This window comes from Parabacteroides goldsteinii, from assembly GCF_020091425.1.
Lineage (GTDB): Bacteria > Bacteroidota > Bacteroidia > Bacteroidales > Tannerellaceae > Parabacteroides > Parabacteroides goldsteinii.
The window spans coordinates 5132756-5190426 of record NZ_CP081906.1 but is presented as its reverse complement, the minus strand read 5'-3'; the positions used below and the strand labels follow the sequence as shown (position 1 = coordinate 5190426).

At 45.7% G+C, this 57671-nt stretch carries 41 protein-coding genes (2 of these 41 running past the window's edge); 17 read left to right on the top strand and 24 right to left on the bottom strand.

Annotation, left to right across the window (positions count from 1 at the left end; all coding sequences use genetic code 11):
• On the top strand, positions 1 to 1562 hold the 3' portion of the coding sequence (locus K6V26_RS21785) for a family 20 glycosylhydrolase (RefSeq protein WP_122326731.1). 403 nt of this gene lie to the left of the window's left edge; only the last 1562 of its 1965 coding nucleotides appear in the window; the start codon falls outside the window, past its left edge; the stop codon is at positions 1560 to 1562.
• 60 nt (positions 1563 to 1622) lie between these two features.
• Here K6V26_RS21785 and K6V26_RS21780 read toward each other — a convergent pair whose 3' ends face one another.
• The 7 genes from K6V26_RS21780 to K6V26_RS21750 form a co-directional block, all read right to left on the bottom strand.
• The gene (locus K6V26_RS21780; protein ID WP_224263836.1) at positions 1623 to 4625 is read right to left on the bottom strand and encodes an FAD-dependent oxidoreductase; all 3003 of its coding nucleotides are present in this window, start codon (positions 4623 to 4625) and stop codon (positions 1623 to 1625) included.
• 51 nt (positions 4626 to 4676) lie between these two features.
• Complete coding sequence (locus K6V26_RS21775) at positions 4677 to 6680, bottom strand: FAD-dependent oxidoreductase (RefSeq protein WP_224263835.1); 2004 nt, start codon at positions 6678 to 6680, stop codon at positions 4677 to 4679.
• 100 nt (positions 6681 to 6780) lie between these two features.
• Positions 6781 to 8619 (bottom strand): RagB/SusD family nutrient uptake outer membrane protein, encoded by a 1839-nt coding sequence (locus K6V26_RS21770; protein WP_224263834.1) that lies wholly within the window; start codon positions 8617 to 8619, stop codon positions 6781 to 6783.
• 14 nt (positions 8620 to 8633) lie between these two features.
• Positions 8634 to 11993, bottom strand: coding sequence for a TonB-dependent receptor (locus tag K6V26_RS21765; RefSeq protein WP_224263833.1), 3360 nt, complete (start codon positions 11991 to 11993; stop codon positions 8634 to 8636).
• Positions 11994 to 12171: 178 nt separating this feature from the next.
• Complete coding sequence (locus K6V26_RS21760; RefSeq protein WP_224263832.1) at positions 12172 to 13287, bottom strand: FecR family protein; 1116 nt, start codon at positions 13285 to 13287, stop codon at positions 12172 to 12174.
• Positions 13242 to 14372, bottom strand: a complete 1131-nt coding sequence (locus K6V26_RS21755) for an OprO/OprP family phosphate-selective porin (RefSeq protein WP_009860634.1) — start codon at positions 14370 to 14372, stop codon at positions 13242 to 13244. The genes K6V26_RS21760 and K6V26_RS21755 overlap by 46 nt, the downstream gene beginning before the upstream one ends.
• Before the next feature lie 472 nt (positions 14373 to 14844).
• Positions 14845 to 15360, bottom strand: a complete 516-nt coding sequence (locus K6V26_RS21750; protein WP_180334977.1) for an RNA polymerase sigma-70 factor — start codon at positions 15358 to 15360, stop codon at positions 14845 to 14847.
• 234 nt (positions 15361 to 15594) lie between these two features.
• Between K6V26_RS21750 and K6V26_RS21745 the strand changes: the two genes are divergently transcribed.
• Positions 15595 to 17850 carry an inorganic phosphate transporter gene (locus tag K6V26_RS21745; RefSeq protein ID WP_009860636.1) on the top strand — a complete coding sequence of 752 codons (2256 nt, stop codon included), beginning with the start codon at positions 15595 to 15597 and terminating at the stop codon, positions 17848 to 17850.
• Positions 17851 to 17993: 143 nt separating this feature from the next.
• Here K6V26_RS21745 and K6V26_RS21740 read toward each other — a convergent pair whose 3' ends face one another.
• Entirely contained in the window at positions 17994 to 18872 is an 879-nt protein-coding gene (locus K6V26_RS21740; protein WP_224265868.1) for a hypothetical protein, read from the bottom strand.
• Between the two features lie 195 nt (positions 18873 to 19067).
• On the opposite strand from K6V26_RS21740, the gene K6V26_RS21735 reads away from it, so the two are divergent.
• The 4 genes from K6V26_RS21735 to K6V26_RS21720 all read left to right on the top strand — a co-directional run bounded on the left by K6V26_RS21735 (position 19068) and on the right by K6V26_RS21720 (position 22866).
• Positions 19068 to 20408: a DUF5690 family protein gene (locus K6V26_RS21735; protein ID WP_224265867.1), complete on the top strand. Its 1341-nt coding sequence runs from the start codon at positions 19068 to 19070 to the stop codon at positions 20406 to 20408.
• A gap of 30 nt (positions 20409 to 20438) precedes the next feature.
• Positions 20439 to 21221, top strand: coding sequence for a phosphonoacetaldehyde hydrolase (phnX, locus tag K6V26_RS21730; RefSeq protein WP_009860639.1), 783 nt, complete (start codon positions 20439 to 20441; stop codon positions 21219 to 21221).
• 28 nt (positions 21222 to 21249) lie between these two features.
• Positions 21250 to 22341 (top strand): 2-aminoethylphosphonate--pyruvate transaminase, encoded by a 1092-nt coding sequence (phnW, locus tag K6V26_RS21725; protein ID WP_010801321.1) that lies wholly within the window; start codon positions 21250 to 21252, stop codon positions 22339 to 22341.
• A gap of 249 nt (positions 22342 to 22590) precedes the next feature.
• Complete coding sequence (locus tag K6V26_RS21720; RefSeq protein WP_009860641.1) at positions 22591 to 22866, top strand: HU family DNA-binding protein; 276 nt, start codon at positions 22591 to 22593, stop codon at positions 22864 to 22866.
• A 3-nt stretch (positions 22867 to 22869) separates the two neighbouring features.
• Here K6V26_RS21720 and K6V26_RS21715 read toward each other — a convergent pair whose 3' ends face one another.
• From K6V26_RS21715 to dapB, 4 genes are read right to left on the bottom strand one after another with little or no spacing between them, the layout of a single operon-like run.
• Positions 22870 to 23496 carry a WbqC family protein gene (locus K6V26_RS21715; RefSeq protein WP_224263831.1) on the bottom strand — a complete coding sequence of 209 codons (627 nt, stop codon included), beginning with the start codon at positions 23494 to 23496 and terminating at the stop codon, positions 22870 to 22872.
• Between the two features lie 2 nt (positions 23497 to 23498).
• Positions 23499 to 24356: a signal peptidase I gene (lepB, locus tag K6V26_RS21710; protein ID WP_224263830.1), complete on the bottom strand. Its 858-nt coding sequence runs from the start codon at positions 24354 to 24356 to the stop codon at positions 23499 to 23501.
• Between the two features lie 5 nt (positions 24357 to 24361).
• Positions 24362 to 25759: a signal peptidase I gene (gene lepB, locus K6V26_RS21705; protein WP_224263829.1), complete on the bottom strand. Its 1398-nt coding sequence runs from the start codon at positions 25757 to 25759 to the stop codon at positions 24362 to 24364.
• 18 nt (positions 25760 to 25777) lie between these two features.
• The gene (dapB, locus tag K6V26_RS21700; protein WP_224263828.1) at positions 25778 to 26494 is read right to left on the bottom strand and encodes a 4-hydroxy-tetrahydrodipicolinate reductase; all 717 of its coding nucleotides are present in this window, start codon (positions 26492 to 26494) and stop codon (positions 25778 to 25780) included.
• Positions 26495 to 26604: 110 nt separating this feature from the next.
• Between dapB and K6V26_RS21695 the strand changes: the two genes are divergently transcribed.
• From K6V26_RS21695 to K6V26_RS21685, 3 genes are all read left to right on the top strand, one after another.
• Complete coding sequence (locus K6V26_RS21695) at positions 26605 to 27882, top strand: DUF2851 family protein (RefSeq protein ID WP_195436901.1); 1278 nt, start codon at positions 26605 to 26607, stop codon at positions 27880 to 27882.
• An 87-nt stretch (positions 27883 to 27969) separates the two neighbouring features.
• Positions 27970 to 29889, top strand: coding sequence for an Ig-like domain-containing protein (locus K6V26_RS21690; RefSeq protein ID WP_195585120.1), 1920 nt, complete (start codon positions 27970 to 27972; stop codon positions 29887 to 29889).
• Entirely contained in the window at positions 29822 to 30712 is an 891-nt protein-coding gene (locus tag K6V26_RS21685) for a DUF3108 domain-containing protein (protein ID WP_224263827.1), read from the top strand. Before K6V26_RS21690 ends, K6V26_RS21685 begins: the two co-directional genes overlap by 68 nt.
• Here K6V26_RS21685 and K6V26_RS21680 read toward each other — a convergent pair.
• Both K6V26_RS21680 and K6V26_RS21675 read right to left on the bottom strand, forming a co-directional pair.
• Complete coding sequence (locus K6V26_RS21680) at positions 30681 to 31751, bottom strand: sensor histidine kinase (RefSeq protein ID WP_224265866.1); 1071 nt, start codon at positions 31749 to 31751, stop codon at positions 30681 to 30683. The genes K6V26_RS21685 and K6V26_RS21680 overlap by 32 nt on opposite strands.
• A gap of 5 nt (positions 31752 to 31756) precedes the next feature.
• Entirely contained in the window at positions 31757 to 33106 is a 1350-nt protein-coding gene (locus K6V26_RS21675; RefSeq protein ID WP_195436900.1) for a sigma-54-dependent transcriptional regulator, read from the bottom strand.
• Between the two features lie 352 nt (positions 33107 to 33458).
• Here K6V26_RS21675 and K6V26_RS21670 point away from each other — a divergent pair, with 352 nt between their 5' ends.
• The 5 genes from K6V26_RS21670 to K6V26_RS21650 all read left to right on the top strand — a co-directional run bounded on the left by K6V26_RS21670 (position 33459) and on the right by K6V26_RS21650 (position 41760).
• Positions 33459 to 34814 (top strand): TolC family protein, encoded by a 1356-nt coding sequence (locus K6V26_RS21670; RefSeq protein ID WP_224263826.1) that lies wholly within the window; start codon positions 33459 to 33461, stop codon positions 34812 to 34814.
• Positions 34815 to 34841: 27 nt separating this feature from the next.
• Entirely contained in the window at positions 34842 to 36089 is a 1248-nt protein-coding gene (locus K6V26_RS21665) for an efflux RND transporter periplasmic adaptor subunit (RefSeq protein WP_195585175.1), read from the top strand.
• Positions 36090 to 36103: 14 nt separating this feature from the next.
• Entirely contained in the window at positions 36104 to 38509 is a 2406-nt protein-coding gene (locus K6V26_RS21660; protein WP_224263825.1) for an ABC transporter permease, read from the top strand.
• Positions 38510 to 38526: 17 nt separating this feature from the next.
• On the top strand, positions 38527 to 39201 hold the full coding sequence (locus K6V26_RS21655) for an ABC transporter ATP-binding protein (RefSeq protein ID WP_009860654.1): 675 nt from the start codon (positions 38527 to 38529) through the stop codon (positions 39199 to 39201).
• 135 nt (positions 39202 to 39336) lie between these two features.
• Positions 39337 to 41760 (top strand): ABC transporter permease, encoded by a 2424-nt coding sequence (locus K6V26_RS21650; protein ID WP_224263824.1) that lies wholly within the window; start codon positions 39337 to 39339, stop codon positions 41758 to 41760.
• Between the two features lie 73 nt (positions 41761 to 41833).
• Here the strand turns inward: K6V26_RS21650 and K6V26_RS21645 are convergent, their stop codons facing one another.
• From K6V26_RS21645 to K6V26_RS21615, 7 genes are all read right to left on the bottom strand, one after another.
• The gene (locus K6V26_RS21645) at positions 41834 to 43264 is read right to left on the bottom strand and encodes a DUF4933 domain-containing protein (RefSeq protein WP_224263823.1); all 1431 of its coding nucleotides are present in this window, start codon (positions 43262 to 43264) and stop codon (positions 41834 to 41836) included.
• Between the two features lie 159 nt (positions 43265 to 43423).
• The gene (locus tag K6V26_RS21640) at positions 43424 to 43831 is read right to left on the bottom strand and encodes a PaaI family thioesterase (protein WP_224265865.1); all 408 of its coding nucleotides are present in this window, start codon (positions 43829 to 43831) and stop codon (positions 43424 to 43426) included.
• Between the two features lie 2 nt (positions 43832 to 43833).
• Positions 43834 to 44508, bottom strand: coding sequence for a PmeII family type II restriction endonuclease (locus K6V26_RS21635; RefSeq protein ID WP_262905186.1), 675 nt, complete (start codon positions 44506 to 44508; stop codon positions 43834 to 43836).
• Positions 44417 to 45418 carry a DNA-methyltransferase gene (locus tag K6V26_RS21630; protein ID WP_224263822.1) on the bottom strand — a complete coding sequence of 334 codons (1002 nt, stop codon included), beginning with the start codon at positions 45416 to 45418 and terminating at the stop codon, positions 44417 to 44419. The genes K6V26_RS21635 and K6V26_RS21630 overlap by 92 nt, the downstream gene beginning before the upstream one ends.
• A gap of 21 nt (positions 45419 to 45439) precedes the next feature.
• Complete coding sequence (cysS, locus tag K6V26_RS21625) at positions 45440 to 46915, bottom strand: cysteine--tRNA ligase (RefSeq protein ID WP_046145749.1); 1476 nt, start codon at positions 46913 to 46915, stop codon at positions 45440 to 45442.
• 86 nt (positions 46916 to 47001) lie between these two features.
• The gene (locus tag K6V26_RS21620) at positions 47002 to 47412 is read right to left on the bottom strand and encodes a Fur family transcriptional regulator (protein ID WP_010801335.1); all 411 of its coding nucleotides are present in this window, start codon (positions 47410 to 47412) and stop codon (positions 47002 to 47004) included.
• Position 47413: 1 nt separating this feature from the next.
• Entirely contained in the window at positions 47414 to 49384 is a 1971-nt protein-coding gene (locus K6V26_RS21615) for a heavy metal translocating P-type ATPase (RefSeq protein WP_394373099.1), read from the bottom strand.
• 155 nt (positions 49385 to 49539) lie between these two features.
• Between K6V26_RS21615 and K6V26_RS21610 the strand changes: the two genes are divergently transcribed.
• Complete coding sequence (locus tag K6V26_RS21610) at positions 49540 to 51321, top strand: right-handed parallel beta-helix repeat-containing protein (protein WP_394373157.1); 1782 nt, start codon at positions 49540 to 49542, stop codon at positions 51319 to 51321.
• A gap of 38 nt (positions 51322 to 51359) precedes the next feature.
• Here K6V26_RS21610 and K6V26_RS21605 read toward each other — a convergent pair whose 3' ends face one another.
• A complete protein-coding gene (locus K6V26_RS21605) occupies positions 51360 to 53546 on the bottom strand; it encodes a PAS domain-containing sensor histidine kinase (RefSeq protein ID WP_224263820.1) in 2187 nt (728 codons plus the stop codon).
• Positions 53547 to 53672: 126 nt separating this feature from the next.
• Positions 53673 to 54509, bottom strand: coding sequence for a copper resistance protein NlpE N-terminal domain-containing protein (locus tag K6V26_RS21600; RefSeq protein ID WP_224263819.1), 837 nt, complete (start codon positions 54507 to 54509; stop codon positions 53673 to 53675).
• 113 nt (positions 54510 to 54622) lie between these two features.
• Here K6V26_RS21600 and K6V26_RS21595 point away from each other — a divergent pair, with 113 nt between their 5' ends.
• Complete coding sequence (locus K6V26_RS21595) at positions 54623 to 55384, top strand: phosphatase PAP2 family protein (protein WP_122326745.1); 762 nt, start codon at positions 54623 to 54625, stop codon at positions 55382 to 55384.
• Between the two features lie 3 nt (positions 55385 to 55387).
• Here K6V26_RS21595 and K6V26_RS21590 read toward each other — a convergent pair whose 3' ends face one another.
• On the bottom strand, positions 55388 to 56908 hold the full coding sequence (locus K6V26_RS21590) for a GH3 auxin-responsive promoter family protein (protein WP_224265862.1): 1521 nt from the start codon (positions 56906 to 56908) through the stop codon (positions 55388 to 55390).
• An 81-nt stretch (positions 56909 to 56989) separates the two neighbouring features.
• Between K6V26_RS21590 and K6V26_RS21585 the strand changes: the two genes are divergently transcribed.
• On the top strand, positions 56990 to 57671 hold the 5' portion of the coding sequence (locus K6V26_RS21585; RefSeq protein WP_224263818.1) for an ATP-dependent 6-phosphofructokinase. 332 nt of this gene lie beyond the right edge of the window; the window shows 682 of its 1014 coding nt (coding positions 1-682); its start codon is at positions 56990 to 56992; its stop codon lies off the right edge, out of view.

Sequence of the window (57671 nt, the reverse complement as noted above, 5' to 3'; positions counted from 1 at the left end):
TGACGGAGCAAAACAGTGACCTGGCTTTGTCAAAAGGTTCAATGCGCGATTATCCGGATTATGCGATCCGCGGTTTTATGATGGACTGCGGCCGTAAATTTATCCCGATGAACTTCTTGCGCGATTACGTTAAGATGATGGCCTATTATAAAATGAATACGTTACAGGTTCACCTGAATGATAACGCTTTCAAACAGTATTTTGAACATGACTGGAACAAAACATATGCAGCATTCCGTCTGGAAAGCGAGTTCTTTCCGGGGTTGACGTCACGTGACGGCTATTATACAAAGAAAGAATTTATTGATTTCCAGTTGATGGCCGATAGTCTGGGCGTAGAAATCATTCCGGAAATAGATGTCCCCGCTCATTCTCTGGCATTGACACATTATCGCCCGGAAATCGGTAGTGAGGAATATGGCATGGATCATCTGGATTTGTTCAAGCCGGAGACTTATCAGTTTGTCGACAGTCTGTTCCGGGAATATCTGGAAGGCAGGAATCCTGTATTTGTTGGTAAACGGGTACATATCGGAACAGACGAATATTCAAATAAAAAGAAAGATGTAGTGGAGAAATTCCGCGAATTCACCGATCATTATATTCGTTTCGTGGAAGGCTTCGGTAAGCAGGCCTGTGTTTGGGGTGCTTTGACACATGCCAAAGGCGATACTCCTGTGAAATCGGAAAATGTGCTGATGAGTGCTTGGTACAATGGTTATGCTGATCCGAAAGAAATGATCAAACAGGGATACGATCTGGTTAGTGTGCCCGATGGCTATCTGTATATCGTTCCGGCAGCCGGTTATTATTACGATTATTTGAATACGGAAATGTTATATAAGAAATGGACTCCGGCGCACATCGGAAAAGAGGTTTTCCCCGAAAAGCATAAACAGATTAAAGGAGGAATGTTTGCCGTATGGAATGACCATGCCGGTAACGGGATCAGTACGAAGGATATTCACTACCGCGTATTCCCGGCTTTGCAGACATTGGCTGTGAAGATGTGGACTGGAAAAGACTGTAAAGTACCTTATGAAACATTCAATGCGGCTCGCCTTTCCTTGAGTGAAGGTCCGGGAGTCAATGTAGCCGGGCGTATCGGTAAAACACCGCGTGCCGTATATAATCAGGAAACATTGAAGCCGGGAACCGAGACCGGGCTGAAGGAAATAGGTTATCAGTATACTGTTTCTTTTAATATCACATCAGTTCCCGAAGAGCGGGGAACAGAGTTGTTCCGTTCGCCGGATGCCGTCTTCTATCTGTCCGATCCTGTTTCTGGCAAACTGGGATTTGCTCGTGACGGTTATCTGAATACGTTTAACTATCAGTTCTACCCCGATGAAATGGCTTCAATTGCTATCAGTGGCGATGAAAAATCGACTCGTTTATATGTAAACGGACAGTTGAAGGAAGATTTGAATATCCAGAAACGTTTCTTCAACGGAGGAAAAGATTCCATGAGCTATGTTCGTACATTGGTTTTCCCGCTGGAAAAGGCCGGAAATTTCAAGAGTACGATTACTAATTTGGAAGTGCTGAATTATTGTAAGTGACAAATAATGGGGCAAAAGTATGAGTTATTAACTTTTGCCCCATTTTAGTATAGTGTATTATTACTTATTTAATATTTCATTAGCGTAACGTGCATAATGCCCCTGTAAACCGTTTGCGTACCTGCGAAGCACTGCTTCCCCCATACCGTTATGGTCACCACATAGATACAGAGCCCTGGCAAGATGTAGCTCTTTCAGAGCCAGATTTCTGGTGGAAGTATCATTTTGTCCGGGAACGGTTCTGGCTCTTGCTTCTGTATACGACAGGATTGCGTGATTACGAACACCTGGTTTAGACAACATCATAGCAAGAATAGGTATTGCCTCTTTGCTGCCGATTGCTTCTGTTGCCATAGCAATAGCCCGGAAATGAGAAAAATAATCTTCCGGCTCCAGTTGTTTTGCTTTTTCCAAAATAGTTGGAAGAGCAGAAGAATCTTTCGAGTTGCCTAAGGCTGTAACCAGTGCATCCAATGGACTCAGGCACATTCCGAACTGTCCCATACCAGTATAATGCCATCCTTCATCCCATGTAGTATGTTGATGGACGGTATCAGTCAGAATTGAGCTTCCTTTGTTATTTCCAAGAATACCAAGAATACTGGCAAGGATCATTTTTTCTTTAGGTATGGTTGCCTGACTGAGTTGTTTGCTTACCACTTCAAGACAACGATCAGGATCAGTCAGTAAAATTTCAAGTCCTTTGTAATTCTCGGTTACACTGATAGCTGCTTTTTTCATTGCCGAATTACTGAAACCTTTAAATTCTTTATCCGTTAATACCCGTTCCGGGAGATTTCCTATTTTAACCAGATGTTTTTGGACTTTTTTGATGTCGACTTTACGGAGCGGTTTTTTTTCTTTTGCACACAAAGCAGCTAAATAACCTACTGCATATCCCTGATTCTGCAAGCAAGGTTGCATGCGAATAACGGGCATGGCATCACGGTGGGCACTGGCTCCGAGACCGGTTGTCAATATGCCCTCCAATCCTTTGGGCAATAAGCTGCGTAGAGGAACATCAGCATCATATATTTTATGTCGTTTTTCCGGTGGATTCAGAATAAAATAAGGATCTATGATCATTCCATGAGTATCGAAAGAACTTTTATGGAAAGATATGGTGTCTGAATAACGGCGTTGATTTATCACATCGTAGACGGAAATGATATGCTCTCCGATAATCCTGCGACGTTCGCGTGTCTGGGGCATTTTTACGATATCAAAAAATCCTTTCATTTTATTTTTTGCCTGTATGAATGTACGTGATACATCAAGAATATCGGTATCATCGACAAAAAGCCAGTCATTGTTATTATAAAAATCACCCGGATCGCGTTTTCCAGCTCCGGCTCCTTGTACAGCGAGCGTATTTTTTCCGGTATAATCGAAAGGTGATCCGGCAGCAATAGCTATATCTGCACTCCCTGTACTGTCGATCAATACTTCTGAAAGGAAAACCCCACGTCCGAAAGGAGTTGCGACAACAAGTCCTTTTACTTTATTGTTTTCTACTAGTGCTCCACATCCCAATACGCCAAACCACAGTTCACCATTTGCTTTGAGTAATTCTCTGCGATACCATTCCATTTTCCAGTCGGATACCGATTGTTCTTTCCAGTTTTTTAGTTGTCTTGGGTGGTCTGCGGGGGCCATATTATGGACACCATTATCAATAGTTGCTGTAAAACCTTCCCGGAAACCATCCCAATAACAGCCGATCAGTCCTATTGTTCCTAATCCACCCAGTCCGTGTAGATATTCCAGTACAAGAGTTTTTGCTCCTTGTCTGGCAGCCGATATCCCTGCGGAAGCTCCGGCTGTACCTCCACCTAAAACGATCACATCATAATTCCCCAATACCGGCAGAGCCCCGGCGGGAGAGTCGGCAAAGCCTTTCTGCATGGAGGGGCGGAGAGGTTTCAGGATTTCCCCGATTTGTCCGTAATTTGTTGCATTTACTTTCGGTTGACGGACGGCAATTTTCTCAGGCATCGGTGAATTTTTAATTTGTTCGGCAATTTGTTCTCCAAGTAATTCTCCTAAAAACATGGCATTGACCGGGCGCATCACATATGCAGCCGTTTCCCTGGGGATATCAGCGCAAGGTCCAAGAACCCAGAGGTTTTCTATATTCTGGGATTTGAATGCTTTTTCCGGGAGTTTACGGATAGACAATGAGCTTTCCCGGTAACTTTCTTTTCCTATGATTGTATGCTTTGGGATATACCAAAGTAAATCCGAGCTATCTACCTGCTCCGGATCCCATGTAACCGAACGGGCTATTTGTTCGATTTTCATCAGGGAGCCATAAGAGTTATTGTCGAGGGACATTCGGAACGTGTAACGTGTAATTGGATAACTTTTGTTGTTCACTTTAAAAGGCTGGGGGAGAACTTCCGCATTGCTGATCTCGGAGGCTTCCTTTTTTGCGTTGCCGACAACTGTGTATTGAAACTCTAATGTTTCTGGTTTAAAAGGTGTTTGTTCAGCTCCGAGTAAATTGGCGACAGTTGCATGGTGGGTTGTGTCGATGATCGCTTTGCAAAGTATGGCTTGCCTTCCCGAACGGTTGGCTATAACGACTCCGCCAGGTAATCCTGCCGGATCTGTCAATACATTGGTCACATAACTACTGTAAAGAAACCGGACATTGTTATCTATCAGTTCATTTTCCAGTACAGTCTTTACGCTGAGCGGAGTCGGATATTCTTTTCCGGGGAAAATTTTCCGGGAAAGATCTGTTTGAAGTTTCTCATCTTTGTTGTGTTCAAAAAGAAAACTGCCGCATATATCATCTCCCAAATAAGGCATATATCCGATTAAGAATACATCGCAACCTGTTTTTGCCGCAGCAACGGCTGTAGCAATTGCGCGTGAACTACCTCCAACTACTATAATGGACGTTTTTGCTATTATGGGTATTTTACGTTGACCTTCATAACAAAACTCTGTGTCAGGTACAACTTGATAGATAGTTGCTTTTGCCTCTTCGAGGTTGTTTAGTGAAGCTAGTGCTCCTCCGGCAACTGTTATTTTCAAAAAATCTCGTCGTGTAATCATAATGTATCTTTTTAATATTGGTCTGTGTAAGCAGTATATAAAAGTAAATATTTATTTCTTTGGTACTAATAGAATTGCATCACTAAATAATGCGCCTTTTGATTGGCTTCCGTCAATAGTGATTGCAACAGCTTCCCCTTTTTCGAATGTAAAGGTTCCCAAGCTAACCCACGAACCTTTTTTCTCTTTAGGTGTAATACTTATTTTTTCAGTTCCTCCTTTATATGATACTTCAAATGCCATTAGATCCGGCATGCTGGAGTCGGGAAGGTGTGTACAGTAGAAAAATATTTCGTAGGTGTCATTTTTTTTAATAATAGGCATAAATGAAAAAGAGCTGTTGTTATTTTCATTTGAACTCAGCAAGTAACTGTTTTTGTAATGAGCTCCAAAACCTTTATTCCAGCGTCCTCTCCGGCTGATCTTATCAATATCACTGTCATCAACCAGAATCTCCGGTGTAGAACCATCCAGATAAGGATCTTCTTTCAGGATGCGACGAAGTTCGGAAATATTAATATTCTGTACACTTGTGTTGCTGTCAATAGCAAGTGCGGATGCAATTGCTGCAGATTGTCCCAATACCATGAAAACAGGTTCCATGCGTATTGAACCGAAAGCGATATGAGTGGAAGATACGCAAACCGGAACCAACAAATTTGTGCACTCACTTTGCTTGGGAGTAATGCTTTTATAGGAAATAGGGTAGGGTGGGAAACCATGATATTGGACATCTCCTTCATTTTTTACCATACCGTTTGTAACAATTCGCTGACAGTTGTGTGAATCCATTCCATAGGCTGCCATCCCAATGGCATCGCTGACAGTTTCTTCACCCTGGCAATTCTTTTGTGTCATAATATATTCGCCATTCAGGCGGCGAGCTTCGCGCACATATAATTGTGTCGGAAAGTTGTCATTATCTACAAATTCGTCTTTTGCCCATCCAAATCTGGAAACCTGGTCGCGTAGTTCGGAGGGAACTCTATCGTCGTGTGTAAGAAAATAGAGCAGTCCTTTTGTATAGTCCACATGTTCCTGCCAGATTCTTTCCCGGGTTGCATAGTCACCGTCCGGATATTCGTAATTCATTCCGATCATGTCGGTCGATAACGGTCCACGGTTATTTACATCATATTTATTATCCGGCATAATGCCCCAATTGAATAACAGATAATTGTCTATGTGTAAATCCATTTTGCGGATAGCACGTGCCAATAATTCGTATTTATCCGGATCATAATTTTCAGGTTTCTCAAATGGGCGTTGATTTTCTTTATTATCGGTGAGGCATAAACGGAAATTGTATGCCTGGACAAGTTTATCTCCACTTCCTCTTTCTTTTAATGTATTTGGTTGGATTCCCCAACATAAGCCACTGGTTGGATCTCCTTCCTTCAAATAAGGGTCGATTCCATCCGGGAATTGGTGGTAAACAGACATTTGAACCCCATTAAGCGTTTCATCCTGATTCTCATTCCCTTCACGCCCGACAAAATAGGAAACTCCGGCCTTTGCCATCAAATCTCCTTCATACGAGCAATCGATGAATTGTTTGGCCTTAACTTGTATCAGAGTTTTTTTGTCAGGCTGTTTGGAATCTTCCAGGGTGATGTTTTTTATTCTTTTATTTTGAACTTGTGCGTCTGTTATACGGCGATAATACAGTACATCTAACTCTGCATCCTCTATGAAGCGATTCATAGTTGCAGTCGCAAGACTTGGCGGAAAAGTCCATTGTTCGAATTTATTGTAATGCTCTCCTATACGGCGATAGAAAAGACGGGCTAACCCGGTAACGGCATATTTATTCCCGATATCAGTCATTCCGAGACCCCCGGTTGTCATGCCTCCCAGATATTTGCCGGGTTCTATCAGGAGAACGGATTTCCCCATCTTTTTGGCAGAGTAAGCAGCAACTACGCCAGCTGAGGTACCGCCATACACACAGACATCCACTTCTTTTACAAATTCACTTCCTACATGATCTCCCGACTGGCAGGAGAAGAGACTTATGCAGAAGGCCAATATTATAACAATATACTTTAGATTCATTGTATTACATTTAAAAATGAAAGAAAAATACCCCGGCTGTAATCTGAAAATCCTTTAGGAAAACATGTGTTACAACCGGGGTGCATATTGGTCTGAAGAATTAATAACCGTCGTTTTGTGTCAAATTACTGTTGACTAAAATGTCGTTGGCCGGGATGGGCCACAAATAATTTTTCCGCGCATCGAAAGACATTTTATAGAATGTAGTGATATATCCGGCTGTTTCCATCGGAGAGAGGTTGGGCAGACCGTTTTCGTCAATCGTCGGTATACCACCGATAGGATAGTTGCCTTCATCCCAGTTCTTCAGTAAAATTTTGAAGTCTGAAGACAATTCCAGATTGGATTCACTACCGGTCAGACCGTTCCAGCTCGCAGAACCGGACCAGGCGCGTGGCAGGTAATACATCGGCTTGTTATGTGATTTATCGGCAATACGCCAGCGTATTAAGTCACGGTAACGAAGTCCTTCAAACGCAAATTCTGAACGTCGTTCCATACGGATGATTTTCCGTAATGCGGCTTGGGATGTAACTTCTACATGTGGATAAGCTCCGGTAGCTCCGCGATAGGCTCGTTCACGCACCAGATTGATGCTTTTGTCCAAATCCTCCTGTGTACATTGTCCCATCTCGTTCTTCGCTTCTATGTAAGTCATCAGTATCTCGGCGTAGCGCAGGTAGGGATAACAGTTGTCTGAAACACCACCGTAACTGTTGTAATCTTTCCAGTTATCTTTCACGAATTTGCGGAGCATCAGCCCGTTGTAGGCGGAGTGCTGGTTAGAGGCTTTGGCATCATTGTTGAGCACCATTTGGCCGGTTGAGACTTCATACACTTTGTTTGCATAAGGACTGGGGTTATATTCATAACCAAGTGTAATGTAGTCCGGATACTTTTCGGGAAAAGTCCCGTCTACTTTCGACAGCTCATATTCGGCATAATCAGCAGAGTATTTTGTCTTGAATGGCTGGATTGTCATCGCAAGACGTGGATCACGGTTGGCAAAGGGATCCTTCGGATTATAGAGTGGCGACTTGTCGATGGGAAGGCCATCGATACAAGTATAAGAACAAAGCAACTCCAGCGAAGGACCTTGATTGGCGAAACCGCCTAACTTACGAATAACGTAGTCTTTGACACTTCCAAAAAGACCATACCCTTTCTTTAGTGTCAAATCACCTTTGAAGTAAAACATTAACTCTGATGAACTGTTGGCTTTGAATAGTTCGGCGTAATTGTCATGCAGTTTATAAATGCCTAAATTCATACATTTTTCTGCTGCCGAGGCTGCGGTCTGCCAATCGCCGTGGAAGAGCGCGAAACGAGCTTTGAAACCGAGAGCTGCCCCTTTGGTCGGTCTTTGTTGAGTTGCGTAGGAATCGGGCAGATATTCTATGGCCTTGTCTAAACATTCATAGGCATAAGCTAGTACTTCGCTTTTAGGGGAACGAACAGCTACATAGGCTTCGTCCAGGGTCATACCTTTGTTCAGGACACAATCTCCCCAATAGGTTGCCAATTCGCAATAGGCGAATCCGAGCATGAAGTATGCCTCTCCTTTATATTGGTTGACTTTGTTATCACTTAGGCCGCTTGCCGTTCCGTTGTCCAGGGATTGGATTACTTTCGTGGCACGTGCAATGGACTTGTAGAGTGAGGTCCAGCGGGTTGAAGCAGTACCCCACTGAGCAGTCACTGTCCCTAGAGTGATATCGTTGGATCCATTGCGGTTCAAAAGGTCATCGTCCCAGTCAAGGTTATCGATGGGGAAGAAGTCCGGACGCCACAGATCGTTGAGCGACATCTCAATTTCGGTTTCATCATGATACCAATTCTCACTTGCACCTTCTGATAGTGGATTCAGGTCGAGGTCGGCACAAGCAGCCATGCTTAGTGTCATTATTCCGGTAAATAGATATTTACTTATTTTATTCATACTGGATTCTCTAATTAAAATGAAACATTCAGACCAAAAATATAGGAAGACATAATGAGGTCGCTGCTGCGATCCCATTCCGGATCGTATCCGTCGGGATACTTTGAAAAAGCAGGCAAATCGTTTGCACTGAAATAGACTCTCAGTTTATTGACGAAGAACTTTTTCGTGATTTCTGACGGAATGGTGTAGCCTAAAGTGATATTTTTTATACGCATATAGGCTCCGTTAAAGAGATAGAAGTCGCTGTTGGCATAAATATTGGTATTGTTGGTCGTCAACTTGGGATATTTCGCCTTTGCGTTCTCGGCATCTGTAGCTGTCGGACTCCAATGGTTTTCGATCAGATTCAATGGACAGGCATAGGCTTGATAGTTGAACGGTGTACCGGGCCATGACCAGTAAACAAGCTGGTGACCGATACCCTGAAATGATAGGTTGAAATCGAAGTTTTTCCATTCAGCCCAGAGTGAACCTCCGTATTGCAGTTCCGGTAACGAGTTACCTAAACGTACGCGGTCGTTGGATGCTGTGATTTTACCATCCTTGTCAATATCCAGATAACGGATGTTTCCTGCCTTATCGTTGTTGGTCAGGACAGCTATCGGGTTACCGTCCTCGTCATACATAGCTGCATCATTCAGTATGATCCCCAGGTTTTTGTAGCCATACCATTCATTATAATATGAACCCTCTTCGGTAATCTTGGTTCCATCGATTTTTTGGCGGTTGGCCATATAACCCATTTTTGAGCGGTAGTCTGAGATATTAAAGCTGGCACCGTAGCGGAAGTCGTTGATCTGGTCGCTCCAGGAGAGTTCAAGATCCCAACCTTTCGTGTTCATATCGGCAGCATTGTTCTGTGGTGCGTTGTAGCCGAAATAAGAAGGGAATCCTACTTCCATCAACATATCGGTCGTCTTTTTATAATAGTAGTCGGCCGAAGCGCGCAGCCTGTTGTTTAATAGGGTGATGTCTGCACCGATACCGTAGGTCGTAGTTGTTTCCCAAGTGATGGTGTTGAATGCATAGTCTGTCTGATAGGCGGTTTGCACTACGTCTGACGATCCGGTGGAGGCGTTGGGAATGAAGCCGGTTCCGAAAGTCAGTTTGGCCTGGTAGGGGAATTCTGAACCGATACGTTCGTTACCCAGTTGTCCGATTGAGCCGCGAAGTTTCAGATAGTTAATAACACTTTTGTTGAACCAGGGTTCCTCTGAAATGACCCAACCAGCACTGACAGAGGGAAATGTACCCCAGCGGTGGCCATCGGCAAAACGTGACGAACCGTCAGAACGGATATTTGCCTGCAGCATATAACGGTCGGCCCATGAGTATATGATACGTCCGAAGAAAGAACGGTAGGCATTGTGTCCGGCATTTCCACTATTGTATTGATAATCCTCCGGGCCTAAGTTCAGGTAGGGAAAGTTCACTAAGCTATAATTTGTGCGTGATGCACTTTCATTTTCCCAGTTATAGGAGTAGTCTTCGTAACCGGCCATGAGTCCGATGGAGTGGCGTTTCAATTGTAACTTGTAGTTGGCATAGAATTGCATAGTCAGACTATGTGTGTCGTTGCGTGTTTCGTTCAGGCTGGTTGTTGCATAGCCTGATCCGGGAATGGCATCTCCACTGATCCGGAACACGTCATATTTCTTTTTATGGTCTTTCCCTTTGTAGAAAGTATATTGGGGTGCCGCGATTGCTGTCAGGGTCAGTCCTTCTATCGGTGTGAGATCCAACTGAATCTTACCGTTAATACGATAGTTCTGACCTTTGACAGTTCCCCCCAGATCATGTAGCGCAAAAGGGTTGTCGCCATCCTTACCATCGGCATAGCTACCGTCGACCCAATAAGAGTTGTAGAGCGGAGAACGGGCCATGAAGTCTTTGATAATACTGCCTTCTGCACTGTGTGGTGTAACTGTGCTGGAGTAAAGTAGGTTCACGTCCACATTCGCATGGATCCAATTGTTGATATTGTAGTCGTTGTTTGAACGTACATTAAAACGCTCATAGTTCTTTTTGTCGTAAAGGGCATCGGCATTGTAGTAATTGAGGCTGAAATTCGTTTTCAGTTTTTCGGTACCTCCGCTGAGGGAGAAGGAGTGGCGCTGATGATGCGTAGAACTTTTAATACCCATTCCCATAAAATCTGTATCTGGATAACGGTCAGGATCTTCAGCCCGCAGTTGTGCATAGTTGTTGATCAAATCTTCCGAATAGGCCGAGTGGAGGGAAGAAGCACCATCGTTATAGGCGAGTTCGTTGTATCCTTGCATCCATTGTACAGCATTGGCAAACCTAGGCTTGGCTGTTGGTGCATCAATGCCGTATTCCACGCTGTAGGAAAGATGGAAGTTCTTATCCTTGGCGCGTTTTGTTGTGATCAGGATGACACCGGCAGCCGCACGTGAACCGTATATGGCTGCTGAAGCTGCGTCTTTCAACACCTGGATATCTTTTACGTCTTCGGGCGCAATGTCGTTAATATCACCCGGGATACCGTCCACGATTACCAGCGGGTCATTGGTTGATAGTGTTGTGACACCACGTACACGAATGGTAGCTCCGGAAGTAGGATCACCGCTTGAGCGTGTGATCTGTACACCGGCCATCTGTCCCTGCAGCTGATTAGAAAGTTGCGGGGTGTTTTTCATCTGAAGTTTGTCACCACCCAGAGAGGAAGTTGAACCGGTCAGGTCAATTTTGCGGGCCGTACCGTAACCGATCACTACTACTTCATCTAGATTCTGCAGGTCTTCCGTCAGTTTAATTATGAATTGGTTCTTGCCATCTATAACTATCTCTTGCGTATTATATCCGATATAAGAAACTTTTAGTGTTGCGTTTTGTGCAACATGAAGGGAGAAGTATCCTTCGAGATCTGTAATGCTACCGTTGGAGGTACCTTTTTCAACCACATTTGCACCAATGACCGGTTCACCATCTGCATCAATGACTTTACCTGTAATATGCTTGGTCTGTTGTTGCCGGACAGCATAGGCTTTGCGGATAATGTTAATGTTCCGATCGTTGATTGTATAAGTCAGGTTTGTTCCAATTAAAGCCTGTCTCAGAACATCATCGATCTGCAGGTTAGTTGCTTTTACATTGACATCGATGTTTTTCACTTCTTCATCGACATAGAAGAATAGAAACTCGCTCTGTTTCTCTATCAGGGAAAACAGTTCAGTGAGGGATATTCGCTCTGCTTTGATTGAAACGGTTACAGATTGAGAATAGGATGATTCTATTGCTACTGCCTGAAACAGAGCGACGAAAAGTAAGATGACCGTGATTTTCATAATTGAGAAAAGTTTTTTTAAGTCTTTGGCTAAGAAAGACCTGTAATACGAAACATTTTCCATATTTTTGTACTGATTTAAAGATTGATAATTCGCTTTATCCACAATGTTTGGCCACGGAGGGGAGGAAGCGGAGAATTAAAATTGAAGATTTGAAAACCGGTTGTACTTTCAGGTATGACCGGTTTTTAGGTTAATGTTGGTACTATTTCATAGGCATTCTGTTTTTATTAATAAAAGTTTATCTGATATAGTATGTATTATTCTTATTTTCCCATTTCATAGGTAGACTTCGTGAAATTACTTTCAGAATTTCATCCAAGGTTTGTTCTTCGCTGAAACCACCGGATACCGTCATTGATGGTTTCGTTAATTTCTTATTTCCAATAATGATCTGTACATTGTATCTTTTTTCAAGTTCTTTTGCCAAATCTGTGAACATGATCATTTTATATTTTATCAGACCTTCTTTCCAAGAGATTTCTTTTTCTATATCAACTTCGTGTACATCAATGTTACCGGTTGTATAATCGAATGCAGCTTGTTGATTGGGATATAATTTTATTTTTTGCCCGGATCCCTCGAAAGATACACATCCTTCTATCAGTGTGGTAATGATTTTATCAGATCCTTTGTCAATCTTTGCATTAAACACTGTTCCCAGCACTTTAATGGTTCCCCTGTTTTTATTTTCCACTTCAAGGGAAACTTCGAACGGGCTATCAAGATTTTTAGTTACTTCAAAAAAAGCTTCCCCCTCCAGTTTTACTGACCGGTTGTTTTTTCCGAAAGCATCTGAATAGGTAAGTGTGCTATTTTTATTTAGTGTAACTTTTGTTCCGTCACGGAGTGTGAATTCTGATTTGTTGTTATTGGTGAGATAAGTGTAATACTCTTTGCTTTTCCCGTTTGTACTGGTTATACTGAAAAAAGATGAGATCGTGATAATCAGAACAATTGAAGCGACAACTGACAGGAGGATCGGAATCAGATACTGTTTCCCGGGAGTTTGATGTCTGTTTATTTTATCCTGTAGTTTTTCTAATGAAACAGATGGGTTTACGTATTGATTAGATGCAATATCTGCACTCCAGTAACTTTTTAGCAGACTGAATGTTTTATGATTTTCTTCTTTTTCATTCATCCAGTTGCTGATGAACAGAATATCTTCAGCCGACGCTTCTCCGGCTAAAACTCGTGCTATAATATGATCTATTTTATTTTCCATCTTTGTTACTTCTAGTATTATAGTCGTAACGTATATGGAAAAACCCTTAGTTGTAAATTGAAAAAATAGTATTAATTTTATAATTAAAACCGTACCTGCAATCGAACCTGCATCATATTGATTTCGCATTTACCCAATGCAGAATACTTGTCCATCCAAAGATGTGCGTAGTTCAGGCGGGAAGAAATGTATTTGTTGAAATAATAATTGATGCCGATGGATACGTCGTGCTGGCTTCCTCCTGTGATATGGCTGCTGAAATCATTCAGGTTCGTATAGTTGTAACGGCAGGCAAGCAGAATAGAATGTGGGTCTTCAGGCATTACCGGTATTGCATCGAGTGCATCGTAAGCATATTTGCTCCCTTTTAGGAGGAATCCGCCCAATATATATCCTCCGTGGGCGGAATAGGAGGGTTGGGAAGAATTTTGTTTGATTTTCGTGTAAAGAAACTCTGTTTGTAACAGCCATTTTTTTTGAAACAACAGGCATTCTACGTTCGACTGAACCTGATTTTTGGCATGTTTGAATGTCAAATCTAACGTTCGGGGGGATGGAATATAAGTAACGCCTTTTGTCTTTAACCGGATTTGTTGTTCACCGGTTTCCGTATTTTCATCAGGGACTTTGAATAAAGCTCCTGTGCCTATATGGAATAATTGTCCCGGAGAATTTATTGGGCGCCAGACGACACGTCCGGAAAAGTTATAACCGGGTTTGGTTGTCTCGGAGAAGCTGAGTCCGTCACCGCAAAAAGCACCGGCTGATAAATAATAAGAAGGAAGGGAACGTGTGTAGGATATGCCTATTCTGCGATCCGGATAGAAAGTTTCCGCCACATTGGAGGCTGTGTTGAAAATTAAATCATTTGTGCTGGTGGACTGGTCTATACTGTAATAGCCGAGCATATAACCGGCACGGAAATAATTTCCGTCTTTGCCATATTCGGTGAATGCATCTTTCAGTGTTATCTTATTGTTTGCAAAGCCTACATCTATTTTGGTATACCAGTTCGAATAGATACGGACTTTAGCTGCCAGCCGGACATCTGCGATATGCGCTCCGGCATGTAACTCTTTGGGAGAATGAATATAAACACCGCCATCCAGGAATAAACGGCCTGATAATTTCCAGTCGATAGGTGAAGAATCCGGCGTTGCAAAAACTGAAAAAGCAAATAGAATAAGTAGAAATAAGGGTGTTATCCGTCTCATGAAAAATGTTCCTTTACAGTATTGAAACTGTAAAGGAACGAAAAAAATGGAAAAAATCGAAGTGATATTGTAAAGATATTGGTTATAGACCGAGTTATATCGTTTATTACTAAGACAGGAATTTTGAAAATACCCCTACTGGTATGGAAAGAAATATTGTAGTTTGGAAGATACAAAAAAACGAAAGGGAAAGTCCGGATTTGACTCCGGGCGTTTCCCTCTCTAACTTAACCGACCCCCTTATTTCCCAATAAGTTTTATATTACAAATGTATGTGATTTGTGACAATGATTTGTTTCGTAATTCAAGCAATTGGTATTAAAGGTCAGACAAATTTCATTTTGTTTTCTGCCGCTTTATCTTTTGACCGATAAAAGGAAGATTTCTATATATTGTTGTTTTGAAAAGAACAACAGGCTGTTGATGTTTGTTTCGGTTCGGGAGTATTGAGGGATAGCGGTGACTTTTTTATTTATTCTTCTTTTCTAAGAAATTCGCGTAGTTTTTTGATAGCAGTAGCAAGGTGGGCTTCAAGTGTTTTTACGGAAATTTCCAATATAGCTGCTACCTCTTTATATTTGAGCTTATCTTCACGGACTAACTTGAATGCCGTTTTGCATTTTGCCGGCAATGCTTCAATGGCATTATTTAGTTGGTTGATTTTTTCTTTGGAAATGAGGTCGTCTTCCGGAGTTGTTTCCGTATGGATGAAAAGGTCTATTGAAAGTTCGTTCAATTCTATTTGTTCCATGTGTATGGAACGGTAATAGCTGATAGCTTTATGTCTGGCGATAGAATAAATGTAAGAATCGAAATTCGTTACTTTCAGTAGAGATTTTCTATTATTCCATACTGCCAGGAAAGTATCGGAAACAATTTCTTCTGCTTCCACTGTGGAGGAAACATAGAGTCTCGTAAATCGTATTAACCTTTGGAAGTAAGTCAGGTATAACGATTTAAAAGCAGCTTGGGAATCGGTCAATGCCATTTCACAGAGCCATTGCAGTATGTCATCTTTATGGTCGGTCAATGATTGAAAGTTAATAACTATGATATTGTAGTCGCATTTTAGAAGAAAAACCCTTAGTGTGATAACTTTCTTTTTTCTCCCTTGTTTTAATAATAAGGGCGTTTTAACAATTGTAACATGTTTGTAATATCTGTGTAACACATGTGAAATAATTGTTTCAGACCTTTGTTGTCGAATATGTAACACTCATTTATGGAAACATTCTATCTGTTCCTCGTAATTTTTCTTTTCGTGCTGGCGGTATTTGACCTGTCGGTCGGAGTCAGTAATGACGCAGTAAACTTTTTGAATTCTGCAATCGGTTCGAGGGCCGCATCGTTTAAAACTATTATGGTCATCGCCGCAATCGGTATTTTTGTCGGCGCTTCTTTGTCTAACGGTATGATGGATATTGCCCGGCATGGGATTTATCAGCCGCAACACTTCTTTTTCTCTGAGATTATGTGTATCCTGCTGGCTGTTATGCTGACCGATGTCGTACTGCTCGATATCTTTAATTCATTGGGGATGCCGACATCGACGACCGTTTCGCTTGTGTTTGAATTGCTGGGAGGTACGGTGGCCCTGTCACTGGTCAAGATAGCCAATTCCAACGGTGCTTTGCAGTTGGGGGATTTGCTGAATACCGATAAGGCTTTTACCGTGATTCTCGCCATCTTCCTTTCTGTGGCGATTGCTTTCTTCTTCGGAAGCGTGGTGCAGTATATTTCACGTCTCATCTTTACATTTAATTATAAGAAACATACAAAATACTTTATAGCGCTGTTTGGCGGCCTGGCGGCTACTTCCATCCTTTATTTTATGCTGATAAAAGGGTTGAAGGAAAGTTCTTTTATGACCGGCAATCTGAAAGAGCTTATTTACGGCAATACCAGCATGGTGGTGTGGGGTGCTTTTATTTTCTTTACTATCCTGATGCAAATCCTTCACTGGCTGAAGGTGAATGTATTCAAGATTATTGTGATGCTGGGTACTTTTGCCTTGGCATTGGCTTTTGCCGGAAATGACCTGGTGAACTTTATCGGTGTTCCTCTGGTTGGCTATTCTTCCTATATGGATTTGATGGCGCAGGGGGGAACGACGACGACGGATACATTCCTGATGGGTTCGCTGCTTGCTCCGGCTCAGACACCCTGGTATTTCCTGGTCGGTTCGGGGCTGGTGATGGTGATTGCACTGGCTACTTCCAAGAAAGCGCATAATGTGGTGAAGACTTCGCTGGATTTATCCCGCCAGTCGGAAGGAAACGAGAGTTTCGGAACATCACCGGTGGCACGTATGCTGGTCCGCACTTGCAATAATGCTTCCAGTACGATTCTGAGTGTGGTTCCGCCGAAAGTAAAGGACTGGATTGACAGCCGTTTTAATAATGATGAAATTATTCTGGAAGACAAAGCCAGCTTTGACCTGGTCCGTGCTTCGGTTAATGTGGTACTTTCGGGATTGCTGATTGCGTTGGGTACTTCTCTGAAGCTGCCGCTTTCAACGACTTACGTGGCTTTTATGGTGGCAATGGGTAGTTCGTTGGCCGACCGTGCCTGGGGACGGGAAAGTGCGGTTTACCGTATTACCGGTGTGCTGTCGGTTATAGGCGGATGGTTTATTACGGCGGGAGCTGCTTTTACGATTTGCTTCCTGGTTGCTATCGTTATTCATTTCGGAGGCATTGCAGCGATGGCAGCGATGGTCGGCCTGGCAGTTTATATGTTGATACGTAGCCAGATTGCTTATAAGAAAAAGATGAAGAAAGAAGCCCTGAAGGAAGAAGTGAACACGACAGTTGCCAAACTGCGTGATACGACAGACAGCCGTGAAGCCCTTTCTTTGTTCCGTGAACATAGCCGCGAAGAATTACAGTCGGTATTGCTGTTTACTGCGGATGCACTCGACCGTTCCGTCCATGGTTTCATGAATGAGAATCTCCGGGAGCTGCGCAAAGTCCTGAATGAAATAGAAGAGAAAAAGATACATCTGAAGCAAGTAAAACGTGTCGGTACGCTGGGCGTAACACATCTGGAACACGATATTGCCGTCGAAAAGGGATTGTATTATTATCAGGGAAATGATTTCGCTAGCGAGATTATCTTCAGTGTCCGCCGTCTGACAGAACCCAGCAAGGAGCATGTGGATAATAACTTCAGTCCGCTCAACGATATTCAGAAAGAAGATTTCAGCAAAATGACGGAGAGTATCATTACTTATCTGAAACGCTGCGCTGTCATGATTGAAACGAACGATTATCATCGTCTGGACGATGTCATAGTCGAATCCGTCTCCTTGACCAACCAGCTCACTGCCCTGAAGAAAGGTGAATTGAAACGTATCCAGGGACAGAGCGGAAGTACGAAGGTAAGCATGGTCTATCTGAATATGGTACAGGAAGCGCAGAACGTTGTATCGTTTACTGCAAACCTGGTGAAAGTAAGCCGTAAATTCCAAAAGGAATAAGGATGAAAAACGGCACCGGGGCAAAATGCCTTATAATGTTATTCGCTAGTCGATTACAGTTTCCTCGTAGTTCCTGTTTCAGGAAACTGTAAGGAAACTATAAGGAGTTTATAAAGGAACTGTCAGGGAAGAAGATGCCGGCTTTATAATGCCAGCATCTTCTTTTCTTTTATCAAGTCGCTTTCGTCCATGCGGAGAGAAGGGACGGTGCACATTTTGATGCAATCGCCGGTCTGGCAGGTGTAGTCGTAATAGGATTGTTGTTCGGGCGTGAAGTCTTCTTTGGCTATCAGGCCGTTTTTCATTGCCAGAAACTCTGCGATGTCCGTACTTTCCGATTCCTTTATGAGGACGATACGGCGGGCGACCGGATTGCGGTTGTAATCCAGTCCCAGATATAAACCGCGTAGCTGGCGGGGATTTTTGAACATGGGAATTTGCAGATAGACAGTAACCAGCGTTAACGGGGGAACCGGATTTTCACTGAACATGCAATAAAAGTTTTGAGGGTCCCCGTTTACCCCGATGCCCCATTGCGCTTCATCGTATGCATTGAGCCGGCCGATACGGAGATGGTCCTTATTGTCGGACAATGTGATTATATAAGGTTCGCATTTCAGGCAATCGCTGGAGGAGGAGAGGCTATAGCTGGTATATAACCCGCAGATGTTGGTCGTCTTCCGGGTGGAAAGAGATAATTCCTCATTGAGCAACTCGATGAAAGGAATCCCTTTCTGTGTGTGCAATGCCGCCGGTTCCAGTTCGTCGAGCCGGTTCAGCGTGTCTTCCAGTCCCGAAAGCAGTTTTCTTTTGGATACGTTATTAACCAGCGATAGCGCCTGGTCGAGCGCCTCTTCTTGAGGCATTGTTTTGGCCGATTCAAAATAGGCGGGCAAGACGGTCGTATAGAGCGATGACAATACGCTCGGAGCCATTCCCACCCAATCGGCTATTTCTTTCATCTTCGTACCGTTGTTCCTTAAATATTCAATCCTTTTGTAGAGTTCTGAGAAGTCATTCATCATGTAACATTTTCTTTAATACAATACAAAATAACGCCCCGTTTGTTGCATTTCCGTTACATGAATGTTACATAAATATTTCTTTATAATTTATTGATATTTAGTTATATATTAATAATACATATTCATGTGTTCAGTAATATTCCTGTAACATCTCCGGGATACTTTTGCCGTCGAAAACAAAACGACAGCATGATGAATAATTTGTTACATATCAACGAAACAACCCGGAAACGTCTTTCCGATTTTCTTTTTATCCTTTGGGCCGGAGGTGCCGCCTTGTTATCCTATTCTTTAGTATATGCACTACGTAAACCTTTTACGGCTGCCTCCTTTGAAAATGCGGAATTCTTCGATTTGGATTATAAAGTGGTGGTGACAATCTCACAGATACTGGGATATGTTATTTCCAAATTCATAGGGATTAAGCTGATTTCCGAGTTGAAACCGGAAGAACGGTTTAAGTTTATCCTCACTTCTGTGTTGCTGGCGGAGTCTTCGCTTATTTTATTCGGATTGCTTTCCACGCCGTTCAATGTGGCAGCCATGTTTCTGAACGGGTTGTCGCTGGGATGTATGTGGGGAGTCATTTTCAGTTTTATCGAAGGACGCCGGGTGACGGATATTCTGGCAAGCCTGCTGGGAGTCAGTATGGTGATTAGTTCGGGTACGGCCAAGTCGGTCGGGTTGTATGTCATGAACCATCTCCATGTGAACGAGTTCTGGATGCCGGCCCTGATTGGTGGCGTTGCGCTTCCCCTCTTGTTGTTGCTCGGTTGTGCGCTGAACAAACTTCCGGAGCCTAACAAAGAAGACATCGCCATGAAGTCTGAACGCGAAACGTTGAACGGACAGCAACGCTGGGAGTTGTTTAAGAGCTTTATGCCTTTCCTCAGTATGCTTTTCGTGGCAAACATAGCGATTGTGGTCCTGCGGGATATAAAAGAAGATTTCCTGGTGAATATCATAGATGTCACTGCTTATTCCCCCTGGCTTTTTGCCCAGATTGACAGTGTGGTGACGTTGATTATCCTGGGGATATTCGGTTTGATGGTCTTTGTGAAAGACAATCTGAAGGCATTGTCCGTCCTGTTCGGTCTTATCATCATGGGGATGATTGCGATGTCGGTCGTTTCTTTCGGGCAGGACCGGTTCCGTCTGTCGCCTGTGACATGGCTGTTTATTCAGAGCCTGTGCCTGTATATTGCCTATCTGACTTTCCAGACTATCTTTTTCGACCGGTTCATCGCCTGTTTCAAGATACGTGGAAATGTAGGGTTCTTTATTGTGACGACAGACTTCCTGGGATACACCGGAACCGTATTGGTTCTTATCCTGAAAGAGTTTTGTAACCCCCATATTAATTGGGCGGTATTTTATAGTCAACTAGCCGGTTATGTTGGCATCTTTTGTTGTATCACTTTCATCTGTTCTTTCGTATATTTGCATCAACGTTTCCGTAAAGAAACGGGTATGACAGCCGCCAGGGAAGAGACACTTGAAGCCACTCCGCAGAATGCCATCACCGTAGCCTGAGAGAAATAATAAAAACTAGTATATAAAGTTATGAAGAAGATTTCGTGTGTAATTATGGACTGGGCCGGAACGGCCGTCGATTTTGGTTGTTTCGCTCCTTTGAACGCCTTCCTGAAAGTCTTTTCGGAAGAAAAAGGAATAGACATTACTTACCGTCAGGCACGTGAGCCGATGGGACTTCTTAAGATAGACCATATCAAGGCTATTCTGAATATGCCGGAGGTGAATGATAAATTCCGTGCACGTTATGGCCGCGACTGGAATATGGACGACGTGAACGAGATGTATCAGAGTTTCGAAAAGCATCTGTTCGCTTCCCTGAAAAACTTTACGACTCCGATACCCGGTGTATTGGATATTATCCGACTGTTACGTGAAGACGGACTGAAGATTGGTTCGACAACCGGCTATACGCAAGCTATGATGGACGTGGTTCGTCCGGGTGCCGCCGCAAAAGGTTATGTGGTGGACAACCTGGTGACTCCCGATGATGTCCCCGCAGGCCGTCCGGCTCCCTATATGATTTATAAGAATATGATTGACCTGGCTATCCCGTCGGTGGATAATGTGGTGAAGGTGGGCGATACGATTGCCGATATTAAAGAGGGAGTGAATGCGAAAGTATGGACTGTCGGTCTTATAACGGGAAGCAACGAGATGGGGCTTTCGGAAGAAGAATACAACCGCCGCTCTGCCGACGAACTGGCCGGACTGAAACACGAAGTACGTGAACGCATGTTGGCTGCCGGTGCCCATTTCGTATTGGACAACATCACGGAACTTCCAGCTTGCATTGAGAAAATTAACAGATAAAATAAGGATATAATAGCTATCATTAAATATGAGAAATTATCTTTTACTGACACCTGGCCCATTAAGTACGTCACAGACCGTGCGCGAAGCCATGCTCCAGGATTGGTGTACCTGGGATAAAGATTATAATGGAGGAATCGTAACCCCAATCCGTAAAGGTCTGCTGGCTATCGCCGGACTGGATGAAAACGAATATACTGATGTGCTCCTGCAAGGCAGCGGAACCTACTGTGTGGAAGCAACCATCGGAGCCGCCGTGAAACCGACCGACAAATTGCTTATCCTTGCCAATGGCGCTTACGGGAAACGTATGGCGCAGATTGCCGGATATTACCATATCGACCATGTCCTGGTCTCTTTGCACGAAACAGAACTGATAACAGGCGAAGTTGCCCGCCGTGCCCTTGAAGAGAATCCGGGCATTACTCATCTTTCGATGGTACACAGCGAAACGACGACCGGCCTGCTGAACCCGATTGAAGAGGTGGCGGAAGTCATTCGCGGCAAGGGTATCACTTTTATTGTCGATGCCATGAGCAGCTTTGGCGGTGTACCTATCGACATGAAGAAGCTGGATATCGACTTCCTGGTGAGTAGTGCCAATAAATGTATCCAGGGAGTTCCCGGTTTCGGTTTTATCATTGCAAAGAGGGAAAAGCTGATGGCTTGCAAGGGTGTGGCCCGTTCATTGTCACTGGATATCTATGACCAGTGGGAAACGATGGAGAAGGGTGGAGGTAAATGGCGTTTCACGTCTCCCACACATGTAGTCCGTGCCTTTTACCAGGCTATGAAAGAGCTGAACGAAGAAGGAGGTATTGTCGCCCGTTACGAACGTTATAAAAAGAACCACCGTACATTGGTTGACGGAATGCGTGCACAAGGTTTCAAGACCTTGCTTCCCGATGCTTCCCAGGGACCGATTATCACTTCATTCCTTTATCCGCATGCCGGGTTTGATTTTAACGCATTCTATGCTGCTCTGAAGCAGAAAGGATTTGTGATTTATCCGGGTAAAATATCCGATGCGGATACTTTCCGTATCGGTAATATCGGCGATGTGTTTCCAGAAGATATGGAGAAGCTGCTGGAGGCAATCCGGAATACTGACTACAAATAGAATATAACTCTGAAAACGGTTGATATACTATATTATAACCGGATGTCGCCGCTCACTTCCGGTTATAATTAGCCCAATCTGAAAAAAATGCAAGAATAATGAGCCGATAATTGCTTTTATATTGTATATGATAATAATTTTGAGTACGTTTGCTCCCATTAAAAATCAAGTTATTCAGGAGATTGTTCGAAATTGATTCATCAGTGCCTATTTAGTTGATGGATGGTAGTAATTTAATAATAAAAGCAAATGAAACGGTCAGATTTAATTGCAGCTATAGCTGCTGAAAGTGGTTGTAGTAAGAAAGATGTAGATGCAATGCTTGAAGCATTTTGTTCTGTTGCGACTAATGCACTTCGCCAGAGGGATCCGATAGTGCTGAAAGGCTTTGGAACTCTTTCTCCAAGAGAGCAGAACAGTCGTCCGGCCCGCAATCCCAAGACAGGTGAGGTTGTTATTATCCCGAAACGTCTGAGTGTGAAGTTCAGCGTTGGTAAGTTCCTTTTTGAAGACCTGAACAAGTAACTGCTATCGGTGGGCGATGGAATCCCGCAGGACGAGTATTCCTTCCGGTCCCATATTGAATAGTAAGTCTACGATACTTAAGTTGGGGAGGAATCCGAATTTATCCCGGAATACCTGGTAATAGGGTTGCGGGAAAAAGGCGGAATCTTCCCCTTCGTGTTTCGGGCGGATAATTTCCCGGAAATCGTTCGATACTTCCGGCATGTAAGTTTCCGTATAAACAACGTTCGGTTGCAGGTCCAGCAGCCGGCAGACCAGCATGCGCAGCTCCTCGTTGAAATCAAACAGGAACTCATATTTCTTCTCGTAGAACGGTGCGAAATCTTCCTCATAATACTCAAAGAACGGACTCATATTATAAGCCGAGACCAGTGCATTCCAATGCAGGTGGCGCCAGTTCCCGTGGTCGGATATGCGGATATCCTTCGTCGGGCATTTCAGCGTGTCGGGCTTGACGATGGGGACGGAGAGTGACAGCGGACCGTTGGCAGCCGCGATTGTACAGCGGTTGCGATAGGTTTGTTTCAGATAGTTTTCGGCTGTTTCTATCCGTACCTCTTCAAATTGGTAGAGTTTGCAGTATTGTTGTACCGGGCCCAGGTAGGCCGAAGAAATATATACAGGTTGCATGATTAGTTTACGGGTTTAAAAATTCGTTGCCGGTCTTTGCTGTACCAGCAGAGCCAGGCGTTTCCAATGATATGGTTGCGTGGGATGAATCCGAGGTGACGCGAATCCACCGCTTCGTTGGCATTATCGGAAAGCATCCAGTAATAATCCTGGTTGAAGAAGAAGAAATCTGTCTCCCGGCCGTCCAGGAATAACTTCCCGTCACGGAACACGGCCTTGTCGCCGGCTTCGGCCCGGATGGCTTCACGGCAGGCGGTGAGTGCAGCGGCATTGAGGCGGTAGACTCTGCCTTTTTGGGGAACGACCAGTTCGTACGTATCCATTGGGTTTTTAAGGAAACGGATGTTGGCATCTTCCGATAATTCTTCTCGTATCTGATATTCCTCAAAGGAAGTCAGGTTGAAGGAGATGCCGAACGGTTCTTCTTTCATCTCTCTGAGCGGGATATTCAGTTTCTTCTGTGCCGCCAGTACTTCCTCCTGTGCCGCCTGTGTCACGATATAAGTATTGAGTGACCGGGGGGAATGAGGTATCAGCCTTCCGTTTACCCGGTATCCGTCATTACTAATCCGGATTGTGTCGCCCGGCATACCGATACAACGGCTCAGAAATAACGGGCTCGATGTCGTATCTTTCAGCAGCGGACTGGTAAATAAAACTACCCGGTTGCGCCCTGGGTTGTCTTTTTGCGGGAGCTTGTTCACCAGCATATAATCGCCTTTGTGCAGGGCAACTTCCATGGAGTCGGTCGACACGCGATACGACTCCATACAGAAATAACGGATTACCATAACGCCCCCCACCAGCAACACGATTGTCACCAGCCATTTTACTGCGGATATGAAGGAGCGCTTTGTCATTATTCTTAATTCGGATGCACCATGCGGAACAGACGGTTCCAGCGGATACCACCGTCGAACAGGCTGCGGTCTTTATCCAGTGACAACCAGATAAGGATAGGCTTTCCTACGATATGGTCTTCCGGAACAAATCCCCAGGAGCGGCTGTCGGCACTGTTGTGACGGTTGTCGCCCATCATCCAGTAATAATCATATTTAAATGTATAGTCTGTTTCCGGCTTTCCGTTGATATAATATGTACCGTCTTTTTCTTCCAGTGTATTGTTTTCGTAGTTTTTGATGCAACGGCCGTATAGAGCGATGTTACGTTCGTTCAGCGGTATTGTCGCCCCTTTCTTCGGAATCCACAGAGGACCGTAGTTGTCGCGTGTCCAACCTGTTTCATACCATGCCGGATAAGTCAACCCCGAAAATGCATCCGGTTCGATTACAATCTTTTTCACTATAGGCAGTTTCTCGGCTATCGCCAGTGCTTTCTTGGTCAGCGGCATGCGATAGACCGGATTGTACTGTCCGGGGGCAATCGATTCGAAGCCGAGGAAAGACATTAAATCCTGGTAATATCCGTTGTTGGAGACTAGTACCCGGTCTTCTTTGCTTACATTCATCAGGCGGAACTGTTCTTCCGTGATAGGGGAACCATCCGTTTCGACGTAATAACAGAACTGCATATTCTCCGGATTCTCAGCCGCTTTACCATCGATATATACCTGGTTGTCGCGTATCTCTATGGTGTCGCCCGGCATACCGATACAACGTTTCACATAGTTTTCACGTTTGTCTACAGGACGGTAGACTACATCCCCGAAGGTATTTTTATCCATCCAGATGCGTTCACGTCCGTGCTGCATAACCAGTTCGTCGTAGCTCGGATTCTGCTGTTTCAGGGCAACCGTGTCGCCGGCAGGAAAGTTGAACACTACGATATCATTGCGTTTTACATGACCGAAACCTTTTACCCGTTTGTAACCCCATTCCGGCCAGTCCAGATACGATTTACAGTTGAAGAACGGCAGCGTGTTCTGTACCAGTGGAAACGACAGCGGCGTGTTCGGGACACGCGGACCGTAACTCAGCTTGCTTACAAACAGGTAATCGCCTACCAACAAAGATTTCTCCAACGAAGAACTCGGAATTTGGTAGTTCTGGAAGATGAACAGATTAATGAAATAGACGGCAATCAGCGCGAACAGGATATCGTCCACCCATTCCAACGCATTTCGTACCGCCGGGTTCTTTGACCGTTTCCAGGCTCCCCAGGGAATATATTTTGTCAGGAAAATATCTACGAGTACAATCAACCCGAGCAACAACCAGAGGTTCTGCATCCAGATTGAAAAGAGTATATACAGCACGGCAGAGATGCCGAACTTAATCCATTGTTTCTTGGAAATTTGTTTCATTTGCTGACTAATGTGGAATTAAAATTTAAGCATATCGTCCATACCCAGAAAGCCTTTCTTCCCGGCGGTAAATTCAGCGGCAACGACAGCGCCGAGTGCGAAACCTGCGCGGCTCTTGGCGTCATGTTTGATACTGATATAGTCGACATCCGACTCATAGGTCACCTCGTGGATGCCCGGCACTTCGCCTTCGCGGATGGCGTGGATTGGCAGGTCGGTTGGCTGTTCGGCTGTTTCCAGTGTCCAACGGTCTTTTCGGTCTACGTTTTCAATGATTCCTTCTGCCAGTGTGATAGCGGTACCGCTCGGAGCATCCAGTTTGTGGATATGGTGCGTTTCCGTCATGCTGATATTGTAGGAAGGAAAATTATTCATGATTTTCGCCAGGTACTTGTTGAGGGCGAAAAAGATATTTACTCCGATGCTGAAATTGGAAGCGTAGAAGAATGTCTTGCCTTCCTTTTCACATTTCTCTTTTATTTCGCCGATACGGTCCAGCCAGCCGGTTGTGCCGGAAACAACGGGAACGCCGGCAGCGAAACTCTTCATATAATTGTCGAATGCCGTGGCCGGAGTCGTGAACTCGATGGCTACATCTGCGCTCTTGAAATTATCTGACTGAAATTCTTCCGGGTTGTTTATATCTACGATAGAGACGATTTGGTGTCCTCTGTTCAATGCAATCTGCTCGATGGTTTTACCCATCTTTCCGTAACCGATAAGTGCAATCTTCATAATCTTTTCAGAATAAAATGAATAAATAAGCTAATAACTTAGCCTTCAGGGGTGCAAATATAAAGAAAATGAATTAGATTTGTGGCATAAATCTTAACTCTGAAAAGAATATGGAACGTTTATTACATTATGTTTGGAAATACAGACTGTATCCAACGACTTCGCTTCTTACTACTGACGGACGTACAGTATCGGTCATTGACCCCGGAACACCCAATACCGACGCGGGCCCGGACTTCTTCAATGCAAAGATGAAAATAGACGGTACTTTGTGGGCCGGGTGTGTTGAAATCCATGACAAAGCCTCCGACTGGCTGCTTCATCGCCATGATAAGGACAAGGCTTATGATGCCGTTGTTCTCCATATTGTGGAGGTGTCGGACTGTATCGTTTACCGGATGAACGGAGAGGTTATTCCGCAAATGGAACTGGCAGTGCCGGAGTCGGTTGTGCGGAATATCGACTGGTTGCTCCATCATGACAACTCTCTTCCCTGTGCCGGATATATCCCTCAAATGGAGCCCGTTCACATTACATCGTGGCTGGGGGCTCTGCTCGGCGAACGGCTGGAACGGAAAACGGCCGATATATTCCGTTTGCTGGACCAGTATGCCGGTGACTGGAACGAAGTCTTTTATATTACTTTAACCCGCAATTTCGGTTTCGGTGTGAATAACGACATCTTCGAGCGTCTTGCCAAGAGCTTACCGCTCAGGTATATTCAGAAGCAACGCGGCAGCAGTTCGCAGGTCGAAGCGATGCTGTTCGGACAGGCCGGGATGCTGAATGAAGCGATCGATTGCCCTTATTATCGTTTGCTGCAACGTGAGTATCAGTTTCTTCGCTATAAATTCGGATTGACTCCGCTGGACTGTTCTCAATTCAGGAACCTTCGTACCCGGCCCATCAATTTCCCCTGTCTGAAGTTGGCGCAACTGGCGGCTGTCTGGATGCAATACGATACCTTGTTTTCTGTTATCCTGACGGCAGGCAGTATCGGTGAGATTAAGCAATGTCTGCGTGTCACACCTTCCGCTTATTGGGAGACGCATTATCATTTCCGGAGCGCTTCCGCTATAAAAGAGAAAACAGTCGGGGAGAATTCTTTGTGTATATTGTTGATAAATACGGTAGTTCCCATTCTTTTCGCTTACGGAGTCAGGAATAAGCAACCCGAATACTGCGAGCGTGCAATCCGTATCCTTGAAAATCTTCCTCCGGAGAAGAATACGATTGTTTCGGGTTTTAGCCGGGCAGGGATAAAAGTCTGCCATGCAGGCGACAGTCAGGCGCTGATTCAATTGAAACGGGAGTATTGCGAGAAGAAGAAATGTTTGTATTGCCGGATCGGGTACAGGTATCTGAAACGGGGTATTCCCTCTTTATAGAATGCAAAGATTTCTTATTTAGCGTATATATCACTATTAGTCACCGGATTTTTCCCTATTTTTGCCATCTGATTAAAAAGCGATTGAATGGGTAACAGATATATAAAAGATTTATTGCTGGTACTGTGCGGAGTGTTTCTGTTGGTAACCATGTATTCGTGTGCCAATATGGCTTCTCCGAACGGGGGACCTTACGACGAGACCCCCCCTAAATTCATAAGCAGTCTGCCTGCCCCTAATCAGATGAATTATAAGGGGAAGAAGGTGGAGATTCTGTTTGATGAACTGGTTCAGCTGGACAAGCCGTCGGAGAATGTAATCATCACGCCGCCGCAGATGCAATTACCTGTGATCCGTGCCGCGGGAAAGAAGGTCGTGGTCGAACTGAAAGATACACTGAAAGAAAATACGACTTATACGATCGACTTCACCAACTCGATCTCCGATAATAACGAGAAGAATGTATTCGAGAATTTCTCCTTTGCCTTCTCTACCGGTGATGTGATCGATACGCTGGAGGTATCGGGTATCTTGCTGAATGCCGAAAACCTGGAACCTATGCCCGGTATCACGATCGGTCTGCATAAGAACCTGGAGGATTCGGCATTTGTGAAACTGCCTTTCGACCGTACTTCGCGCACGAACGATAAAGGACAGTTCACCATTCGCAATATCTCTCCAGGCAGTTACCGTATTTTCGGTCTGAACGATGTCAACCGCGACTATAAATTCGACCAGCCGGGCGAGGAGATTGCGTTTAACGACTCCATTATCATCCCTTCGCTGGAGTTGACCACCCGGCAGGATACGCTTTGGAAAGACAGCCTGACTATCGATACGATCCGTACGGTTGCCTATACGCGTTATTTCCCGGATGATATCGAATTGCGTCTGTTCAAGGAAAACTTCGTGCGCCAGTATCTGCTGAAACCGGAGCGGCAGCAGGAAAACTTGCTGACCATACGGTTCAACGCTCCGCTCGATACCGTACCGCTTCCGAAGCCACTTAACTTTACGCCGGAGAATCCTGACTGGTTCTTTACACAGGAAACGGAGGCGGGAAAAGGCGTTAATTTTTGGCTGACCGATTCGCTGGTATGGAAACAAGATACGTTGCAGGTGGAACTGTCGTATCCGAAGAGCGACTCGCTGAACGTTCTCCGACCGCAAACCGATACGCTTCAGTTTGTGATGCGCCGCCGTCCCGAAAAGAAGAAAAAGAAGAAAGATGACGAGCCGGAACCGATCGTCTTCCTGGGTATGCAGATCGACGCGCCCGGTTCGATGGACTTGTTCGATACCGTATCCGTTACGTTCAATGAGCCGATCCTCGAACTGCCGAAGGAAGTCTTCTATTTGGACCAGAAGGTCGATACGGTATGGACTCCGGTTGATTTCGAGCTTTTCCCGGACTCTGCCAACAGCCTGAATTACTTCATTCGCCGTCCGTGGAAATATGCCGAGGAGTATCGCCTGTCGGTGGACTCCGCAACGATCTTCAGTCTTTATGGCAAGTGGAACGAACCGTATTCGGCTGAGTTCAAGATCAAGAAAGAGGATGAATACGGACACTTATATATTAATGTAGAAGGAATTGATACGACCGCTTATGTGGAATTGCTGAACGGTAGTGATGCCCCGGTGCGGAAGGCGAAGGTAAAGAACGGCGGTGTCCTTTTCATGGACCTGAAACCGGACAAGTATTACGCACGCCTGGTGGTCGACCTGAATGACAACGGCAAATGGGATACCGGCAATTATGCCGATAAACGCCAGCCGGAAGAAGTCTTTTATTCGCCAGTTCAGTACAACGTATTGCAGAACTGGCAGGTAGAAGAGACTTGGAATGTCAAGGCAACCCCATGGGCAAAACAGAAACCTATCGAGATTACAAAGAATAAGCCGAAAGAGGCAACCAAGAAGAAAAGAAATTACAAAGATGAAGGACAACAGAAGTCTTCTTCGCGCAATAGCGGTATGGGCGGCAGCATCGGCATGCCGTTCTAAAGGAACCGGTTTATGTCTGCCGGTCCTGTTGTTGCTCCTTTCCGGAGTGGCCGGTGCGCAGACTATTCCGGTGAAAGAGCGGTTCAATGCCGGTGAGGAGGTGCAATATGAATTGTACTTCAAATGGGGTATTCTGATGCCACGCGCCGGACAGGCAACCTTATCCATTAAAGATACCCGCTATGAGGATAATCCGGCTTATCATTATAACCTGTTATTCCGAACTTCCGGCATGTTTGAGAAGATATTCTCCATGCGCGATACGATCGACTGCTATTTCACGCCTGAGATGCTGTTACTCCGTAGCGAGAAACGGGTGAATGAGAATGACTACTATCTGATCGACGACCTGAAGTTCTCTTATAGTACAGGGAAGACTTCGGCCCATTCCCATCGCTATACGCCTTCACGGACGAAGATCGACACGATGATCGTTTCCGAACAATATATGTTCGATATGCTGGGTGCCACCATGTATCTCCGCTCGCTGGACTGGGATAACATGAAACAGGGCGATGAATTTCCGTTTCATGTGGTGATCGGACGGGACCGGATCAACATCAGTTTCCGCTATACCGGGCAGCAGATCGTGGAACGCAACGAGACACTGAAATACCGTACCCGACATTTCTATATCGATATTTTTGACGACGCTTTCACCCAAAGCAAGGCGGCCGCCGAAATATGGATCGGGGACGATGAAAACCATATCCCGGTCAAGATTCGTGCCAAGCTGAAGATAGGAGCGGCCGAGGTCTATTACAAATCATCCAAAGGATTGCGTTACCCGCTTACTTCGCGGGTGGAAATTCCCCGGCGTTAGGCAGTGAGAGAGTGAAACGTGTTTCGGAGTAAGGCTGTGAACTGACCAGGAGTTCGCCGCCATGCATCCGTACGATCTGGCGTGAAAGGCTCAGGCCGATACCCGTACCCTTGTTCTTGGTGGTGAAGAAAGGAATGAAAATATCTTCCAGCATATCGTGGGGGATGCCCGGCCCGTTATCCGTTACTTCTATCAGGGTCGTGGTGCCGGGTTGTTTTACCGTGAGTGAGATTTCACCGTTATCCTGTCCTTCCAATGCTTCCATCGCATTTTTCAACAAGTTGATCAAGACCTGTGAGAGCAGTTCTTCATCGGCATTGACTGTTATTTCGTCCTGGCAGAGGTAAACAGTCAGACCGATCTGTAAACGTTGCAGGTCCGACTGGAACAGCAGTTCGATGTTGCGTACCTGGCGGGAGAGGGAGAACGGATTGGGATTGGGAGCCTGCAACCGTGCCAGTTGGCGGTATGAATTGGTGAAGTTCATAAGGCTCTGTCCCTGGCTCTTGATCGTATCCAGTCCGCGGACCGTCTTCCGGATGGTGGCGTCGTTGATCTCGTCGCAGCTTTTCGTCGTGTCGTTGCTCCGGTAATAGGAGAGGAGCGTGCCTGAGAGGGAGACGATCGGAGCGATCGAGTTCATGATCTCGTGGGTCAGGACGTGCATCAACTTGTCGTATGCCTCGTATTCTTTCCGTAACAGTTCGCGTTCGAACTCTTTCTGCTTGCTCTCCGTCATCAGGCGGTGGATGCGGTTGAATGCCGTATGCAGGCGGCGTTGTTCTTCCGGTCCGCTGTTTTCGGGGAAGTAAAGCATCGACTCATTGTCTTCGATGGCATCGAGGAACAGTTGGATACGGCGGTTCGATGTATTGAGGAAATAGACGAGGATCCCGACCAGCCATAAGGCGATCAGTAGGGTGACGCATCCCAGTATGATGGCTTTACCGGTGATAATACCCGTTAGTCCCACGCCGGCAACAAGGAGGATGGCCGCGACCTGGAAGACTATCTTCAGATAGATGCGTGTGCTGAACATTCGTTTCACAGGTTGAACCGTTTTAGTTTGTTATATAAGGTCTGCCGGCTTACCCCCAGTTGCTCGGCGGCAGCGGTCAGGTTGCCGTCGTTCTGGGTAATAGCCGCCTCAATCGTCTTGCGCTCCACTTCCCCCAGGTTGGGGGTATCGGAGAACGAGACGGATTTTCCGGGACGGATAAAGAGGTCGGCGGCACGGATTACATTCTTCTCGGCCAGGATCACTGCTTTCTCGATGGTATGTTGCAGTTCGCGTATGTTGCCCGGCCAGTCGTAACGTTCCAGTTTGGCGGCTGCCTGCGGATGGATGGTCAGGCCAGGCTGGTTGTACAGGGCCGTATACTTTTTCAGGAAGTAGTCGATGAAAAGGGGAATATCTTCCCGGCGGTTCCTGAGAGGCGGTATCTCTATTTGTATGGTGTTGATGCGATAGTAGAGATCCTCCCGGAAAAGAGATTGCTTCACCAGTTCCGGCAGGTCGCGGTTGGTGGCGGCGATCAGACGTATGTCGATCGGGATTTTACGGTTGCTTCCCAATCGGGTGACTTCGCGGTTCTGCAGGGCGGCGAGCAGTTTGGCTTGCAGGCCGACCGGGAGGTTGCCTATTTCATCCAGAAACAGGGTGCTTCCGCTGGCAGCCTCGAATTTACCCGGCCGGCTTTCGCGGGCATCGGTAAAGGCACCTTTTTCATGTCCGAACAGTTCGCTTTCGAAAAGGGATTCACTGACGGCTCCCATGTCCACGTTGATCATTTCCCGGCGGCTGCGGAGCGACAGGCGGTGTATTTCTCGGGCGAGCATTTCTTTACCTGTACCGTTCTCGCCAGTGATAAGGATATTCGCATCCGTTTTGGCAACCTTGGTCACGACCTTGATCAGTTTCATCATAACGGCGGAGTGGCCGATGATCATGGCTGGCTCCACAGGGCGGTCGGGTCGGTTACGATCGGTCTTCTGTTTGACCTTTTCCCGTTCTACGGCTTGTAAGGCGGCGTGTATCTTTTCGAGCAGGACTTCGTTGTCCCAGGGTTTGAGTATAAAATCAACGGCTCCGCTTTTCAAGGCTTTGACAGCTAGTTCCACATCTCCGTAGGCGGTAAGCATGATGACCGGCAGTTCGGGGGCTATTTCCTGGATACGGCGTAGCCAGAACAGGCCTTCGTTTCCGGTGTTTACGCCTGCGGAGAAATTCATATCTAGAATGACAAGGTCGACCGGCATCGTATCCAGCACGGATAAGATGCTGTTCGGGTTGGAGGCGGTCTCTACCCGTTCGAATTCATCTTCCAACAATAATTCGAGCGAAGTCAGTACACTTTTATTATCATCTACAATGAGAACTGTTCCGGTTTGCATACGATTAATTTTTCCGTAAAGGTATCGGCTTCCGGGGTACTTTGCAAATGAGCGTCAAAATATTTGACACTAATAACAGGATAATATAACACTATAGTCCTAATCCGATTAGCACTCGTATGCTAAGGCAGTCAGCACAGTAGTGCTGGTGAGGGTAACACTACTGTGCTGGCCCCGTATCCGGCACAGAAGCAGGGCCTGTTTTTTTATGATTGACACATCAGCGTCCATATTTTTGACAATCGGGCGTCCATATATTTTACACTTTGCGAGGCTGTTTCTTTTGTGGAATATGATAATCAGTCAGTATGAAATGTGGCACGCCTTTTGCTTTTACATGTACATGATGAAAATGCAAATAACAATTAAATATGGATGGAGGTTAGCCTGCCTGTTGCTGTTTGGTTCGGTAGTGGGAGCAGGTGCACAGGAATCCTGGAGTGTCGACTCTTGCATGCGCTATGCGCTGGAGAGGAACCTGGCACTGAAAAACAGCCGGTTGGATACCCGTATCGCTCGCGAAGACTTTACGGCGGCGATAGGAGATTTCCTGCCTTCGGTCAGTACCAGCGGGGCTTTCGGGAAACGGATGGGACGTTCGGTCGACCCGAAAACGAATTTGTATACCACCTCTTCCTTCGTGGAAAGTACGCTGGGAGTTGATATATCATTGCCTGTTTTCGACGGGTTCAAACGTATCAACCGGGCACAGTTCACCCGGCTGAACAGGCAACTGAGCAGCGTTGCCGGAAAAGCGGAGGAGAACCGGGTGGCTTTCGAGGTGATGGATGCTTATTATGTATATATCTTTGACAGAAAGATGAGTGCCCTGGCTGCCGAACAACGTAAGCTAAGCGAGCGTTACCATGAGCAGATGCTTGAATATGTGGACCTCGGCCTTCGTTCACCCTCTGACCTTCAGGAGGTGAAAGCCCGTTTGCAGAGCGATATTTATCAGGAGACGGTGAAGAAGAAGACGGAGCGTCTTTCTTTTCTTGCACTAAAAGAGTTGTTGCAGATGCGCGATTCGGACTCTTTATCCGTTAGTGACAGAGAGGGGGATGACGGTGAGTTGCCGCTTCTTGCCGGTTATTCGGCTCCGGAAGTGTATGCAGAGTCGGAGACTACGCTTCCCGAGTTCCGGATGATGGATTTGCGGGAACAGGCGTCGCGAAAGTCGCTTGCCATCGCGTCGGGAGCTTTCTCGCCTTCCATCCGGGCGGATTTCAGTCTTTATTCGAGTTACTATGACACGGAACGCGATGCGGACGGACATATCTCCTCGTTCGGGCAGCAGATGAAAAACAATTGGAACAAATATATAGGTCTGCGGGTATCTTTCCCTATATTCAGCGGTTTGTCCCGCTTTACGGCAGTCAGGAAAGAGCGTTTCCGCCTGCAACAGATAAGGAATAACAACGACCAGCAACGAATATCCTTATATAAGGAGATAGAAGACGCCTGCCTTTCCTTACAGGCTTCGGCAGAGGAACATCACCAGGCTAAACTGCAATTGCAGGCAGCTGCAACCACCCTCAAAGAGAACGAGGAGAAGTGGGAGGAAGGCATGGTTTCCGTCTTCGAACTGATGGAGAAACGGAACCTGTATATCCAGGCCAAAGCAGAACTGGCCCGTACCCGGCTGCAATATGACCTGAAACACCGGATGGTCGAGTTCTACCGTACCGGTTCATTTTTAGTAAAATAACAACAAAGAACAGATATGAATAACAACATGGACACCCCTATCGAACGGAAATCCCGTTTGAAGAAGAAACATCTGTATGCGATGGCAGGAGGCACTTTCCTCCTGGTCTGCCTGCTTTACTTTATTTTCCGCGATACCTCTTCCTCCATGAAAGTGGACAAGGAACGGCTGACCATCTCCACCATCGTCCAGGGTGAGTTTAATGATTATATCCGTGTGATAGGGCAGGTGCTCCCGGACCGTATCATCTACCTCGATGCCATCGAGGGCGGCCGGGTGGAAGAACGCCTGATAGAAGAAGGGGCGCAGGTCAAGGCCGGTGATGTTATCCTCCGCCTGAGTAACCCGTTGCTGAATATCGGTATCCTGCAAAGCGAGGCAGACCTTGCTTATCAGGAGAACGAACTCCGTAACACCCGCATCAGCATGGAACAGGAACATCTGCGTCTGCAACAGGACCGTATCAGCCTCAACAAAGAACTGGTACAGAAGGAACGCCGTTACCGGCAATACGAACGCCTGTATAACAAACAACTCCTGGCGCGTGAAGATTTCCTGCTGGCAAAGGAGGACTACGAAAGTGCCCGCGACCAGCTTGTCGTGCTAGACCAGCGTATCTGCCAGGACGACCTTTTCCGCAGCAGCCAGTTGGAGAGCCTGGATGAGAATATCCGGAACATGAAACGGAGCCTCTCCCTCGTCCGCGAACGGTTGGAGAACCTGAAGGTGAAAGCGCCCGTCAGCGGCCAGCTGGGTAATCTCGAAGCACAGATAGGGCAGTCTATCGCCCAGGGGGAACGTATCGGGCAGGTCATCACCCCCGAACTGAAGGTGGAGGCCAAGATTGACGAACATTATGTGGAGCGGGTGATGCCCGGCCTCCCCGCCAGCTTCGAGCGTGAAGGAAAGACCTACGACATGGAAGTGACGAAAGTCTACCCTGAAGTGCGCGACGGCCAGTTCCGTACCGACCTTCATTTTACCGGAGGACGTCCGGAGAATATCCGTGCCGGGCAGACCTATCACCTGAACCTGCAACTGGGTGATCCCGTACAGGCCATCCTGATTCCCCGCGGCAGCTTCTACCAGGCAAGCGGCGGCCTGTATGTATATGTCGTGGATGAGGACGAGACTGTCGCTCGCCGCCGTTCGGTGAAGATAGGCCGCCAGAATCCGCAGTATTATGAAGTGACCGAAGGAGTGAAACCGGGAGAGAAAGTGATTATCTCCGGCTATGAACTGTTCGGTGAAAACGAACGATTGATTATCAGATAACAGAAAGGATAAAGATGGATTATCTCTCTCAAGTCATAAAAAGCCAGCGCGCCCGCAAGTCACTTTCGGTCATTAATATCTTCGGCCTGTCGGTGTGTATCTCTGCCGCCCTGCTGATTCTGCTCTATGTCCGTTTCGAACTGAGCTACGACTCTTTCCATGACGGCGACCGCGTGTACCGTGTCGAAAGCCGTTTGTATGAGGGAGCAACGCTGACGGATAATTGGGCGACGACCGCATTCGGCCACGGTCCGGTGATGAGCCGGGAGATACCGGGCATCGAAAAGTTCGTCCGGCTGACCGCCCAGGACCGGGAACAGGTGGTTACCTATCAGGATAAGCAGTTCGCCGAAAGCCGCTATTGTTTTGCCGAACCAACCTTTTTCGACCTCTTCCGTTTCCCTATTCTGAAAGGGGAGAGAGACGGCCAGCTGACCCGTCCCAATACCGCCGTGCTGACGGAAAGTGCCGCCCACCGTTATTTCGGCGAGGCGGAGCCGTTGGGTAAAATCCTGACCTTCCGCACGTCGACAGCCGAACAACATTTCGAAGTGACAGGCATTATTGCCGATATGCCGGCCAATTCGCATCTGCATTATGATTTCCTGCTGTCTTATTCCACGATACCGAAGGAACGGCAGGATATTTGGTATATTCACGGCGTCTATACGTATGTCCGCCTGGAACCGGGGAAAAAATCGGAAGATATAGAAAACGCCTTTGCCGCTATTTCAGATAAATACAAAACCGCAGCTTTGAAGCATAAGGACTGGAAGGTGGAGTTAATCCCATTGAAAGATATTCACCTGACTCCGCAGAAGTCGTATGAGAAGGAGACGAAAGGCAGCCGTACCGCCGTGTATATCCTTTCGGTGATGGCGATTGCCCTGTTGCTGACAGGCTGGGTCAATGCGTTGAACCTGATGGTGGCGCGTTTCCTGGAACGGGGAAAAGAGTTCGGAGTGCGTAAAGCCTTCGGTGCCTCCCGTCGTCAGATGCTGTTGCAGGGACTGACGGAGGCCGGCATCGTCAACCTGCTGGCAACCTTGATTGCGCTCGGTTGGTTGGAGGTATTGCTGCCGCTTGTCTATACCTGGGCGGAACATGATTTTGGTGCCGATATATTAGTACAATCGCAGTTCTGGCTGGCCGTAGCGGTTATTGCCGGGCTGGGGACGCTTTTCACCGGCTTATATCCTTCCTATCTGCTGACACGCATCCGTCCGTCGGATATCATACGCGGGAAGTTATTACATAGCCGGAAAGGCAATAAGATGCGGAAAACATTGATTGTCGTGCAGTTTGTCGCCTCCTTTATCTTGATAACGGGCACGTTTGTCGTTATCTCCCAGGTTCGCTACATGCAGAAGGAGGCCGCTTCTCTCGGGACAGACCGGATCATCGTATTGAAATATCCCTCTTTTACAGATGAACTGTCCGTCAGGATGGAAAGCTTCAAGAAAGAACTGAAGCGGAAGACGTATGTCCGCCAGGTGACTGTTTCCGGTGCCGTGCCGGGGGTGGAGGTCGCCAATTATTTTGCCAACCGTCCGTTCGGCAGCGACCCGTCCGAGGTGAAACTGATTCAGATGTTCGCCGTCGATTACGATTACCTGGCCACCTATTCGCCGGAGATGGTCTGCGGCAGGGGATTCTCGGAAGAGTATGGAGATGAACTGAATAAGGTCGTGCTGAACGAAGAGGCCGTCCGCCTCCTGGGTTTCCCTTCTGCGGAAGCGGCTTTAGGCAAACAGCTGACGATGGAAGTGTTGCAAGACCCTCTCCAGGTGATAGGGGTGGCGAGGAACTATTACCAGCAGTCGCTGGCCGTCCCTTATAAGCCAATCATCTTCTTCCTGAAAGACCGCGTTCCGATTATCGGGACACCTTATATTTCCATTCGCATGGACGGTGTGGCCGGTCCGGTCCGTCTGGCGGAGATAGAACAAATCTATCGCGATTTCTTCCCGACTTCGTTGTTCTCTTATTTCTTCCTCGACGATTTCAACAGGAACCAGTATAAGGAAGACCGGAATTTCGGATGGATATTTGCCGCATCGTCTTTGCTGGCCGTCTTTGTCGCCTGCCTGGGATTGTGGGTAATCACGCTTTTCTCGACCCTCTCGCGGGTGAAGGAAGTGGGAATACGTAAGGTGCTGGGAGCGGGTAAAAGGAATCTTTTTGTAGTTTTGACGCGTGAATTATTGCTTCTTACGGTACTTGCGTCCGTGATAGGTATTCCCGTGTCCGCTTTCCTGATGAATAGCTGGCTTGAAAGCTATGCGTTTCATATCCCGTTGCCCTGGTGGAGTTATGCGGTGGCGTTCGTGCTACTGATGTGTATCGCTTTCGGGACGATTGCCCGGCAGGTATGGCGCATCATCCGCCTGAAACCGATGTATATTTTAAGGAGTGAATAATTTATAAATAGGAACATATGATTAAAACAGAGAATCTGTCTATGCTCTTCACCACGGAAGACGTACAGACCAAAGCATTGAATGAAGTAAGCCTGGAGATAAAGAAAGGCGAATTTGTGGCTATCATGGGGCCTTCGGGTTGCGGCAAATCCACCTTGCTGAATATCCTGGGAACGCTTGATTCGTCAACTTCGGGCAAATACTTCTTCGATGGAAAGGAGATCGATAAGATGAGCGAGAGCCAGCTGACTTCTTTCCGTAAAGGGAATATCGGCTTTGTATTCCAGAACTTCAACTTGATTGACGAACTGACGGTCTATGAAAATGTAGAACTGCCCCTTGTCTATCTGAACAGCAAGAAGTCCGAACGCAAAAAGAAGGTGATGGAGGTGCTTGAACGTATGAATATCGCCCATCGTGCCGGCCATTTCCCGCAGCAATTATCCGGTGGCCAGCAGCAACGTGTGGCTATTGCCCGTGCAGTGGTAACCGACTGTCCCCTGATTCTGGCGGATGAGCCGACGGGTAACCTGGATTCGACAAACGGCCTCGAAGTAATGGAACTGCTCAGCGAACTGAACCGGCAGGGAACGACGGTCGTTATCGTCACCCACTCCCAGCGGGACGCGAAGTTTGCCCACCGGGTCATTCATTTGCTGGACGGGCGGATTGTATCGGAGGAGAAACGTTGACGGTAATCATCAACGGAGGTTGACGGTGTCCGTCAGTTACCGTTGACAACTGTCGTCAATGAGAGTTGACGATGACCGTCATCACAGACAGGATAAAGTGAAGTACTAATATTTTATTGACAGATTCAGAATACTATGATTATTTCAAACTATTGGAACAGTGCCCTGCGCAGCCTGACGAAAAAGAAAGGCTTCAGTGCAATCAATATAATCGGCCTGGCAATCGGTATGGCGGCCGCCCTGCTGATTCTGACCTACGTGGCTTTCGAATATAGCTACGACGATATGCACAGCCGTGCCGACCGCATCTTCCGCGTGGAAGCACGTTTCTACGAAAACGGCGAACTGACGGATGACTGGGCGAGCAGTTCGGCCGGCTACGCCACCGCTATGAAACGTAACCTGGCGGGCGTGGAGGATTATACCCGCGTCGGCAGCCAGTACTATCCGGAGCAGGTCGTGAAATACAACGAACTGCTCTACCGTGAGACTGGCATCGGGTATGCCGAGAAGAATTATTTCAACTTCTTCGATTATGAATTACTGAAAGGGGATAAGAATACCTGCCTCGACGGGCCGAACAAGGTGGTGATAACCGAGCGCATCGCCAATAAATACTTCAAAGGGGCCGACCCGATTGGGAAGATACTGATTTTCCGCAGCAATATCGGCGAAGAGGCGTGCGAAGTGACCGGCATCATGAAAGATATGCCCGTCAACTCGCATGTGCGTTACAGCATGATGATCTCCTACGAAACTCTTCCGAAATGGATGGATGAATACTGGTATCGCCACGAAGTGTACTCATACGTCCTCCTGAAGTCTCCCGCCCTGAAGAAACAGGTGGAAGAAGCCTTCCCTGCAATGGCGGAGAAATACAAGACAGAAGAGGCGCTGAAGAATAAGACCTGGGCAATCGAATTGACTAACCTGCGCGATATCCACCTGAATCCGCAGAAGGCGTATGAGCCGGAGACGAAGGGGAACAGTTCTTCCATGCTGGTGCTGATATGTACGGCGTTGGCGATCCTGTGCATTGCCTGGATCAATTATATCAATATGACGGTTGCCCGCTCGATGGAACGGGCCAAAGAGATCGGCATTCGAAGGGCTTCGGGGGCGAGCCGCCGGCAAATCGTGGCGCAGTTCCTGTTCGAATCGCTGATAACGAACGGGATTGCCTTTATCCTGGCTATCGGGTTGATGGAGGCGTTGATGCCTGCTTTTAACAGCCTGACCGGGCGTGACCTGGGATTTTCCGTGTGGGTGACGACCTCGTTGGGGTGGATGCTGTTGTTGATTTTTGCCTTGGGCGTGTTCCTGTCCGGTTTCTATCCGGCGACGATTTTGTCGGGTATTAAGCCAATCCGGATGCTGAAAGGGAAGTTCACGCATACGAAGAATGCGGCGACGACCCGTAAGGTGCTGGTCGTTTTGCAATATACGGCGTCGATGGCTTTGCTCTGCGGGACGCTGATCGTGTATGCACAGTTGCAGTTTATGCGTCAGGCCTCGCTGGGTGTCCGTGTGGACCAGACGTTGGTGTTGAAATTTCCGGCGCATTGCGAGGAACTGTCTACGAAGCTGACGGCGATGAAAAGGGAGTTGAAGGCATTGCCTTCCGTGAAGAATGTGACGGTTTCCGGTGCCGTTCCCGGGACGGAGGTGGCAGATTTCCTGTCTATTGTCCGTTTGAGTGATGCCACGAAGCAAACCCGCCTGCTGGAAATGCTCAGTTGCGATTACTATTATCTGGATGCCTACGACCTGAAGTTTGTTGCCGGCCGTGGTTTCGGGGAGGATTTCGGTGGTGATGTATATAATATCGTCCTGAATGAGGCAGCCGTCCGTACATTGGGCTTTGCCTCGCCCGATGCCGCGATTGGCGAACGCCTTTCCGTGGAGACGGTAGACCAGCCGATGAAGATTATCGGTGTGGTGAAAGATTATCATCAGCAGTCCCTGAATAAAGGCTATACACCTATCCTGTTCGCCCTTCACGACAAACTGAGCTGGATGAAGCAGCGTTATATCTCCGTGGTGATGGAGAATGCCAATCCCCGTGAGTTGGTGAAGCAGGCGGAGACGGTCTGGAACCGTTATTTCCCGGATTCCAGCTATGATTACTTCTTCCTCGACCAGTTCTTCGACCAGCAATACCGGCAGGATGAGGTGTTCGGGTTGATTGTAGCTCTCTTTGCGATACTGGCGATTTTCATCTCCTGCATGGGACTTTGGGTGCTGGTGATGTTCTCCTGTTCGACCCGTGTTCGTGAAATGGGTATACGTAAAGTCTTGGGTGCTTCCAAAATACAGCTGTTCTATGAACTGGGACGTGAGTTCTTTGTCCTGATCGGCATTGCGATAGTGATAGCTCTTCCTCTTTCCTGGTGGGTCATGGACGGCTGGCTGAGTAATTATTCGTTCCGCACCGACTGGAAAGCCTGGTTCTTCCTGGTTCCGGTGATTTTGTTGTGTGTGATTTCCCTGTTGACCATAGGCTGGCAGACTGCTAAAACAATCCTTAGCAAACCTGCCCGGTCGTTGCGGTACGAGTAAAATAATGTGCCAATGAGGTAATGTGCCAATATGCCAATGGAAATAGCATTCCTCATATTGGCACATTGGCATATTATTCAAGTATCATCACTATCATTTCATTATCGGCCAATGAACCGGCCAGCTGGCGGACGCGTTCCTGTTGTTCTGCCGGTAATTTGGAGAAGTTTTTCATCTTTTGCAGGGCTTCCAGTTTCCTCTTGGTATAGCTGGTAAACAGTTTATTATCCTGCCAACTGATTTCGCCTAAGATAACAGGGATACCGTTCGGCATTTCTGCAGGCAGAAGAAATTCTTCCGGGTAATTGTTTTCATCTTGAATAAGCGATAGCTGTTTATTGTCTTTATCATATAATGCATACGAATAGAAGACGCTTTTCTCATTGCGTGTATTCGGACAATCGTAGTTTTTCGAATACGTGAAGAGTATGAAATGATCTGTATCGACCCAGCTTTTGGCTACGTATTTCTGGGACTTATCCCCGTATAGTCCGTTGTCGATATTTAATTTCTTATCTCCGAATCGCAGGATATATTCCGGGCATAAACGGTTGGGTGAGGAGACGCTGAAGATTGTATCGTTGAATGCTTGTCTGAAATAGGCTTTGTCTTTGTTCCGGTACGTCCAGGAGCTTTCGGGAAAAGCATACGGACCACTTAACTTGACGGTCGGGAGATTATAATTACCGAATACGCATAACGTGTCGTATGAGTTCTTGTTGAATGTCGTAAACATGACCGGTGACATGAAATCGCCGGAGATATTAAATAAGGTTGAATCATCCAGACTGGTCAGGAAGGCTGTCTGCTTAGGGTCAATGAAGCGGATTTCTTCGATCAGGCGGCCGTCTTCAATTGACTTCCAGACCATTTTATTGTATTTGTTGACGGTGTCCCTTTCCATATAACGGTATTGGTTTCCGGGTTCCAGTGTAATTCCGTTGATTGTGCTTTTCCTGTTGCTGGCATGAAATTCCAGTTTCTGGGTGGCAGGGTCGTATTTCAGTCCGTCGATGCGGGAGATAAGCAGCGTATCCGTGAGCTGTCCGTTTAAATCAAAACAGAAAGTACCGAAAAGGTCACTTGTCAGAATCCGGTTTTCCAGTAGTTGTACGTTTGTATTTACTCCTCTGGCACTGCTCATACCACGGTCGTAAGAGACGATGATACTGGCATCATACAGGAAACTTCCCTGGTTGGGGGAAAGCGGATTTTTTAGAGTGATGCAGGTTGCCTTGTTGAAATGCTCTTTCAGTGAAAAAGGCCGGACAGGCAACTTGGTTGTGAAGTCCAGTACGACAGGAGGATTGGCGGGATCGGTTGTACGTATTTCAGTGTTTTGTATGCCTGGATTTAACTGGCTCGTTTCGATGATGATGGGCTTTGCCGGAGTTGTCCCGGCTGTTTCTTCCGTTTGCGTGTTTCCCTGTTTTCCGCCGCAGGCACATAAGGCGATTCCTATGCATAAAATAGCAGTACTTGTTCCGACTTTCATGTGTTTCATAATTCGTGTATTTATTGTTTCAGGAAGAGCAAATGTAGGGAAAACAAAAACGTATAACAAAATAAGGAGTTGACATATTCATCTTTTCTTATTCTGTTATACGTCTACTATTCAGGTAGATAATGTATTTTATACCTGTTTGTCGATTGACATTTCGTTTTATTCTATCGGTGCAAACGGAAGTTCCGTGTCTTTCCTGTATCCGGAGCCGCTGAACGTTGCAATCAGTTCTCCGGCTTCATTCGTGATATTTACTTCGCAGTTGGCAAGCCGTTTATGGCTGAATACTTCCCGTGCTTCGGCATAAAGGAATCCTTTGCTTTCGGCTTTGAAGAAGTTGATATTGGAAGTGATGGACAATGTCAGCCGGGCATGACTGTTGGTAGCTGCCGCAAACGCCAGGTCGGCCAGCGTAAAGATGGCACCTCCCTGGCAGACACCGCCACCGTTCAGGTGCATCGGTTTTATCTCCATACGGGCTTTGGCATAACCATTACTCGTTTCCAGTAATTCTACCCCGGCAAATAAGGCAAATTTGTCGCCTTGAAGAAATTCGTTTATTGTCATCATTATTGTTTAATTTTATTATTCCCGGAGTTGAATTCTACCAGCTTTATCCAGTTTATAGAGCCGTCTGTATGACAAAAATTTACAATGAATTCTTGTGTGAATTTATTTAGCATTGCTGCATATGATTCTTGAAATTCTTCGTTTCGTTCTTTTGCTTGGGCGGATAAAGGTTCGATAATATCAGTATACAGGTTTTCATTATTGGATATGAAAGTCCAAAAGTCTTGTCCACAATATTTGAAATAGTCTCCTTTATCAGGTTGTTTTTCTTGGCCGTAACAACAACCGTTAACAGCTTGGATTGTTAATTGAGAATTACTTGTTCTTAAGGTACGCTGAGCTGTTTTGAAATCTGATTTCATTTTTTCAATCTGGCTACTGTTACCCCAGTTAGGGCCAGATTTAATGGAAACAATATAACGTGTATTATTTTTATCAAATTCAAGATCTATGCCTTTAGTGGCAGATTTCCATCCTCCATATGTGTTTTTGCATACAAAGATTGCTAACCCTTCCATCCAATCTCCAAAAATTGTTTCTTCTGCAGAGGATATAAAAGCATCAGCCAGGCTTTTGACGATATCAGAGGCTGTCAGTAGGTATTTCGCTTTGAATAGGTAAGGATTTTTCTTTTTTAATACTGTTTTTAGCTTTAGCTTTTTTAATTTGTCTATACGGCTTTGGTGGAAGTTGCCGATGTTCTGTTTCACATACTGTGTCACTTGATTGATCAATTGCTTTTCCATATTTTTCGATGGGTTCAAATAATACTAATTCACATTGTTGTAATTCCTGTTTTACCATATTATAGTATTCAGGCTTAATTTCAATACCGATGCTATTTCTGCGCATACGTTGGGCTACAAAATTTGTAGTACCGCTACCCATGAAAGGGTCAAGTACAATATCATGTTCTTTTGTGAAAAGTTTGATAAACCATTCGGGTAGGCCTTCTGGAAAAGCAGCGCTGTGATTTTTATTATTACATTCGGTTGCGAGGTGTAATACATTTGTCGGATATGCTTTTTCACGATCAAGCCAATTAGAAATATTTTTACCAAATCCGCTTCCCACCTTGGAATTATCCCGTTCTTTGTCAGTTTCACTTAAATTCTTTAATCGAGACTTAGCCCAATCTCCAGTAGGAACCATTACTTCTTCTTGATACATATTGAACTTTTTCGACTTGTTGAATTGTAATAGTCGTTCCCAAGCATCACGGAAACGATTAGGCCATTTTCCCGGATATGAGTTTTTCTTATGCCAGATAAATTCTTCAGTCCATAACCAACCTTGTTTTTTCATTTCTAAAATGAGTTCTAAAACATAAGTACTTCTTTCACCATTTTGTACTTTCTCTTTTATATTAAGAATAAATGTACCAGAGGGTTTTAGTACTCGAAATAGTTCTTTAGAGATAGGAAGAAACCATTCTACATATTTATTTACAGAGATTCCTCCATATGAATTTTTTCGTTGGTCGGCATAAGGTGGTGAAGTGATGATCAAATCTACCGAATTGTCTGGTATCCGTTTTAACTGTTCAGCACTATCACCTAAATATATGTCGGCTCTAATTTCCATATTATAGTTAAATTAATTATTTTATTTACTTAGCTTCCATTCTGCTCCGTCTTTGGTATCCTTAATCTCGAATCCCATAGCAGTCAGTTCGTTACGAATCTTGTCGGAAGTAGCCCAATCCTTATTGGCTTTTGCCTGTTGGCGGATAGTCAGCAAGAGGTCTACAGCTTTACCGAATGTCTCATAATTGTCACCTCCGGCAGATGCTTCGTCTTTCATTCCCAGGATATCGAATACGAAAGTGTGGAATACTTCTTTCAACTCTTTCAGGTCTTCAGCCGAGATAGTCGCTTTGCCATCCTTTACGGAATTGATGGCGCGGGAGGCATCGAACAGATGAGAGATGACAATCGGAGAGTTCAGGTCGTCATTTAAAGCGTCATAACATTTCTTGCGAAGGTCTTTCACATCTACTGTCGAGGCATCCGAAGCTGTCAGCTTTTGCAGGTGGTTGTAAGCATCCATCAGACGGCTCAATCCTTTTTCTGCGGCTTGCAGGGCTTCATTGCTGAAATCTACCGTACTGCGGTAATGCGCCTGGAGGATGAAGAAGCGGATTGTCATGGCCGAATAAGCCTGGCTCAGCATTTTGTGGTCGCCGGTGAAGAACTCATCCAGCGTGATAAAGTTACCGAGCGATTTACCCATCTTCTGTCCGTTGATGGTAATCATATTGTTATGCATCCAGTAGTGAACCATATCATCCCCTTGTGAAGCGACAGCCTGTGCAATCTCGCATTCATGGTGCGGGAAGATCAGGTCCATGCCACCCCCGTGGATATCGAAATGCTGTCCCAGGTATTTCTTGCCCATCGCCGTACATTCGCAGTGCCATCCGGGGAAACCGTCGCTCCACGGAGAAGGCCAGCGCATGATATGTTCGGGTTGCGCACATTTCCAGAGGGCGAAGTCGATCGGGTTATGCTTCTCGTCCTGGCCGTCCAGCGCACGGGTCGTATTCAGCATATCTTCGATATTACGGCCCGAAAGGATACCGTAATTATGGTCTTTGTTGTATTTCTCTACGTCAAAATAAACGGAACCTTCGCTTTCATAAGCATATCCGTTGTCAAGAATCTTCTTTACCAGTTCGATTTGCTCGATGATATGGCCCGAAGCATGCGGTTCGATGCTGGGAGGAAGCACGTTGAGGGCATCCATCGCCTTGTGGTAACGGTTCAGGTAGAACTGCACCACTTCCATCGGCTCCAACTGTTCCAGACGGGCTTTCTTGGCGATTTTGTCTTCGCCTTCATCGGCATCGTGCTCCAGATGGCCTACGTCGGTAATGTTGCGTACATAACGTACTTTGTATCCTATATGTGTAAGATAACGGAACAACAGGTCGAATGTGATAGCCGGGCGGGCGTGTCCCAGATGCGCATCGCCATAGACCGTCGGACCACAGACATACATGCCTACGTGGGGTTCATGCAACGGGATAAATTGTTCCTTCTTTCTTGTGAGCGTGTTGTAAATACTTAATGGATGTTCCATATCTGTTCATACTTTAAAAGTTGCTTTGTCTTTGCCTGTATCATCGTAATACAGAGGAAGACAGAATGCAAAGATAATGCCTTTGTCTATTTTGAGCAATCTTCGCAGCAACCTTTTAATACATAGTTGATACTTTCCAGCGTAAAATTACGGGGTAATTCGACCATCGGCACCGGAATATTCCGCAGGCAGAATGTCCTGTGGCACTTCAAACAATAAAAATGCGCATGAAGTTCACTGACGGAACAATTGCAACCGTTGCCGCAAACCGAATATTTCAAAGAACCCGAACCGTCGTCGATACAATGGATAAGGTGATGATCCAGGAAAAGGTTGATAGTCCTCGATACGGTCGATTTGTCTACCGTGTCCAACTCATTCTCCAGATCGAGCAGGCTGAAAGCTCTTTCAAATCGCATCATCGCTTTCAGGATAAGCAGGCGGATGGCTGTCGGTCTGATTTCTCTTTGTTTCAATATATCTAAATAAGCATCCATATCAATCTGTTTTAGTCGTCTTTAATATTCGTACGGCATTGAGGATTGCCAGCAAAGCAACACCGACATCGGCAAAAACCGCTTCCCACATGGTAGCAATTCCTCCGGCTCCCAGCATCAGAACAATCAGTTTGACACCGAAGGCCAATGCTATGTTTTGCCACACGATAGTACGTGTAAACTTTCCGATGCGGATCGCCGTTGCCACTTTGCTGGGCTGGTCGGTCTGTATTACGACGTCGGCCGTTTCGATAGCGGCATCGCTTCCGAGGCCTCCCATGGCAATGCCTATGTCGCTTAATGCAAGGACTGGCGCATCGTTTATCCCGTCGCCGACGAAAGCGATTTTGTTTGTTTTGTCCTGCTTCAATGCTTCCAGGTGGGCGACCTTTCCTTCCGGCAGTAGGTCGCCGTAGGCCCGGGGAATTCCCAATTGTGTAGCTAATTTAGAAACAATAATTTGTTTATCACCTGATAATATTTCCAGGTTATTAATATTTAAGTCTTTTAATTGTTTGATAGCTTCCACTGCATCTTCTTTGGGCGTATCGGCAAGCAGGATATAACCGGCGTATTGCCGGTCGATCGCACAGACAACCACGGTATCCGGATTCTGTTTCCTCCTAATGAAACAGTTGTTTCTATATGGTGAAACACTTGTTTCATTAGGAGGAAACAAAACACCTTCCGAGTCCAACAGACGGGGGTTACCTACTAATACTTCCTTCCCGTCGACTATTGCTTTTAATCCGTAACCTGCCAGTTCGGTCGTATCGATGGTTGTGTCGATTGTTACCTGCTGCTCTTGGGCGTATGCCAGGATCGCTTTGGCAATAGGGTGGTTGCTCCGGCTTTCGACGGAAGCAATGACTCGGAGCAGTTCTTTTTCAGGAATGTTATTTTCCGTAGAGAGGCTCCGTACTTCAAAGACTCCTTTGGTGAGCGTACCTGTCTTGTCGAATACGACCGTATTTATCTTGGTGATGGCGTCGAGATAGTTACCTCCTTTAAACAAGATTCCCTGCCGCGAAGCTGCTCCGATCCCTCCGAAATATCCCAGTGGAATGCTGATAACCAATGCACAGGGACAAGAGATAACAAGAAATACCAGCGCACGGTATAACCAGTCGTTAAAGATGAACAGGAAGTCCGGCTGTACCAGTGAATAAAGATAAGGTATAAGGACAATCAGAAAAGCCAGTCCGGTTACGATTGGTGTATAAATGCGGGCAAATTTCCGGATAAACAGTTCGGCCGGCGCTTTCCGTTCGGATGCATTCTGCACCAGTTCAAGAATACGTGCCAGGGCGCTTTGGTTATATGGTTTGGTTACTTCCAGCCGGATTACCTTATCGGTCACAATCATTCCGGCCAAGACATTTTCATTCGGACTAATCGTACGCGGAACGCTTTCTCCCGTAAGTGCTGCGGTGTTGAAGGAAGCGGCTCCGCTAAGTAATTTACCATCGAGAGGAACTCTTTCTCCGGCTTTCACCTCTATGATTTCTCCCGGTATTACATCGGCCGGAGCTAACGGGACACGTTCGTTATCACGAATGACAACTGCTGTTTCGGGCCGGACGTCGAGCAGCGCACTGATATTTTTACGGGCCTTCGACAATGCATTTTCCTGAAACAGTTCGCCGACGGAATAGAATAACATAACAGCCACACCTTCCGGATATTCCCCGATATAGAATGCGCCGAGTGTAGCGATACACATAAGTGTGAATTCACTGAATATTTCTTTTTCGCGAATACTTTCAATCGCCTCTTTCATCACCGGAAGTCCGACCGGCAGATAAGCGAGTGCATACCATATAAATCTGACGGTTGAGTCGAAGAATCCGGCCTCCGCTACCTGCATCGCAATTCCTCCCAGTAGCATCCCGAAGGAAATTGCCGGAAGAAGATAAGGCGAAATTTTTCTTTTACGTTCCGTATGGCAATGATTACAACTGCAATGTCCCATATCTGTCATGTTTTATTTATTTTCCTGATACAAAGGTAGGTGTTATGAGGTGCAACAAAGTTGCAAAGAATCCGTATATTTGTCGGGTTAATGTTTAGAAAATGAATAATATGAAAAACTCTCGGACTTTTATTGGTATTTTATGCTGTCTGGCCATGCTCTGTTCTTGCTCCCAGACAAAGAATCAGTATGACTTGTCGAACTTTGGCCTGATTCCCGACAAGAAAGATAATGCTTCCCCTTTGATGGCGAAGGCTTTGGAACAGATAGCCGCTTCCCATACAGGTGATGATACGATAACAATCGTACTCCCTAAAGGTCGCTATGATTTCTATCCCGAAGGTGCAGCGCAAAAGGAGTATTTTATCTCCAACCACGACCAGGATAATCCGAAGCTGGTGGGATTGCCTTTTGAGAACATGAAGAATATCATTTTCGATGCACAAGGTTCGGAATTGATTTTTCATGGCCGTATGTTACCTGTTTCATTGATTAATTCGGAAAACTGTACCTTGAAGAATTTCAGTATCGACTTTGAGAATCCGCATATCAGCCAGGTAAAGATATTGGAGAACGATACGGTTGCCGGTGCCATTACCTATGAGGTGGCTCCCTGGGTGGAATATGAAATTCGTGACAGTGTATTTTATGCCAAAGGTGAAGGTTGGGAGCATGCTCCGGCCTGGGGCATCGCTTTTGAAGGAGATACCAAACGCCTTGTTTATACAACCAGCGATATTGCTGTCGGTTCTAAAGGCGTATCGGAAGTTTCTCCCCGCGTGCTTAAATCAACCAAATGGAATAACAAGAAACTGATTCCGGGAACAGTTGTTGCCATGCGCGGCTGGGGACGTCCGACACCGGGTATCTTTGTTTCTTATGATACGAATACAACACTTGAAAACATCCGGGTTCATTATGCGGAAGGTATGGGATTACTGGCGCAGATGAGTGAGAATATCACACTGGATAAATTCTCCGTATGTCTTCGTGGTGATAACGATCCCCGTTACTTCACGACGCAGGCAGATGCTACTCATTTCTCCGGTTGTAAAGGAAAAATCGTTTCTGTAGGCGGCTTGTACGAAGGTATGATGGACGACGCTATCAATGTGCACGGAACTTATCTGAAAATCCAGAAACGTGTAGATGATAAAACGCTGGTAGGTGAATATATGCATCCGCAAAGCTATGGCTTTGAATGGGGATTCCCGGGGAATGCCGTACAGTTTATCGACTCGAAAACAATGGAAATAATCGGCGACCCGAATAAGGTTACAGCCATCAAAGCGTTGGATAAGCCAAGTGCCCACGGAGCTAAAGTGTTTGAGATTGTTTTTGAGAAACCGGTCGATCCGGCTATCAGTGAAAAAGGAACATTCGGTGTCGAGAACCTGGAATGGACTCCTGAAGTTTATTTTGCAGACAACGTAATCCGTAATAACCGTGCCCGTGGTTCCCTGTTCAGCACGCCGAAGAAAACGATTGTTGAAAAGAATGTGTTCGACCATACATCCGGTACGGCCATTCTGCTCTGTGGTGACTGTAATGGTTGGTTTGAGACCGGTGCCTGCCATGATGTGGAGATTCGTAACAATAAATTCATCAATTCATTGACGAATATGTTCCAGTTCACAAATGCCGTTATTTCCATCTATCCGGAAATACCCGACCTGAAAGACCAGAAAAAGTATTTCCATAGCAATATCGTCATTGAAAATAACGAGTTTGAAACATTCGATGCCCCGATCCTGTATGCTAAATCGGTAGACGGTCTGATTTTCCGTAACAACACAATCAAACAGAATAATCAATATCCGGCTTTCCACTGGAACAAGCACCGTTTCTTCTTCCAGCGTGTGATTCACTCAGAGATCAAGGATAATCAGTTTGACGGCGGTTTCGACGAGAAGCGCGATGTGAAGGTAGAGAATTAAGCTGCCTTTTGAATAGCATTGTCAGACCTTTTCAAAATCTATTTTTTGAGAAGGTCTGATGATTTTATATCGCAGGCTATCGTAAACCGGAACGTACTTCCTTTCCCTAATTCCGATTCAACAGACATTTCTCCGCCCAGCTTGTTGACAATCATTTGGCAGATAGATAAGCCGAGTCCGGTTCCGGGGACGAACTTGTCGAATTTGGCAAACCGTTCAAATACATGGTTTAAATTCTCTTTGTCTATCCCTTTTCCTGTATCGGAAACATAGAAAGATAATCCGTTTGGAATGACTTCATAACCGATTGTTATCGAGCCTTCCGAGGTGAATTTGGCTGCATTGTTCAGTAAGTTGGTGATTACCTGTATCAGCCTGTTCTTTTCGGAATGGATAATGAACTTTTTATAAGGCAGGTTACAGATAAGTTTTACCTGCGATGGTAAGTGCGAATCATAGACCTGCTTCAAATCAGCAATGACTTCTGTAATATCAAAATCACTGTAGTTGAAGGTCATTTTCCCCGCATCGATTTTGGATATGTCGAGTATGTCGTTGATAATCTGTAGTAACAAATCGTTGTTTTCTTCGATAATCCGGATAAATTCATCTTTATCCTCATGATCATCTGTCTGGGCGAGAAGTTGGGAGAAGCCGACAATGGCATTCAACGGTGTCCGTATTTCATGGCTCATATTAGCAAGGAAAGCCATTTTCATCCGGTTGCCTTCTTCTACTTTTTCAATATGTGTGATATCGATCAGAAGGCCTGTTACACTTTTAATATTTCCGTCGGGAGTATATTCCAACGGAACGGAGAAGGTATTCATCCAACGATAATCGGTATCTCCGTCCAGCATGACGCGTAAATGCAGGTTACTGTATCCTTTGCATTCACGGGCACGTTTTTCTTGTTCCTTTTGCAAAATAAGACGATCATCCGGGTGAACAGTGAAGCTGAATGACCCGCGGATGAAATTACCAGGATCGACTGGGTCGGGATATATCCGCGTATATTCCTGTGTTTTGATATCCAAATCCCATTGAATGATATTGGCTGCCTGAATAGCCAAATCGCTGCGTTGTATGTAATTGCGGAATCTTTGTTCGCGCTCTATCTCTTCTGTGATGTCTTCGCGTGTTCCGATTAATTTGAGGACATTTCCGTTTTTGTCGTATTTAGAAACCTTGGCAATTAATCTGACCCATCGGTATGAACTGTCAAGACTTTTTATGCAGAATTGAATATTCAAAAGTTCGGAACGTTTATTCAGAATGTCGTCGAATGCTTTTAAATAGGTTTCCTGATGTTCGGGGGCAATTGCTTTATAAATATCTCTTGTTGTCGTATCCTGATTGAAAAATACGGATTCTCCGGAAGAAGAAAATATGCCGGTCTGATTATCATATTCCCAGATAATCATATTTGTGATTTGCAGGAGTAAATCACGCTGCTGACGATTCTCTATCAGTTCCTGTACCTTATTTTTCTGGTCTGTGATATCTTTTTGGGTACCGATTAGACGGTCTATCTTCCCGTTCTCTCCACGTATGCCCATTGAATAAATCTCATACCAGCGTATTTCTCCTTCCGGTGTTAACAGGCGGAATTGTTCGATGCTTTGTTCGTGTTTCTCTTCAACAATGTCAGTGACCAGTTTGACATGACGTTCTCTGTCCTCGGGAACCAGTTGTTTGGTGACATCCCATAGTTTCATTCCCGGCTGTGGCACCGTATTTTCATCAGATAAATCGAAGGAGTCGCTTTCGGGGAGATAAGACCATACCGACAGGTTTCCGGCTTTTAAGGCCATTGTCAGTTTGTTCTTTTCATTGATAGTCTCTAGCTGGGCTTCTACCCGTTTGGTCATGTTTCGGAATATGCCGAAAGTATAATCTTCGAAAGGAATTATATATCCTTCGGCATAACCAATATGACCTTCATTTTCAACTTCGTAATGAATTATATTCGATTTACGCGTTTCCATCGTATCCAGAAATGCATTCAGGAGTTCATTTCCGGAATCACCTCTTAAATTCTTGTAGCAGAACAGCTCCCGGATAGTTTGCCCTTTTTGCTGTTGAGGCGTAAGGAACAAAGATATTTCGGGCTGATAATTAAGCAGGTCTTCAATAAAACCTTCTTTATTAACTATTAAAACGGTATCAGGAAGGAGTTCCAGGAACTGCTTCATGCCTGTCAGAGAGTTTTCATCATTCGCCATAGCCTATAAATTTCGGAGGTTGACCGGTCGGCAAAGTTACTGAATATATTTCTCTCTGATTAAAAAAATAGAATAGAATATATTAAAACCCGATGAAATTCACAACTTTTAGTGCGTACGGGAGAATTACTTCTTTATTCGTTTTAAACTATAGTTCAGTCCGGATTCTGCTTTTTTGAAATCATCTCCAATCAAAGTGATTGTAGAATCATTCTCGCAAAGGAAATTCATCCTTTCATCGCCATTATCGGAAATTAACTGCCAGACGGTGGCATTGTCGTCTCCGGGTATTCCACGTAATGTAAGCCGTTTGCCGGTAGTGACGAATGTTGCATCTTTACCGTCTTCGGCTTCCAGGTAAGTCTGTGAAAGAGAGAACGTACCATCACCGCTATGTTCACGACTACGGATTGTCAGGTCGTAACGGATGCCCGGGCAATCGGCGCAAGGCAACTCACCTTCATAAGTGAGCGTTTGCATTTTACCCAGGGAGTCATCGCTTTCCGCCTTGTCTTGCCGGTATATTTCTTTTTGGCGCTGGCTAATTGTCCATATACCATCTTCGAGACGTATATTCTTAGTGTCATCATCTTCTATATTCCAGGCATAACCTCCGGCGGGAAGCGAGCGGCGGTCGAGTATTTCATTCGGTGTACCGTTTGAGAAAAATAACTCAGCTTTTAATGAGTCCGGGCTGAAAACGATATAAGCGGATGATTTACCATCGGTGGCTTCCAGTCGTATTCCCGATTCAAAAAGGCGGATACAATTTTGTTGCACTTCCGACCAGGTATAACCGGCAGAAGCAATACAGCCATGTTCGTCTTTATCATTTCCAACCATTTCGGTAGATTCGTTTTCAGCCTGGGATTCTTGTTTCGCTTTCTGTTGTCCACAGGAAAAAAGAAGGCCTGTGCAAAGGATAAGGGCGGATAGGATAGGCCCGTTGTTTGTTCTTTTCATCAGAATGAATGTTTTTAATTTGTTTATAAACGGATATCATTACACTATAAGAAACAAAGATAAGTTATTTTTTGTTCCTTTGTGGCTTGAATAAAAGATAAAGCCTGCAAGGAATGAGAACAGCTCTTTTTACTGTAATTTTTCTGATAATAGCATATCTGTCGCCTCTCTGTGCGCAGAATGAAACAGTGTTGTCTGACAGTTTAAAACAGAAGATGCCTGTTATCGAGTACAAATTCAATGCGAAACATCTGATACTTCCGGCTTCGCTGATTACAGTCGGGGCAGTGGGTACGGCTATTGACGGTATGAATGATTTTCATCTTTTCTCGCGGAAAAGCGATGTGAAGAAAATTCATCTCGATGATTATATGGAGTGGGGGATGCTGGGTTGGGTATTTGTCTGCGACCTGATGGGGAAAGAAAAGCATAACTGGGTGGATCAGCTTTTCCTTGTCACTCTGGCGGAAGGGATGAATGCCGTTATGACACGCACCTTAAAATATACGGTAAAAGAAATACGCCCGGACGGAGGCCCGTATTCTTTTCCTTCCGGACATACGGCGAATGCTTTTTTAGGGGCGCATATGGCCTATAAGGAGTTTAAGGATAGCAGTCCTGTATTGGCTTATTCAGGATATGCCCTGGCCCTTTTTGTTGCGGGTTCCAGATTATATAATAACCGGCATTGGGTAGCCGATGTCGTCGCTGGGGCCGGATTCGGTATTTTGTCCGTCGAACTGGCTTATCTCACCTATTTCCCTATTCGTAACGCCATTGCCCGTAAGATAAACCGCAAAGCAGCTCAAAATATGGTGATTGCTCCGACCTTTAATGAGCAGGGAGGAGGTGTTTATTTCTCTTATTCGTTTTGATAATCAGGATAACTGCTTATTGATAGCCAGCAATTGTTCGATATGTGTCCGATCGTTGCTGAGGCGTGGAATTTTGTGCTGGCCGCCTAATTTACCTTTTTCTTTGAGCCATTCGTAGAAGGCACCTTCATGGGCGATTGTGATTTCCAGCGGTTGAAGAGATATTTCCTTGTAACGTTTGGCCTCATAGTCCGAGTTTAATTCCTGTAATGTTTTATCTAGTAATGAAGCGAACTCTTCCATGGAAGGAGGCATCTTTTCAAATTCGATAAACCATTGATGACGGCCTTTCGCCTTGTCGAGCATAAAAAGAGGGGCTGCTGTATATTCTTTGACGATAGCTCCGGTCTGTCGGCTGACCTTACTGATCGCTTTGTCGGCATTATCGACCATCAACTCCTCTCCGAAAGCATTGATATAATGCTTGGTTCTTCCCGAAATAACGAATTTATGCGGGAAAAGAGAGGTAAAACGTACCGTATCTCCAATCTGGTAACGCCATAGTCCGCCGGAGGTCGTGATGACCATCGCGTAGTTTTTTCCTGTCTCCACTGCTTCCAGCGGCAGAATGGTCGGATTGGGCATACCGACTTTCGACATAGGGATAAACTCGTAGAATACACCGTAATCTTGCATCAACAGCAAACTCTGATCCGCCGGATCATCCTGTATGCCGAAAAATCCTTCTGAAGCATTGTACGTTTCCATATAATGCATCTTGTCCGAAGGAATGAGGGCTTTATATTGTTCCCGGTAAGGTTCGAAGCTGATACCTCCATGGAAAAATACTTCCATATTGGGCCAGACTTCGGTCAGATAGTCCCGTCCGGTCTTTTTCAGAACAGACTTGATTAATACCAGCATCCATGAAGGAACACCGGAAAGACTGTTTACATCCTTATTCCACGTACTGTCTACAATCGCTTTTATTTTGCTTTCCCATTCATCCATCAGAATGATCCGTTTAGCCGGAACACGCATCAGGTTGACCAGCGGATTCAGGTTCTGTAGCAGAACTGCGGACAGGTCGCCGCAATGGGATTTTTGATTTAGAGGAGAAGGACTGTGGCTACCGCCCAGAATCAATCCTTTTTTGGAGAAAAAATGACTTTCCGGATTATTTCTCAGATAGAGGGCAACCGTGTCGAAACCACCTTTGTAGTGACAGCCCTGCAATATTTCCGGAGTGACGGGAAGGAATTTACTCTTGTCGTTCGTGGTGCCGCTGCTTTTGGCGTACCACTTGACTACCGAAGGCCAGAGTATGTTCCTTTCTCCATTAATCATCCGTGTGACGTAAGGCTTTATGTCGTCATATATCTGCAACGGGACACGCTGGCAGAAATCTTCATATCTTTTGATACTTTTATAATCATATTTCAACCCCCATTCCGTGTTGCGGGCTGCCGATAATAACGACCGTAGCTGCTTGCGTTGCAGCCGGTCGGTCTCCTGCCCATATTTTTCTATCTCCTTTTGACGGGGGCGGAAGAGTAGTGATATTGTATTTGTTAAAATATCCATGCTCTTTTTATTTGTATCGGTTGCAAATGTAGGCATTCTCTTTTTATTTATATCTTTGTCGTATACATAATTAACAAAACAATGAAAATAGGTATCCTTTCTTCGGGAGGTGATTGTCCCGGTATAAACGCAACGATTCGTGGTGTCGGTAAAACGGCCATAATGCATTATGGCATGGAAGTGATCGGAATTCATAGTGGTTTTGTTGGCTTGTTGAACAAGGATATTCAATCGTTCGACGAACGCAGCCTTTCTGGTATCCTGAACCTGGGCGGAACGATCCTGGGTACTTCCCGTGAAAAACCGTTCCGTAAATTACTTGCCTCCGGTGAAAGTGAAAAACCCCAGATTATTATACAGAATTATGAAGAATTAGGATTAGATTGCCTGGTTTGCATCGGTGGAAACGGTACACAGAAGACAGCCGGAATGCTCTCAGCCCTCGGTCTGAACATCATCGGCGTTCCTAAAACAATTGATAATGATGTGTGGGGAACGGATATAACGTTCGGTTTCGATACGGCTGTCAATATTGCGACGGATGCGATCGACCGCTTGCATTCTACTGCCAGTTCACATAAGAGGGTCATGGTTGTGGAAGTGATGGGGCATCATGCCGGCTGGATCGCCCTTTATGCCGGAATGGCGGGAGGAGCGGATGTGATCCTGCTTCCCGAACTGGGATATGATATGGACAAAGTAAATCAGACGATCCTTGACCGTGCCCATCGTGGTAAACCCTATTCGATTGTTGTTGTTGCCG

Excerpts from the sequence above, each read along its gene's own strand:
- K6V26_RS21660 (WP_224263825.1), top strand. The coding sequence starts at position 36,104 with ATGGATTATCTCTCTCAAGTCATAAAAAGCCAGCGCGCCCGCAAGTCA.
- cysS (WP_046145749.1), bottom strand. The coding sequence starts at position 46,915 with ATGGAACATCCATTAAGTATTTACAACACGCTCACAAGAAAGAAGGAA.
- K6V26_RS21615 (WP_394373099.1), bottom strand. The coding sequence starts at position 49,384 with ATGGGACATTGCAGTTGTAATCATTGCCATACGGAACGTAAAAGAAAA.
- K6V26_RS21760 (WP_224263832.1), bottom strand. The coding sequence starts at position 13,287 with ATGCGAAATCAATATGATGCAGGTTCGATTGCAGGTACGGTTTTAATT.
- phnX (WP_009860639.1), top strand. The coding sequence starts at position 20,439 with ATGAAGAAGATTTCGTGTGTAATTATGGACTGGGCCGGAACGGCCGTC.
- K6V26_RS21630 (WP_224263822.1), bottom strand. The coding sequence starts at position 45,418 with ATGGAAATTAGAGCCGACATATATTTAGGTGATAGTGCTGAACAGTTA.
- K6V26_RS21655 (WP_009860654.1), top strand. The coding sequence starts at position 38,527 with ATGATTAAAACAGAGAATCTGTCTATGCTCTTCACCACGGAAGACGTA.
- lepB (WP_224263830.1), bottom strand. The coding sequence starts at position 24,356 with ATGACAAAGCGCTCCTTCATATCCGCAGTAAAATGGCTGGTGACAATC.
- phnW (WP_010801321.1), top strand. The coding sequence starts at position 21,250 with ATGAGAAATTATCTTTTACTGACACCTGGCCCATTAAGTACGTCACAG.
- K6V26_RS21715 (WP_224263831.1), bottom strand. The coding sequence starts at position 23,496 with ATGCAACCTGTATATATTTCTTCGGCCTACCTGGGCCCGGTACAACAA.
- K6V26_RS21735 (WP_224265867.1), top strand. The coding sequence starts at position 19,068 with ATGAATAATTTGTTACATATCAACGAAACAACCCGGAAACGTCTTTCC.
- K6V26_RS21765 (WP_224263833.1), bottom strand. The coding sequence starts at position 11,993 with ATGGAAAATGTTTCGTATTACAGGTCTTTCTTAGCCAAAGACTTAAAA.
- K6V26_RS21610 (WP_394373157.1), top strand. The coding sequence starts at position 49,540 with ATGCTCTGTTCTTGCTCCCAGACAAAGAATCAGTATGACTTGTCGAAC.
- K6V26_RS21670 (WP_224263826.1), top strand. The coding sequence starts at position 33,459 with ATGCAAATAACAATTAAATATGGATGGAGGTTAGCCTGCCTGTTGCTG.
- K6V26_RS21650 (WP_224263824.1), top strand. The coding sequence starts at position 39,337 with ATGATTATTTCAAACTATTGGAACAGTGCCCTGCGCAGCCTGACGAAA.
- K6V26_RS21740 (WP_224265868.1), bottom strand. The coding sequence starts at position 18,872 with ATGAATGACTTCTCAGAACTCTACAAAAGGATTGAATATTTAAGGAAC.
- K6V26_RS21665 (WP_195585175.1), top strand. The coding sequence starts at position 34,842 with ATGGACACCCCTATCGAACGGAAATCCCGTTTGAAGAAGAAACATCTG.
- K6V26_RS21590 (WP_224265862.1), bottom strand. The coding sequence starts at position 56,908 with ATGGATATTTTAACAAATACAATATCACTACTCTTCCGCCCCCGTCAA.
- K6V26_RS21640 (WP_224265865.1), bottom strand. The coding sequence starts at position 43,831 with ATGACAATAAACGAATTTCTTCAAGGCGACAAATTTGCCTTATTTGCC.
- K6V26_RS21685 (WP_224263827.1), top strand. The coding sequence starts at position 29,822 with ATGAAGGACAACAGAAGTCTTCTTCGCGCAATAGCGGTATGGGCGGCA.
- K6V26_RS21675 (WP_195436900.1), bottom strand. The coding sequence starts at position 33,106 with ATGCAAACCGGAACAGTTCTCATTGTAGATGATAATAAAAGTGTACTG.
- K6V26_RS21620 (WP_010801335.1), bottom strand. The coding sequence starts at position 47,412 with ATGGATGCTTATTTAGATATATTGAAACAAAGAGAAATCAGACCGACA.
- K6V26_RS21755 (WP_009860634.1), bottom strand. The coding sequence starts at position 14,372 with ATGAGACGGATAACACCCTTATTTCTACTTATTCTATTTGCTTTTTCA.
- K6V26_RS21695 (WP_195436901.1), top strand. The coding sequence starts at position 26,605 with ATGGAACGTTTATTACATTATGTTTGGAAATACAGACTGTATCCAACG.
- K6V26_RS21680 (WP_224265866.1), bottom strand. The coding sequence starts at position 31,751 with ATGTTCAGCACACGCATCTATCTGAAGATAGTCTTCCAGGTCGCGGCC.
- K6V26_RS21770 (WP_224263834.1), bottom strand. The coding sequence starts at position 8,619 with ATGAATAAAATAAGTAAATATCTATTTACCGGAATAATGACACTAAGC.
- K6V26_RS21750 (WP_180334977.1), bottom strand. The coding sequence starts at position 15,360 with ATGGCATTGACCGATTCCCAAGCTGCTTTTAAATCGTTATACCTGACT.
- K6V26_RS21605 (WP_224263820.1), bottom strand. The coding sequence starts at position 53,546 with ATGGCGAATGATGAAAACTCTCTGACAGGCATGAAGCAGTTCCTGGAA.
- K6V26_RS21595 (WP_122326745.1), top strand. The coding sequence starts at position 54,623 with ATGAGAACAGCTCTTTTTACTGTAATTTTTCTGATAATAGCATATCTG.
- K6V26_RS21690 (WP_195585120.1), top strand. The coding sequence starts at position 27,970 with ATGGGTAACAGATATATAAAAGATTTATTGCTGGTACTGTGCGGAGTG.
- lepB (WP_224263829.1), bottom strand. The coding sequence starts at position 25,759 with ATGAAACAAATTTCCAAGAAACAATGGATTAAGTTCGGCATCTCTGCC.
- K6V26_RS21780 (WP_224263836.1), bottom strand. The coding sequence starts at position 4,625 with ATGATTACACGACGAGATTTTTTGAAAATAACAGTTGCCGGAGGAGCA.
- K6V26_RS21775 (WP_224263835.1), bottom strand. The coding sequence starts at position 6,680 with ATGAATCTAAAGTATATTGTTATAATATTGGCCTTCTGCATAAGTCTC.
- K6V26_RS21720 (WP_009860641.1), top strand. The coding sequence starts at position 22,591 with ATGAAACGGTCAGATTTAATTGCAGCTATAGCTGCTGAAAGTGGTTGT.
- dapB (WP_224263828.1), bottom strand. The coding sequence starts at position 26,494 with ATGAAGATTGCACTTATCGGTTACGGAAAGATGGGTAAAACCATCGAG.
- K6V26_RS21645 (WP_224263823.1), bottom strand. The coding sequence starts at position 43,264 with ATGAAACACATGAAAGTCGGAACAAGTACTGCTATTTTATGCATAGGA.
- K6V26_RS21600 (WP_224263819.1), bottom strand. The coding sequence starts at position 54,509 with ATGAAAAGAACAAACAACGGGCCTATCCTATCCGCCCTTATCCTTTGC.
- K6V26_RS21745 (WP_009860636.1), top strand. The coding sequence starts at position 15,595 with ATGGAAACATTCTATCTGTTCCTCGTAATTTTTCTTTTCGTGCTGGCG.